This is a genomic window from Mycoplana rhizolycopersici, from assembly GCF_013378445.1.
GTDB classification, from domain to species: Bacteria; Pseudomonadota; Alphaproteobacteria; order Rhizobiales; family Rhizobiaceae; genus Mycoplana; species Mycoplana rhizolycopersici.
In genome coordinates this window covers 170,759-227,541 of the sequence record NZ_JABXYK010000007.1, presented here as the reverse complement: position 1 = coordinate 227,541, position 56,783 = coordinate 170,759, and the positions used below count along the sequence as shown (strand labels likewise).

Below are 56,783 nucleotides of genomic sequence, written 5' to 3'. Positions count from 1 at the left end.
GATCATCCAGTCCTTGCCCTCGCCGGCAACGTCGCTGCCGCGATGGACGACGGTGCGGTTGCCGCCGGCCGATTGCGCCTGCTGCAGAGCCTTCTCCGCCAGATTGACGAAGTCGAAGGCGTTGCCAGCGGCGTCGGAAAGGCAGACCCCGGCCGAAAACGTGAGCGAGCCGAGATTGCGCATCGTCTCGGGATGCTTGAGCGGGGCTGCGGCAAAGGCTGTGCGAAGCAGGGCCAGCAGGCGAACCACTTCGCTTTCGTCCGACGTATGGAACAGAAAGCCGAAACGAAAGCCGTCGAAGCGGCAGACCACGTCGCTGGCCGGCGACGTGCGCTTGATGAGCGCCCCGTAGTGGCGGACCAGATAGCCGTTCAAGGCATCCACCTGCCCCTGCGAGAAGCGCTTGCCGACGTCGATCTCGATGACGGCAAGTCCGCAGGACAGCGGAATATCGGCATTGGCATAGACCTTCGCCACGGCCTTGTTGAAGGCGCGGCGATTGCCGAGCCCGGTGGCGGCGTCGCTGAACTTGGTGGCCTCGAAAGCGGTAAGATCGCGCTGGATGGCATCCACGTTTTCCGACTGTGCGGCGACCTTCGCCTCCATCTCGGCATTGCGGCTGGCCTGCTGCTCCGTCGCCTGGCGCAGCCGCTCGATCGAGCTGCCGAGCGTGGAGGCCGGGGCCTCGCCGTCGGCGAAGATCGCCTGCGAGGCCTCGCCGATCAGGCGGCCGTAGTCGCTGAGCGAGACTCGCTCCTGCTCCAGCAGGGTCATGAAATTCGTCATCTCGTCGCGCACGGCACCGGCGGAGCGCTGGAGCACGCTTTCCTCGTGATGGTGCGGCAGATATTTCCGGCCGAGTTCGTCGAGTGCGGCTTGCGTCTTGAACTTGCCGAGCGCGATGAACTCGCGGACGAGCTCGGGATTGGCGCCCGCATAGGCCTCGTAGACCAGCTCATAATTGCGCGGCAGCCCGTCGATCCCCATCTGCTGCATGGCGGCAGCGATGCGCAAGGCGATCTCGTTCGTGGACGATTTCTTATGACTCATGGAAACAGCCCCATCCCATATCGAGCCATTCCTATCATCCATCCGTTACGAAGCATCTAACAAGGCGCGCATCATTCGGCGAATTTCGCCAATCCGACACGCAATGCGTGCAGACATGTTTGTGGCTTGGCATCCGGTCACCAAAGGCGGTAAAGCGATGGCCGGCCAACGAATGAGAAACGGACGAGATGGCAGAGGTCGTCGACACAATCACGCATCCCGAGGAAGCCATCCGCCGCGCCTGCGAGGTGCTTTCGCGCGGCCTGCCGGTCGCGATCCCGACAGAGACCGTCTACGGGCTTTCGGCGGATGCGACCAATCCCGAAGCGATCGGCCGCATCTACGAGACCAAGGGGCGGCCGCGGTTCAACCCGCTCATCTGCCACATGGCGGATCTTGAGATGGCCGAGCAGCACGCCGTTTTCGACCCGATCTCGCGCAAGATTGCCGAAGCCTTCTGGCCGGGGCCGCTGACGCTGGTGTTGCCGGTGCGGAAAGACACGCCGATCCACCCGCTCGCGCGCGCTGGACTCGATACGGTCGGCATCCGCGTGCCGACGGGCATTGCCGGCCGGCTGCTTGCGGCATTCGACCGCCCGCTTGCAGCCCCCAGCGCCAACACCTCCGGCAGGATCAGCCCGACTAGTGCCGAGCATGTCAATGCCGACCTGGGCGAGAAGATCGAACTGATCCTCGATGCCGGGCCGGCCAGCGTCGGGCTGGAATCGACCATCCTGAAGGTCGTCGACGGCGCGATCCATCTCTTGCGTCCCGGCGGGTTGAACGTGGCCGATGTCGAAGCGCTGACGGGACTTGTCGTCCTCCGGCCGGCGAGCGCGGGCGCGACGATCGAGGCGCCGGGCATGCTCGCCTCGCACTATGCGCCTTCGACAGGGGTACGGCTGAATGCCACCGACGTGACCCCCGGCGAGGCACTGATCCGCTTCGGCGGCACACCGCTTCCCGGAGAGGACAAGGCGACAATCGTGCTGGACCTGAGCCCCGGCAGCGACCTGCGCGAAGCAGCAGCCAATCTCTTCGGCCACATGCAGAAGGCGGACGCCAGCGGCGCGCGATGCATCGCCTTTGCTCCGGTGCCCGCCACCGGCCTCGGCGAGGCCATCAACGACCGTCTCGAACGCGCTGCGGCGCCAAGGAATTGATCATGCCAGCCACCGCGCTCTCCCCCGACCTCGTTTCAAGGTTTGCGGCGATCACCGGCGAGACCTATGCCCTGACCGACGCTGCCGCCGTTTCGCCCTACCTGGTGGAATCGCGCGGGCTCTACCACGGCACGACGCCGCTGGTGCTGCGTCCGGGCAGCGTCGCCGAGGTGTCGGAGATCCTCAAGCTTGCCAGCGCGACGAAAACCGCGATCGTGCCGCAGGGGGGAAACACAGGCCACGTCGCCGGGCAGATCCCGCGCGAAGGCAGGGCGGACGTGGTGCTGTCGCTTTCCCGCCTCAACCGCATCCGCGACGTCGATCCCGTCGGCAACGTGATCGTGGCCGATGCGGGCTGCGTGCTGGCGGATATCCAGCAGGCAGCCGAGGCGGTCGACCGGCTCTTTCCGCTGTCGCTCGGTTCGGAAGGAAGCTGCCAGATCGGCGGCAATCTCTCCAGCAATGCCGGCGGCACTGCCGTTCTGGCCTATGGCAATGCGCGCCAGCTTTGCCTCGGCCTCGAAGTCGTGCTGCCGACCGGGGAGATCTGGGACGGCCTGCGCCGCCTGAAGAAGGACAACACCGGATATGATCTGCGCGACCTCTTCATCGGCGCGGAAGGCACGCTTGGCGTCATTACCGGGGCGGTTCTGAAGCTCGTCCCCCGCCCCGCGGGCCATGAGGTCGCGTTTGCTGGCGTGCGTTCGGTCGCCGACGCGCTTTCGCTGTTCGACAAGGCGTCACAGCGCTGCGGTGCGGCGCTGACCGGCTTCGAGCTGATGCCGCGCATCGGCGTCGACTTCACGACGCGGCACATTCCTGGCGTGCGCGACCCGCTTTCGACCCGTCACGACTGGTACGCGCTGATCGACGTTTCGACGTCCGACAGCCCCGAAAGCGCCCGCCGCATGGTGGAGACGCTGCTTGGCGAGGCGATCGAGCAGGATCTCGTCCAGGACGCGGTGATTGCGACCAGCGAGGAACAGCGGCGGGCCCTGTGGCACATGCGCGAGAGCATGTCGCCGGCGCAGAAGCCGGAGGGCGGATCGATCAAGCACGATGTTTCCGTGCCGGTCTCCAGCATTCCGGCCTTCATGACTGAGGCGGACGCCGCCGTCGCCGCGCTGATCCCGGGAGCGAGAATCTGCTCCTTCGGCCACATGGGCGACGGCAACATCCACTACAACATCTCCCAGCCCGTCGGCGCCGACAAGCAGGCGTTTCTCTACCGCTGGCGCGAGGTCAACGCCGTCGTGCATTCGATCGTGCTGCGCTTCGGCGGCTCGATCTCGGCCGAGCATGGGATCGGACAGCTGAAGCGGGACGAACTCGCCGAGGTCCGCGCGCCGATCGAGATCGACCTGATGCGCCGGATCAAGCTCGCCTTCGATCCTGCCGGCATCATGAACCCCGACAAGGTGCTGCGCGCCGGCTCGTGAGGCCTGCAATCGGGACAGGTGTCGCGCGGCGCAGTCTGATCAGCTGCCGCCGGTCCTCAGTTGCGCCATCGAAAGCAGCGTGTCGGCGCTGATGCCCGCTGACGAGCCGCCCGAAAGGATCGACACCGCCGCCGACGTCTCGACATTGTTCTCCACGTCGAACAGCACGGCGAACTTGACGATCATCTTCTGGACCTTTTCCGGATCCTGCAGATCCTCCAACTCGAGGTAACGCTCGATCATCTCCGCCTGAGCATCGATGTCGGCGCTGCCGATATCGTCTGAAATGCCGTAAGTGACCTTGAACACCTCGTAGAGCGCATCGTCGGCAAGGATGTCATAGGGGCTGGAGATCGTTCGCGCGAACCGTTCGAAATAGAGCGCCAGGCGAACGCCGGCATTGTCCTCGCCCGCCTCTGTCTCCATGGCCTGGCGAACATAGTAATCGAGCGTCTGGTAAACGCCGCGGTTGGTCTGGACACCGGTCTTGTTGGCGTGCTCGACATTGCCTTCGGCGTTGAAGTTGAAGGAAGCGACGATGCTGCGGTAGCTGCGGTCGGCCTGCTGGTTTACGAAACTGTCGGGGTCATCGAGATCCGACGCGAATATCTGCTCCATGAACCCTTCCGGAACCGTCGTCGGATCGATGGCATTGGCCTCCAGTACGAAGTTGACGAGCCGCGAGTTCGCGAGGAACTCGCTAAGAGAAGAAATCTTCTGCATCTCCGCGGCGTAGTACGATGCCTCTTCTGTGGCCTTCTCCTTGTCGTCAGCCGTTCCAAATCGGGATTTCTCGATGACATAGGCCTTCGAGACGATCTGGATCTCCGCCTCGCTTTGGGCCATCAGCGGCACGTCGATATTGCCGTCGTCGTCAAAATTGAACGCCTTCGCCAGTTCGAGATAGCGGCTGTCCTTCAACTGATACACGTAGCTTCTCGGATCGTTCAGGTCGCTGAGCAGTACGTTTTTGATCTTCCAGGCGCTCTCGGTGGAAGGATCGAGCCCGAACGCCTGCAGCGCCAGATTGTAGACGCTCGTGCTCGACATGAACTCCTTGACCGATGTCACATCACCAATTGCCGACTTGTATTCGGAGATGAGCTTTGTGTCGGCCGCATCGTCCACGTCGTTGTAGTGGATCATGTAGCGCCGATTGATCGAGGCCGTCTGGTCGGCGGTCTGCGCCACGTCGCCATCGGCCAGCGTGCCGTCGTCCTGGAAATTGAACGCCTTGGCGAGCGCCACATAGCGCTCGTCGCCCTTGCCGATCGTGTAGATGTAGCTGTCCGGATCGTCGGGGTCGCTGGTGAGGATGTTCTTGATCGTCGCATCGACGATCGTGTAGCCGGTCAGCTCGTAGGCGACCTTGATGTAGTTCATGACGCGGCTGTCGCTCAGAAGCTCCGTGACCGTCGTGGCCGTCGCCACAGCCTCCTCGAAATGCGCCTGATTGAGCAGAGCGGCCGCCGAGGTCACGCGCTTATCCTGGAGCACGTAGGCCTCGTTGGTGGCAGCTTTCTGTTCTGCCGTCTGGGCCAGGGTACCGGCCGGCAACGTGCCGTCGGTGCTGAAGTTGTAGGCGGCAGCCAGCGCGAGATAGCCCTCGGCGCGGGTGATGGACGACGTCCAGCTGGAGATCGACGCGTTGAGGGCAGCCTTTTCCGCGTTCGTCAGCGCAGTGTTCTGCAACTGCGTCCTGGCATCGGCGATGTTGGCCTGATACTGCGCGATGGCCGGGACGAAGGTCTGGTTGGCGTAGCTGTCCGGGTCGTCCAGATCGCTGGTCAGCGTATTGCGAAGCGTCTCGTAGGAATAGTTGCTGGAATCGATTCCGAATGTGGTGAAGAGATAGACGCGCATGCGGTCGTTGCGCAGCAGCTGATCGACGTTGGTGACGGTGTCGATCACGATATTATAGTAGCGCGTCTCTTCCTGCTGTGCGGAGCCGGCATTGTTCACATTGGCCGTGTAGAGGCCGATCACGGCGTCCATCTGGGCATCGGACTGCGCAACCGCAGTTTCCCCCTGGAACGAGAACGACTGGGCGAAGGTGCGATAGCGCGTATCCGTAAGCATGTTGACGAAGCTGTTGTCGTCGGTGAGGTCGCTTTCGAGCACCTTGCGCATGAAGGCCTTCGCATAGGCCATGTCCTCCAGCCCGTAGGCCTTCATCGCATAATTGTAGAGACGGAAGTCATCAAGGAACTCATCGACCGTCGAGACCTTGCCGATGTTCTCCTTGTAGTAGGCCGCCTCGCGCGCATTGTAGTTTTCCTGGGACACGCGATTGAGCGAGATCAGGATGTCCTTGGTGATGAGGTTGTAGCTCGTATAGGTCGAAAGCATCGATTGACTATTCCCTTTGGACCGAGGCGGCGGCCGCGCAAAAGCGCGCACGGAATGCGCACTTTCGCATAGTGGGGAACCAGCCTTGTCCGGGGCTTTCGGCGGAACGCGTTCACCAATCGGAAACCCTCGAAATCCGGCATTTGATAACCATCCGGCGGGGCAAAGCTTTCTTAACCGCGATTTTTAAGCCGGGCGGAACGTGCGGCCCCTAATCTTCACGCCATAGAGGACGCAAAGTCCCGAAGAGGAGACGGGAGACCGGCTCTCAAGGAAGACAAGGGTGAAAGACAATGCTGAACACCGTTACCAAGCCGGCATGGGCCGGAAGCACACTGCGGCTCGATCCGAAGCGTTTTCCGCAACAGACAAGCTACGCGCTGCGCAACGAGACGGGTGACGTGACGATCACGCTCGACGAGCGCGGCGCGGTGCTGCGCAAGATCCTTCCCTCCAGCGGCCTGCCGCTTTCGATCGCCCTGCCGGCGCGTGCGTTCAAGGGCGTGGCCGCCCGCGCAATCGACCACGGCAATGGCGAAGTCACCGTGACGCTCGAGCTTCATCACGACGATCCGGATCTGTGCATCCCGCTTCTCGTCGCCCACGACCTGTGCGACATCGCCGCCGACTGGCGCAGCTGGGCCGAGGCCTACCGGATCCCGATGCTGATGGTCGAAGCCGACGGCGTCGCCCGGCCGCTCGAGATGCATCTCGGCGCCGTCCCGGCCCGCCCCGCGCGGCAGCGCCGCCGCCACTCCTATTTCGTCGACCGCCGGCCGCGCTTCCTGGTCCGCCGCTCGACCGGCGACCTCGGCCTGAAGATGAAGATCAACGGCACCGAGATCATCGCGCGCCGATAAGGGGATAGGCCACATCATGCAAACGGCCGCCCGATGGGCGGCCTTTTGCATGGGCGGATTGCCGTTGAAGAGCTCAGACAAACGCCAGCGCGGCGAGCAGCCCGAGAAAGACGACCAGACCGACGATGTTGTTGAACTTGAACAGCGCCAGGCACTGTTCGGGGTCATCAATGTCGATGATGACGATCTGCCAGAGCAGCAGGGCCGCAGCCAAAAACAGGCCGACATAGGCGAGAATGCCGACGCCGGCGAGAGCATAGGAAACGCCGATCAGGAACACGGTCAGGCCGTAGAGCGCGACCAGCCACGGCCGGGTCCGATCGCCGAAGAGGCGCGCGGTCGAACGCACGCCGATCAGCGCGTCGTCCTCCTTGTCCTGATGGGCGTAGATCGTGTCGTAACCGATCGTCCAGGCGACGGCGGCGACATAGAGCGCCACGGCCGCCAGGGAGACGTTACCGAACTGCGCGGACCATCCCATCAGCGCGCCCCACGAGAACGCCAGGCCCAGGAAGAACTGGGGCCAGTCGGTGAAGCGCTTGGCGAAAGGGTAGACCGCCACGATCGCCAGCGAAGCGATGCCGAGCCCCACCGAGAACAGGTTGAACTGCAGGAGCACGAAAAGCCCCACGAGCGCCTGCAGCACGATGAACAGCTTGGCCTGTCCGCGCGTCACCCGTCCCGACGGCAGCGGGCGCGAGCGCGTGCGCGCCACAGCCTTGTCGATCTCGTGGTCGACCAGATCATTATAGGTGCAGCCGGCGCCGCGCATGGCGATCGAGCCGACGATGAACAGGATCAGGTGCCAGAGGAACTCCGGGAAGGAGTAGGCGGCACTTGCCCGCGCCACGTTGGCGGCAAGCGCTGCCGACCACAGGCACGGCCACATCAGCAGTTGCCAGCCGATCGGCCGGTCCCACCGGGCAAGCTGCGCATAGGGCCAGAGCGGCCGCGGCAGGACGCGATAGACCCAATTGTTTGAGGGCGCATCGATGACGCGCCCGGAATCGGAAGGATTGGTGCTCATGCGTCTAGGGTCAGGACCTCTTAAATTCATCCATTCTGCGTGACGGATTTCGCGTCTGGCTAGGAGGGAAGATGCAGCAAATGCTTATTATTTTCAAATCTTTCCGACGCAGTCCAGACGCTAAATCCGCCGCGCCCGGAGGGTTCGCTTCCATGGGCCGCCTGATCGGAAGCAATGCTCGACAAGGCTGAAAGCCTTGCCTTGCGCTCACTTCCTTCCATCCAATCCCATGGAGCCGAACAGAATGGATAAATTTAAGAGGTCCTGCCCCTCGTTCGCAGCCTGTCCGGCCGCGGTCAAGCACGGATGCACGGCTCCTGCCTTACGGCAGGGTGAAGCCGAACTTGTAGGTCGCCCCGACGCCGACGAGGAACTGGTTGCGATCGCCGCGCTCGCGCACGAGGCTGGAATCGCCGGCCGGTCCTGTCAGGCGCGAATATTCGGCAAAGACGCTCGTGGCGATCTTGTCCGTCGTCTGCCAGTTGACCGCACCGCCGACGCCGACGGACTGCACACCGCCGCCCGGATCGTACTGCGACAGGCCCGATGCCGCCGACTCCTTCGCGTTGACGCCGTAGTAGGCGTCCATGTAGTCGCTCGACGCGAGCGAAAGGCGCGGGCCGCCCGACACGCGCACGCCCGGAACGACGTCCATGAAGGCATCGGCGGCGATATCGGCGACAAGGCCGGTGTGGCTGCGGATGCCCTGGCGGACTTCTGCGCGCAGGCGCAGCCAGTCGGCCGGATAAACCTCGGCAAAACCGCCAAGCTCCACGCCGAATTCGATGTCGTTCAGCCCTTTCAGGTCGGACGATGTGTCGTCGTCGCGCGGCATGATCAGACTACCCGCGACGCCGACGCGCACGGCACCGGTGTCGTAAAGCGAGAACGAGGCGCTGTCGTTGCGCGAGGTGAAGCGGGTGACGTTGCCGGCCTTGCCGAGTGAAATCAGTGGCGATGCCTGCAACAGGTAGTCGCTCGACCCCTTGTAGCGGGGGGCCACGAAGCCTTCCGCGCCGAGCGTCAGGTACCAATCGCCCGACCACCAGTGACCTCCTTCGCCGGCCTGTGCGAAAGCGGGCGCTGCAAGGACAAGAGCAACGGACAGGGCAAGGGACTTGGACATACGCAAGATGAAGCCTCGGGAAATCAATACTGAGGGAGGATATCGCATGGCGCGATTCCATCGACGATTGCGGACATTAGCCGGGTTTGGTTACCGGCGCACTAACCAAATTGTCCCTGACCGGCGCCATCCGCTGCGAAAAGGCATGGAACCTAATGCCGTCCGCCGCATTCCCGCTTCGGTTTCCAGCAGGAGTAACTTCATGAATACCAGCATGATGGAACTGAAGGTGAATGCCATCCGGTGCGACGTCGGCCTCAGCGTCGCGGAGAAGATCATGCGGCTGGAGCGCCTGCGAAACGCCGCATTCGCCATCCGGTCGACAGACGGGGCGAGCCGGCATGCGATCGAGTACGGCTGGTGCCAGGACGTCCATCTCGTCGAGATCGAACTGAAAAAGCTCTCCTCCTGACCCGCCTTGCGACCGGGCAAGCCCCGTTCAACCTAAGCGTCTCTTTCCGGTCATCCCCGTATTTGCCGCAGCTTATGCAGCAGCCGGCCCCCGCTGCCCTTGACCTTTGCCGTCCGCCCGCTTAACCCGCGGGCAGACGCGGATTGCAGGGGATATGGCTATGAAGGTTCTGTTGATCGGTTCGGGCGGGCGCGAGCACGCATTGGCCTGGAAGCTGGCCCAGTCGCCGCGGCTGACGAAGCTCTTTGCCGCGCCGGGCAATCCCGGCATGGCCGAATGCGCAACGCTGGTCGCCCTCGACATCGACGACCACGCGGCCGTATCCACCTTCTGCCGTGACAACGACGTGACCTTCGTCGTCGTCGGCCCCGAGGCGCCGCTTGTGGCGGGCATCGCCGACCGGCTGCGCGCCGACGGCCTCGAGGTCTTCGGTCCTTCTGCCGCGGCAGCCCAGCTCGAAGGTTCCAAGGGCTTCACCAAGGATCTCTGCGCCAAATACAACATCCCGACAGGCGCCTACCGCCGCTTCACCGACGCCGCTGCAGCCAAGGCCTATGTCCAGGCCGAGGGCGCACCGATCGTCATCAAGGCCGACGGCCTTGCCGCCGGCAAGGGCGTGACCGTGGCGATGACGCTCCCCGAGGCACTGGCCGCCATCGACGACTGCTTCGACGGCGCCTTCGGCGCCGCCGGCGCAGAAGTGGTGGTCGAGGCCTTCCTCGATGGCGAAGAGGCAAGCTTCTTCTGCCTGTGCGACGGCACCAACGCCCTGCCGCTCGTATCCGCCCAGGATCACAAGCGCGTCGGCGACGGCGATACCGGCCCCAACACCGGCGGCATGGGGGCCTATTCCCCTGCCCCGGTGATGACGCCGGAAATCGTCGAGCGGACGATGAAGGAGATCATCGAGCCGACGATCCGTGGCATGGCCGCCGACGGCCATCCCTTCAGCGGCGTTCTCTTCGCCGGCCTGATGATCACGCAGAAGGGCCCGGAACTGATCGAATACAACGTGCGCTTCGGCGATCCGGAATGCCAGGTCATGATGATGCGGCTTCAAAGCGATCTGCTGACGCTGCTGCATGCGGCCGCGACCGGCACGCTCGACAAGGTGGATGCCACCTGGAAGGACGAAACGGCGCTGACGGTGGTGCTGGCCTCGAAGGGTTATCCCGGCTCCTACGACAAGAATACCCCGATCGACTTCATTCCCGCGGACGGGGACGCTAGCAAGGTGTTTCATGCCGGCACAGCCCTGAAGGACGGCAAGCTGGTCGCGACCGGCGGCCGGGTCCTGAACGCCACCGCCGTCGCACCGACGGTGGCCGGCGCCCAGGCCGCCGCCTATGCGCTGGCGGACGCTGTGAAATGGGACAACGGCTTCTGCCGCCGCGACATCGGCTGGCGGGCCGTGGCGCGCGAAAAGGCTTGAGCCGAAATTCCGATTTTCGGCTCAAATCATCGGCATCATTCAATTTTTACCAATTCTCCTGACCGGAACGTAACGGAAAGCGCATAATCTTTCCGTCGACCTGCTGCATGAGGCCGAAATTCCGGCGACGTCGGAACCGGCCGTGCACAGTCCCCACGTTTCACTGCGCCGCTGGCGCGCAATGGAGAACCGACGATGCGCAGCCTCCTGCCGATCCTCGCCTGTGCGCTTGCCGCCACGCCTGCGACTGCTTCTTCGATCCAGCCGGTGACGGCCGGCGGCAAGGACCAGGGCAGCGTCGCCACCGTCTCCTGCGCCCAATGCCCTCCGCTGAAGGAAAAGGAAAAGAGCCACTCCTACGTGGTTCCCGAAATCGAGCCCGGCACGCAGAAGGTCGAGATCCGCGAAGTCGACGGCGAGCGGAAGATCTTCCGCAGCGAGGCATGGCTCGGCGGGTCGCCGGTGCTGTTCGTCAGCAAGGCGCCGGAAGTGCCTGTCGATACGGCCGAAATGCCGAAGGATAACGCCGAGACGGTGGACACGGCCGCGACGACCGGCGCCGTAGAAAGCGAGGCCGCACGGCTTGCAGTGACCGCCTCGGCGAGCGCTCCGGCCGCCGCCTCACGCGAGCTTGATGCATCCGCGTTTGAACTTCGCCTCAATTGATCCCATATTAGTGCGGTTCCCTGCCCCATCGGTCCCTCCAGGCCGGTCGGGTCTCCGTCTCAGGACGGATGTCTTGCGCCCCTGAAGAGAAGCAGGGGCGCAAGTGCTATCTGGAACCTGCTTCCTCTTCTTCCAGCGCCTTTTCCAGACGATCGACCTCGACATGCGAGAAGACCGCAATGCCGTGGCGGCGCAGGTAGGCTGCGGTTACCCCCTCGCCCTGGTGGCGCGCGCCGGAAAAGCTGCCGTCATAGAGAAAACCGGACCCGCAGGACGGGCTGCCGTCGATCAGAAGCGCATGGCGGCAACCATTCGTCCGGGCAACGTCCAGCGCCCGCCTCGCTCCTTCGATAAATCCTTGCGAGACGTCGCGGCCGGAAGGCTCCACGACGCGCGCGCTGCCATCCAGAACATCGCTGCCGTCGAGCGCGCGTTCGATTTCCGCGGGCGGACGCGGCACTGCGAAGCCACCGGCAAGCTCGGGACAGAACACGACGAGCCGTCCCTCTTCGCGCCAGCGCGCCACCGCTTCATGGACAAGCGGCTTGGCGGAGCCGTTGTAGCGAACCGGCTGGCCCATGAGGCAGGCGCTGATCAGGATTTTGCGGGTCACGCGACGCCTCCCCTTTCCCCCTGCCCCGTCATCGGGAGCAATTTTGGTCACCCCGGTCCGCACACGACAATGAGAAAATTTTGTGAAACGGTCCAGGGTCAGGACCTAGATTTACATCGTGATTCAAGAGGCTACCCACTTTCGTCTTCCCGGCCTTGAGCCGGGAACCAGCGCGATCAAGTCTTTGATCGCACGCGATTCTTCACGCCTTGCGGACGCGCGGCTGGATTCCGGCTCAAGGCCGGAATGACGGAAGCGGGAGGCATCATACTCATGCAACACGTGTGTCGTGACTGTGATCGGATCACACAATCGCTCCAGCGCCCGTCATGCCGCACGTTCCGAGGCCGAGCCAAACCGCTTCGGCCAATAGTGGCGCGTGACGGAAGCCGCGCACGGCTTACCGCCGATCGGCGTCGACCTCAGCCGGCGATCTTTGAGAAATCCGCGACCGTGCCGGTGGCTGCGCGGATCGCGGCCAGCAGCGCCAGCCGGTTTGCCCGGATCGCCGCGTCCTCGTCGTTGACGAGCACGTCGTCGAAGAACGTATCGACGGGGCTGCGCAGCTTCGACAGCGCCTCCATGGCCGACCGGAAATCTTCCTTTTCGACCGCACCGGCGGCGTCACGCGTTGCGACCACAATGGCGTCATGCAGGTCCTTCTCGGCCGCACCCTTGAAGAGATCGGCGGAGACGCCGTCGGCGACGACGGTCCCCTTCTTTTCTTCCGCGGCAAGCAACTGCGTCGCACGCTTGGTGCCGGCCAAAAGGTTCTTGCCGTCCTCCGAGGTGATGAACGCCGTCAGCGCCTCGACGCGGCGGGCGACCATCAGCAGATCGTCGGCATCGTCCGTCAGCACCGCATCGATCAGATCGTGGCGGGCGCCGAGGTCACGCAGGTAGACCTTCAGACGGTCGTGGAAGAAGGAAAGGAGGTCGGCATCCTGCGCAACCGACTGCAACGGCAGGCGAACGCCCCTTTCGAGCAGGATGCGGATCACGCCCAGCGCCGCCCGGCGCAGCGCATACGGATCCTTCGAGCCGGTCGGCTTCTCGTCGATCGCCCAGAAGCCGATCAGCGTATCCAGCTTGTCGGCGAGCGCCACGGTGATTGCGACCGGATCGGCCGGCACGCGGTCGGAGGGGCCTTGCGGCTTGTAGTGATCTTCGATGGCCTCGGCCACGGACGCGTTCTCGCCCTGCAGCACCGCATATTTGCGGCCCATGATGCCCTGAAGCTCGGGGAACTCGCCGACGGCTTCGGTGCGCAGATCGGCCTTTGCCAGCACGACGGCGCGATCGACAAGCGCCGGATCGGCGCCGGTGGCCTTTGCAAGCTCGGCCGCGAGCGCGCGAATGCGCTGCACGCGCTCACCCTGCGTGCCGAGCTTGGCGTGGAAGGTGACGTTCAGCGCGTCGAGCTTGGCCATGCGCTGGTCGAGCGGCTTTTTCAGGTCGAGGCCGAACTTTTCCGCCGACGCCTTCAGCGTGTCGAGGTCCGGCAGGTCGCCCTGGTCGCGCGTCCAGAAGTGGCGGGCGTCCGACAGGCGCGCACGCACGACCTTGCCGTTGCCGTGGACGATCTCCTTGCCGCCGTCCTTCGCCTCGATATTCGAGACGAGGATGAAATGGTTTGAAAGCCCCTCCCCGCCGACGGGGCGGGTGACGAAGCATTTCTGGTTGGTCTTGATCGTCAGGCGGATGATTTCCGACGGGATCGCCAGGAATTCCTCCTCGAACGTGCCCATCAGCACCTGCGGCCATTCGACGAGGCCGGAGACCTCCTCGAGCAGCCCCTCGTCCTCGACCAGCTCAAGACCGTTGGCAAAGGCGATGTTGGCGGCATCGGTTGCGATGATCTGCTTGCGGCGCTCGGCGTCGAGGATCACCTTCGCCCTTTCGAGCCCCGACACGTAATCGTCGAAGCGGCGCACGGTGAAGGCTTCCGGCGCGTGGAAGCGGTGGCCGTAGGTGATGTTGCCGGCGACGATGCCGTCGACCGCGAAGGGAACGACGCGCGTCTCCTCGGTCTCCGAGCCGAACAGGCAGACGATCGACTGCAGCGGGCGCACCCAGCGCAGCGCACCGGGCCTGGCCGACGCAGCACCCGAGCGCATCGACTTCGGCCAGGGGAAATTGCGGATGATGCCGGGCATCACGTCCGCAATGATCTCTTCGGCCGGCCGCCCCGCCTTGACGATGTGGGCGACGTAGAAATCGCCCTTCTTCGGGTCGCTGTGGACATGGGCCTCTGCGATGGAGGACAGGCCGGCGCCGCGCAGAAAGCCTTCGATCGCCTTTTCGTTGGCGTCGGTGCGCGGGCCCTTGCGCTCTTCGCGGATGTCGGCGGAACGGGCATTGAGGCCGCGGATGTCGAGCGTCAGCCGGCGCGGCGTCCAGTATTCGCGCACCCCTTCATAGGTGAGGCCCGCCTCGACGAGCGCGTCGGTGACAAGCTTCCTCAGGTCGCCCGCCGCCTTGCGCTGCATGCGGGCGGGAATTTCCTCGGAACGGAGCTCAAGCAGAAGATCGGGCATGGGATGCTTTTCTGGCAGATCGTTGGACTGCGGCGGACTTAGCAAGCCCGACGGCAAAAGTCATCCGTGCATCAGCGGAAAAGTCGCGCTTCAGGCAGCCTCGTGGACAGGGATGTTCTCGCAAGCCGGTGAGCTACCATCCACCGCCGCCGCCACCGCCGCCACCGCCGCCGGAGAAGCCGCCGCCGCCGGAACTGCCGGAGAAGCCGGAGGAGGAGCTTTTGGGCGGCGGCGGGAGCGAGGCGGCAAGCGTGTCGGCCATGGAGCCGGCAAAGCCGCCCATGCGATCGGAGAAGCTGCCGGTACCAAAACCGTCGCCGCCATACCAGGCGGGATGATAGCTGGCGGCGGCAGCGCCTGCGGCAGCCGTGGCAAGCCAGAGGCGGAACGTATCCGTCCAGGGTTTTTCGACGCCGAGGGCCACGGCATAGGGCAGAAGGCGCTCATAGTGGCGCGGCGACATCTCCGGCGCGCCGGCCATGTTCATCCGCTCCTTTTCGGCAAGCGTCAGGTACTGGCGCAGCCCCTCAATGCCGTCCATCATCCGCCGCCCGATCGGGGTCGGCGCGCCCATCAGGAAATAGAACAAGAGGTTCAGAAGCAGGATCCCGCCGACGGCGGCAAGCACCGGCAAGAGCCCGTCGTGCAGGCCGCCCACGACGAAGCCTGCAAGGACGGAGCCGAAAATGCTGATGAAGACGAAGCCGAAAAAGGCGATCATCACCACCGTCATGATGCGCTGGCCGAGGCTTCTGGCGTTGGTCAGCGCCTTGCCGAAATTGACGGCGAAGACGGAGAGGAAGAAGGCGGCGGCGACAGGCACGACAACGAGTGCGATGCCCTCCTCCGGCAGGTTGCCGAAGACCAGCATGGCGCCGAGGCAGAGCGCCGACAGCGCCACGCCGCCGGCGATATACCCCCAGTTGGCGATGTAGTACTTGCCGCGGTGCTCGGTTTCCATCGCGTTGCGGAACTGGCTGCCGAGCGTCTGGATGCGCTTGCCGTTCGCCTTGTCGATGACGAGGCTTTCGCCGCTGGCCTTCACCGCCTTCAAAAGCACGCTCTCTCCGGTCGGCAGCTTCTCTTCGAGCGCCTTTTCGGTGGGCGTGACGACGATCGAATTCTTCAGGTCGTCGAGGGTAACGTAACCCTTGACCGCGAGATTCAGAAGCGCCGCGGACAGCGCGGTCCAGCCGGCGCCGCCAAAACCCTTGTTGTCGACGTAGTTCAAAAGCGCGGGCGAGGCTTTTTCCGGCGGGTCCCAGCGCGGAACGACGACGCCGCGCGTCGGATCGCGCCCGGCGACCAGCCAGGAGCGCAGGTAATACAACGCGACGAGCACCAGTCCGCCAAGGCCGATCAGCCCGCCGGCATTGTCCTTGAAGAACCAGATCCGTTCCTGCGCTGCAGTCGGGCGGTCAATGCTGCCAGGCGGGAGCTTCACTCCGATCGTCAGCCCCTCGTGGGCGGAAAGCCCCTCCGTGGTGACGAACTCGGCCCGGTTGCCGGAAGCGGTCGCCCGCGCCGCCTTGCCCCGGCCGCCATAGGCGCCGGTGAAATAGGTCAGTTCCTCCGGAACGACGCCGTCCGGCAGTGTGACGGTCGCCGAGGCGCGGCTTATCGGGAAAGCCCACTCGGTGCCGGTGACGTTCCAGAACAGTTCGTCGTGATCCTCGAAGAAACGGATCTGGCGATCGGTGCGGTAGGTCAGCTCGTAGGTGTGCGGCCCCGGATCGAGCAGCACGTCGGAAGAGCCGACATAGATGCGGATCCCGCCGTTCTCCCGCTCGGTGCTGTAGGGTTCGTCACGCCCGTCGCGGCGCACGGCCTCGATCTCGAAGCCGACCTGGCGGCTGCGCCCCTCGCCATCGACGAAGGTCAGCGGAAAGTCGCGGAAGATGCCCCGGCGGATGAGGTTGCCCTCGGCATTGACCGCTATCGTCTCCTTCACGGTCATTTCGCCGCTCTTCGCCACCGCGATGTCGGCATGGTAGGAAGAAATGAATTCCGCAGCCCGCACGGCGCCGGCGACGCCGATCGCAAGGGCGAAGAAGACCAGGGCCGCGATCCGGGACATCGATCTGCTCCGCTTCAGAACTTTACCGTAGGAACGGTGCGGTCGGCCGGGTTGTCGATCTCGAAATAGGGCGCCTTGGCGAAGGAGAAGGCGCTTGCCAGGAAGTTGGAGGGGAAGCTCTCCACCTTCACGTTCAGATCCCGCGCCGCGCCGTTGTAATAACGGCGCGACATCTGGATTTCGTCCTCGACGGTCTGGAGCGACTGCTGCAACTCGCTGAAATTCTGGTTCGCCTTCAGGTCGGGATAGGCTTCGGCCAGTGCCAGCAACCTGCCGAGCGCCTGGCCGAGCATGCCTTCGGCGACGGCGCGCCCCTGCACGTCGCCCGTCGGCACCGCCTGCGCCCTGTTGCGCAACTCGACCACCTGCTCCAGCGTTTCCCGCTCATGCTTGGCATAGCCCTTAACGGTCTCGATCAGGTTGGGGATCAGGTCAGCGCGGCGCTTCAACTGCACGTCGATGCCCGACCACGCCTCCTCCTTGACCTGCCGCGCCTTCACCAGGCCGTTATAGAGAATGATCGCGTAGAGCGCGACCACGGCTGCGATTGCCAGACCGATCATCCTGTTCTCCTTGAACGCACGATGCGTCGCGACATTAGCGCACAACCCTGCAAACCAAAATCCGCTCGAACAAAGAAATGCGCGCAGATTCAAAGTCTTCAACCGGGCGCAACGCTCGCTTCCGCACGGGCGCAAACGCCCTGCGTTCTTTCTGTGGTCCTGCCCGTCCCTGCAGAGCCGGGTCGCTCCGGCCAAGGCTTCGACGATGCCGGCGCGGTCCGGCGGCTGCCGCGGCCGGGGAACCCCGCGCATCATTCGCCAAAAGAGGTACGCCCATTACGCAAAATGAATTTCTCCATTTAAAACATAGGTATAGATCGCATCGAGCCGACATGCGCGCGGATCGATCAAACTGCCTGCGCTTGACCGTGGCGGTCGCCCGCAATAGCGTTCGGGCGAAGGATGGGGGTCCCGATGGCAGGCTTTGCGAGCATTCGGCGTACCTATGTTGAAAATGGATCGGCGGCCATCATTTCAAAGGGCCTGCAACGGGTCAGTCGGGTCATGTCCGAGACCTGGGCCGCGTCCCATGCCCATCGCATCGACATTGACGGTCTGGCGCTGAAGGTCAGGGTGCAGCAGCAAACCACCGAACTGCTCGGCTGGAAGCCCGACTGGAAGACCAGCCTGATCGGCCTCATGCTCGGCGCACGCGGCGGTCCGTTCGTCGATGTCGGCGCCAATGTCGGGCAGACCCTTCTGGATTATCTGGCGGCCCCGCGAAAGCATGGATACATCGCCTTCGAGCCGATGCAGGCGTGCCTGGCGCAACTGCACCGTCTCGTTGACGATAACCGGCTCGATGATTGCACGGTCGTGCCGTGCGCGCTTTCGGACGGAAACATGCTGCTCGATATCTACCGCCACCACGAGAAATCGGCCGACCCGGGCGCAACGACGGTCTGCGGCCTGCGACCGGATCGCAACGTCGTCGCCGACCTGATCCCGTCCTATCGTTTCGACGATATCCGCGGGCGGATCCGTCCTGCAGGCGCCATCGGCGTGATCAAGATCGACGTGGAAGGTGCCGAACTGCCGGTCATCCGCGGCATGGAACGAACCATCCGCGCCGATCGCCCGTGGATCCTGTGCGAGGTGCTCGACCGCGACCCCTTGGCTGACGCCGAAGTGCACAGTGCGCGGGCGGAAGAACTGACGGACACGATGCACGGTCTCGGTTACGCGATCCTCCGCGTCCAGAAATCGAAGGACCAGACGAGGGTCATCGGGCTGGAACCCATTTCAACGTTTCCGTCCAGGGTGTACGACGAGGCGTACTGCGACGAGTGCGACTATCTGTTTGTCCCAGCAGACCAGACAGATGCCGCAAGGGCCGCCATCTCGTCGCACTGATCGCGGCTTTCGCCTGCCTGGCTGGCATTCACTGCCTCAAGCCGCCTTCTCGACCCAGTTCACACCGCCCGCGTCGGTCAGCAGGAAGGCTTCGCCGCAGGCCTTGGCCAGCGTGCGCACGCGCAGGATGTAGCTCTGGCGCTCGGTAACCGAGATCACGCCGCGGGCGTCGAGCAGGTTGAAGACGTGGGAGGCCTTGATGCACTGGTCGTAGGCCGGCAGCACGCATTTGTGGTAGGAATTGGCGCTGTCGCCGGGCGCGCCGGCGGCGAGAAGCGCAAGGCACTCCTTCTCCGCGTCGACGAAGTGGCGATGCAGCATCTCGGTATTGGCGTATTCGAAGTTATGGCGGGAGTATTCCTGCTCGGCCTGCAGGAAGACATCGCCATAGGTGATCTTCTCGTCGCCCTCGCGCCCGTTGAAGTTCAGGTCGTAGACGTTGTCGACGCCCTGCACGTACATGGCCAGGCGCTCGAGGCCGTAGGTCAGCTCACCGGCGACCGGCGCGCATTCGATACCGCAGACCTGCTGGAAATAGGTGAACTGCGACACTTCCATGCCATCGCACCAGCATTCCCAGCCGAGCCCCCAGGCGCCGAGCGTCGGGCTTTCCCAGTCGTCCTCGACGAAGCGGACGTCATGCAGGAGCGGGTCGAGGCCGATCGCGGCGAGCGAGCCGAGATAGAGCTCCTGCAGGTTCGAAGGGTTCGGCTTCAGGATCACCTGGTACTGGTAGTAGTGCTGCAGGCGGTTCGGGTTTTCGCCGTAGCGCCCGTCGGACGGGCGGCGGGACGGCTGGACATATGCCGCCTTCCACGGTCGCGGCCCGAGCGCGCGAAGCGTGGTGGCCGGATGGAAGGTGCCGGCGCCGACTTCCATGTCGTAGGGCTGCAGGACCGCGCAACCCTTGTCCGCCCAGTAATTGTGGAGCGTCAGGATCAGCCCCTGGAAGGAGCGGGTCGGGTGCATGTGATCGGGCATGGCGGCAGCAGTCATCGGTCCGGTCCGGATGGGAATTTCGGTTGCGCGGACTGGTGCCACGGCACAGCCGCAGGGTCAAGGGGCAGGCTCAGGGTCGGACCAGGGCAGAGGATGGCAAAGGACGAGGCTCCGGGGGACCGCTGCAGCGGAATGGCGTGTCGCCGCAGCTCCGCGGCCCCTGTGCCGCCTCAATGACGCTCCAGCGACCGGAAGAGACCGGACCCCGCCGGTTGTATCGCGACATTCGGCCTGCCGGGCACGAGATCGGGAACGGAGCGGAAGACCGTGCGGGAAGCCGGCGACAGGCGGGCGCGGTACCAGCCGGCGAGATGCTTCAGTTCGCCGCGCAGCGAAGCCTCCGGCCGCCAGCCGAGTGCTGCGATCGCAACGGTTGAGACCGGCGCGCGATCGACGTTTGCGGCGCGGCCGCTGTCGAAGGTGACGCCCGCCACCGGTTCGGGAACGGCATCCAGGACCATGCGCGCCACGTCGAGCACGGAATAGCTCTCCGCAGCCGAGACGTTGTAGGTGCCGCTCCTCTCGCCGCGGGTGATGACGGCGCGGAGCGCAGTGCACAGGTCGGAGATGGCGAGGAACGAGCGGCGCTGGTTGCCGTTGCCGTGAATGGAAAGCGGCTTGCCGACGGCGGCGAGTTCGAGGAAGCGCGGTACCAGCTTCTCGGCGTTCTGGCGCGTGCCGACGACATTGACAGGGCGCAATACACGGATATCGAGACCATGGACATGGCGCAGGCCGGAGAGGAGCATTTCCGCGGCCGCCTTGGAGGCGCCGAGTGGATTGTCCGGCTGCATCGCGCTCGCCTCGGACGGCATCTGGCCGGCTGAGCCGTAGACCTCGGCGGTGCTGAGGTGAACCATCAGCGGCACATTCCAGCGCGCGGCCGCTTCGGCCAGAACCTGCGTGCCGATGGCGTTGGAAAGGCTGGCGCGCTCCGGGGCCACCATCGCCCGGTCTGCATGGCTCTCGCCGGCTGCATGAATGACGAGCTCTGCGCCCCGCAGCACATCGGACACCAAGTCGAGGTTGCCGACGTCGCCCTGCCGAAGCGTGACGCGGCCGCTGCGCATCGCGCCATCGAGGTTCGCCATGTTGGCGGCGTAGGTGAACGCGTCCAGGACGCGGATCTCGGCGCCCGGGCACGCGTCCAGCAGGTCGTCCACCACATGCGAGCCGATGAACCCTGCGCCGCCGGTGACGACGATGGTGCGGAGGCCGGCGAGTTCGAGCGAAGCCATGGAAATCTGCCCTACCGTTCGATGCAATCAGGAATGGCAGATTTGGCTGTCTAGGCGGCAGTGCGCAATGCGCGCAACGCGTCCGGCCGGCCTTTATGCGGCGTTAACCTTACTCGGCCTGGTTAACGTACCAATCCGGCACGTGGTCTGCGGGAATATTCCGGAAACGGGACGGGTTCGGGACTATTCGTCTTCCCGCCGCACGCGATATTCGCCGGTCTTGGGATCCTTTACCAGCGTGCCCATCGCGCCGGTCTGCTGCTCTTTCTCGACGTCGCGGCGCTTTTTCGACAGGCGCTGCGCGTCGGCCACGAACTTGCGGTAGCCGAACCAGGCGACTGCGACCACCAGGAGCAGGAATATCATCTGCGCCATTTTGCCTCCCCCTGTTCTACCGGCCGAAGCGCGACCAGAGCGCCTTTTCCTCGACAGCCTCGGCAAGAGCGCCCACCCCTGCTACGCCGGCTCGCTCCGCGGCGGAAGCGAGCATACCAGCACCGACGCCGGGCGTCTTGCGGCCGAACAGACCCCGTGCCGGCGAAATCAGCTGAAGCTTCGCATTCGCGCCGAAGCGGCGGCGGATCTCGCCGCGCATATCCGCAAGACCATCGATCAATCCCAGCGCCAGGCCGCGCTGGCCGGTCCAGAACAGACCGGAAAAGAGGTCCGGATCATTGGCAAGCCGCGAGCCGCGCCGTTCCTTGACCATGTTGATGAACACATCGTGGATCTCGAGCTGCAGCGACTTCAGATACTCGATATCGGAATCCCGCTCAGGCCTGAACGGATCGAGAATGACCTTGTTCTCGCCGGCCGTGTAGACCCGCCGTTCGACGCCGATCTTCTTCAGAAGCTCCGGAAAACCGAAGCCGCCGGAAACGACACCGATCGAGCCGACGATCGAGGTGGGATCGGCGAAAATCTCATCGCCGGCAAGGGCGATCATGTAGCCGCCCGAGGCCGCGACGTCCTCGACGAAGACCAGCACGCGCTTGTTCTTCTCGGCGGCGAGATCGCGAATGCGCTGGAAGATCAGCCGGGACTGCACCGGCGAGCCGCCGGGAGAATTGATGGAGATGGCGACGGCGGGAGCCTGCTTGTCGGCGAATGCCTTGTCGAGAACCGGCGCCACGGTCGCCAGGTTCAGCGCCGGGCGGAACTGGCCGCCGCCCGCCATGATCGCACCCTGCAGCCGCACGACCGGGATTGTGATGCCCTCCTTGCGGAACCGCTTCGGCATCAACTTCCTGAAAAATCCGGCCATGTCGCTCATCAGTCTCCCATGAATGCTTCAACGCCAGATGTATGCACGCTGTCATAAAACGCAATGGCGTCGCGACAAAATCGAGAGGCAGCGTCAATGTGACGGCAGCACACCACAGAGGCGGGATCAGCGCTTGCGCACGCCTGCAAGCCGCGGATAGGCGGCCCGGCCGTTGTTGAGGTCGTCGACAAGTGCGGAGAAGCGATGGCCGTCGGTCTCGTGCATGATCAGCGGCGCGCGCAACGCGAGCCGTGCCCGCGAACCCTTGATCGCCGTGACCAGGATGCGCACCGCGCTTTCGCCGGGCCGGGGATGCAGACCGGTGATCTCTATGCCGCCGAAGCGCTTGCCGCAGGCATCGACGATCTCGGCGATCGATTCCGGCCGGGCGATCAGAGACAACTGCCCGCCGGGCCGCATGATCGCGCCTGCGGTGCGGATCCACTGGTCGAACAGGCCGCTTTCCATCGCGTGCGCCTCGGCCTTCAGCGCATCCGGCGTGCGCCGGTCGGCGGCGTCGTTGAAGGGCGGGTTCATGATGACGTGATCGTGAACTTCGTCCTGAAGACCGGCGGCAAGCCGCGCGCGTCCCGTCAGCGTCACGTCCGCCTCGATGACGTCGACGCGCGCCCGCAGATCGGCGTTTTCGGCAAGCGCCAGGCTCTTGCGGGCATAGCCTGCCATGATCGGCGAGCGCTCGACGAGGACGACGCGCGCGCCTGCAATGCGCGAGGCGACGGCAAGCCCTGCCGCACCGGCGCCCGCACCGAGATCGGCAACGCTGATTGCCCCCTCGCCCGCAACCAGCGACGCCAGCAGCATGGCATCCATGCCGGAACGGTGGCCGCCGCCCTTGGGCTGAACGAGATGGAAGCGGCCGCGGTGGAAGGCGTCGATCGTCTCTCCCGCACCCTCTTGCCCTGCCGTCACGCGCGCAACTCCGCGCCCAGTCCCGCGTCGGTCAGGATGCGCCTTGCCTCGTCGGCGCGCTCCTCTTCCACCAGCAACCGGCGCGGCAGCATGCCGAGCGAGCCTTCGAGGATGCTCATGCCCTGGTCAGCGACGAGGCAGTGGATGCCGGCATCCTTCATCAGGCTCTCGGCAAAGGAGAGCAGGACTACGTCGTTCGTCCGGATCAGTTCGATCATTGGTTTTCCCGTCTAATTTTCGGCCTGCGGGACAATTCGCCTCTTGCTCCGGCAGGCACCCCTTTCTATTGTCCCGCCACGGAAAAGAACAGGAGTCCGCACACTTGGGCGTCGTGATATCGCTTGACGAGGGCAAAAACAAACTGGCGTCGGTGAAGCCGCTTGTCGATCTGACAAAGGCGGACATGGAGCGCGTCAACCAGCTGATCCTGTCGAAGGCCGGCTCCGACGTCCAGATGATCCCGGAAGTGGCCAACCACCTGATCTCCTCGGGCGGCAAGCGCCTGCGGCCGATGCTGACGCTCGCCTCGGCCTCCATGTTCGGCTACGGGGGCGACCACCATATCAAGCTCGCCACCAGCGTCGAGTTCATGCACACGGCGACGCTTTTGCACGACGACGTCGTCGACGAGAGCGACCTTCGCCGCGGCAAATCGACGGCACGGATGATCTGGGGCAACCAGGCGAGCGTCCTGGTCGGCGACTTCCTGCTCGGCCAGGCCTTCAAGATGATGGTCGAGGTCGGCTCGCTGGAGGCGCTCGACGTACTTTCTTCCGCAGCCACCGTGATCGCCGAGGGCGAGGTGCTGCAGCTCTCCGTCGCCAAGAACATGGAGACGACGGAAGACGACTATCTCGCGGTCATCCGCGCCAAGACGGCGGCCCTTTTTGCCGCTGCGGCCGAAGTCGGCCCGATCGTCGCCAATACCAGCCGGGCGGAGCGCAATGCGCTGAAGTCGTATGGCATGAACCTCGGCCTGGCGTTCCAGCTCGTGGACGACGCGCTGGACTACGGCGGCAAGGCTGCGGATCTCGGAAAGAACGTCGGCGACGACTTCCGCGAGGGCAAGATCACCCTTCCCGTCATTCTCGCCTGGCGGCGCGGCACGGCCGAAGACCGTGCCTTCTGGCGCAAGGCGATCGAGGGCGGGGAAAGCGACGATACCAACCTCGAGCACGCGCTCGGCCTGATCACCCGCTACGGCGGGCTGTCCGACACGATCGCGCGTGCGCAGCACTACGGCACGATCGCGCGCGACGCGTTGGCACCGCTGCCGCCCAGTGCATGGAAATCGGCACTCCTGGAAGTCATCGACTTCTGCATCGCGCGCGTCAGCTGATCGCGAATTCTTGCCTGGCGGCTGCGGAGGAATTTCTTGCCGCACCGCGCCAAAAAAGCCATTCTCTGCGGCCATGAGTCCAAGTTTAACTGGACAGATCGTGACGTACCGCAGGCGCCCGTGCCTGCCTGTCACATTAGCGAAAGGCATCTTGATGCGGCACTCCCTGATCACCCGGCTCCTTTCGAGCGCTGCCGTCGTGGCCGGCATCGCCCTTGCAGGGCTTCCGGCCGCCAAGGCTGAAGATGCGCCGGCCGCCGCAGCCGAGGAGACCGTCAAGTTCGACCCGCAGAGCGTCAACAGCTTCTCCGGTGCCTTCCTTGCCGCCCGCACCGCCGACGTCGACAAGGACTACGAGACCGCGATCGCGCTCTATCGCATCACGCTGCAGTACGACCCGACGAACACCGAGGTCAAAGAGCGGCTGATGATCACGCTGCTTCTGAACGGCGATTTCGAAGAAGGCGTGAAGCTTGCCCAGGCGTTGAAGGACGATCCGGCCGTCGAGCGCATCACAACTGTCGTGCGCGGCATGGATGCGATCCGCAAGCGCGAGTACCGCACCGCCGAGAAGATCCTCGTCTACTCCGGCCCGAACGACCTCGACCGCATGATGAACGGGCTGCTGGTTGCCTGGGCGAAGTTCGGTGACGGCAAGACGAAACAGGCGCTCGCGACCATTTCGGACATGGAAGGGCCGGACTGGTTTGCGATTTTTAAGAACTACAATGCCGGTGCGATCGCCGCGGCAGCAGGCGACCGCGACACCGCCCGCAAACGGCTCAACGACGCCATTCTCGACCGCAACGGCGGCGCAGCCGCACCGGACACCTTCATGCGCGCCGTCATGGCGCTGGCGAGGCTCGAGGCACGCGAAGGCAACAAGCAGAAGGCGCTGGACGCCATCTCCGTCGGCGAAAACCTCGTTTCCAGCTATGCGCCGCTGAAGGCGCTGCGCGAAAGCATCGAACGCGGCGACAAGCAGGAGCAGCAGGTGCGTACCGCAGCGCAAGGTGCTGCCTCCGTCCTCTTCTCGATCGGCGGCGCGCTCAACCGCGAGGGCGCGGAAGACATCGTATCCCTCTACCTGCAGGTTTCGCGCGCGCTCGACCCGGAAAGCGCCGACACGCTGGTGCTGCTCGGCGGCCTTGCCGAAAGCCAGAAGAAGCCCGATCTCGCGATCGAGTTCTACCGCCAGGTGCCCGAGAATTCGCCGATGCGCCGCCTCTCCGAACTGCAACTCGGTCTTCAACTGGCCGATCTCGGCAAGGTGGACGAGGCCAAGAAGCACCTCAAGGAGCTGATCGAGGCCGACCCGAAGGACATGCGCAGCTATCTCGCCTATGGCAGCGTGCTTTCGGATGCCAAGGAATACAAGGAAATGGGCGAGGTCTACGACCGCGCCGTCGACCAGATGGGCAACGTGCCCAACAAGTCGCAGTGGACGATCTATTTCCAGCGCGGCATCGCCTATGAGCGCCAAAAGAAGTGGGAACAAGCTGAGCCGAATTTCCGCAAGGCGCTCGACCTCAATCCCGACCAGCCGCAGGTTCTGAACTATCTCGGCTATTCCTGGGTCGATATGAACATCAACCTCGACGAAGGCCTGGAGATGATCCGCAAGGCCGTCAGCATCAAGCCTGACGACGGCTATATCGTCGATTCGCTCGGATGGGCCTACTACCGCCTCGGCCAGTACGAAGACGCGGTGACGGAGCTGGAACGCGCAGCGGAACTTCGCGCCGGCGATCCGACGATCAACGATCACCTGGGCGACGCCTACTGGCGCGTCGGCCGCAAGCTCGAAGCGACGTTCCAGTGGAACCGCGCACTGGGCCTGAAGCCGGAAGAGGCGGAGATCCCGAAGATCAAGGCGAAGATCGAAAACGGGCTGGCCGACGAGAAGCCGGCGCAGCCGGCTGCCGCACAGGCCATCGAAGGCAAGGAGCCTGTGAAGACCCCTTCCCTCGACGTGACCGAGCCGGAAAAGAAGTCCTGATCCGTCCATGTGCGAACGGGAAGGCATTGCCGGCTTCGCCCTGACGGAGCCGGCGCCGGCCAAGATCAATCTGGCTTTGCACGTGACCGGCCAGCGCGAGGACGGTTATCATCTGCTCGACATGCTGGTGACGTTCACCGCGTTCGGCGACCGGATAGCGGTATCGCCGGCACAGGCGGACCACTTCACCCTGTCAGGCCGGTTCGCGGCTGCGCTTAAGGATGACTGCAAAGACAATCTGGTCATCAAGGCACGCGACAGGCTGCGCGATGCGCTTCGGCAAAGAGGAGCAGCCGCCCCGCCGGTGCATCTGCACCTGGAAAAGAACCTGCCGATCGCTTCCGGTATCGGCGGCGGCTCGGCGGACGCAGCGGCAGCATTGCGCGCGCTTCTCAATCTCTGGGGCGGGGCGCACTCCGATCACGAACTGGCCGGTCGCGAACTGGAGGTTCTGGCGCTCGGCCTCGGCGCGGACGTGCCGATGTGCCTTGCCGCACGCCCACTGATCGCGCGCGGGATCGGCGAGGCGATCGAACTGCGCACCGATCTTCCCGCCTTCCCGATGGTGCTTGTCAACCCGCTCATCGGCGTTTCGACACCGGAGACCTTCCGGCTGCTTGCGCAGAAGAACAATCCGAAGCTGAAGGTGCCCAAGGCAGGCACGGGGAGACCGTGCTGGCTTGCGGCCATGCAGGGCATGCGCAATGATCTCGAAGCGCCGGCAATCGGGCTTGCCCCGGCGATCGCCTCGGTGAAAGAGGTGCTTGCCGGGAGCGGCGCGAGACTGGTCCGGATGTCGGGCTCGGGGGCCACCTGCTTCGGCATCTACGATACGATGGCCGCGGCACAGCATGCCGCAGGCACGCTGGCGAAGATGCAGCCGGACTGGTTCGTGGTAGCGACCACAAGCCTCGGCACGGAGAAACTCAACGATGCGGCTTGACGACAAACGCCCGTTCATTCCCCTTTCGATCGCCGTGCTCACCGTATCCGATACGCGCACGCCCGCCGACGACCGCTCCGGCGACACGCTGGTGGAGCGGCTGGAGAAGGCCGGTCACAGGCTGGGTGCGCGGGCGATCGTGCCGGACGACAGGGACGCGATCCGCAGCCAGGTCGAAAGCTGGACGAAGGACAAGGGCATCGACGTGGTCATCACCACCGGCGGCACCGGCTTCACGGGGCGCGACGTCACCCCGGAGGCGCTGGAGCCGCTGTTCGAAAAGCGCATGGACGGCTTTTCGGAAGTGTTCCACCGCATTTCCTACGACAAGATCGGCACTTCGACCATCCAGTCGCGCGCAACGGGCGGCGTGGCCAACGCCACCTTCATCTTCGTGCTGCCCGGCTCGCCCGGCGCCTGCCGCGACGCCTGGGACGGCATTCTCGCAGCCCAGCTCGACTATCGGCACATGCCCTGCAATTTCGTCGAGATCATGCCGCGGCTCGACGAGCACCTGAAACGCAAATAGGCCTTCGCCAGCGCGGCGGGTGTGTCGTCAGAGTTCCCGCATGGCCCGGATCGCCCAGGCCGGCACGATCTCCGCAACCAGCCTTCTGGCGCGAACGCCTGCGGCCATCTGGTCGAGGCGTATCCCCTTGCGGGCAATCGTGCTTGCCTGCCGCTTGGAGACGAGCAGGCCCTGCTCCAGCGCCGGCCGCCTGGACACCAGCCGCTTCAGCAACGGCCGCCTGTGGCTGCGCGAACCGGCGAAACGGGCCGGCCCCTTGCTGATAGCGACATGCTCGACAACCGCATCTACCCAGCCGTTGAGCGGGCGCGCGCCGGGTTCCAGCAGCAGCAGCCAGTCGCCGCGGGCAGTGCGGACGATCTCGTTCATGTCCCACTCGGTCAGGAAACGGCAACCGGCCGCATCGGCGATTTCGTGTGAGCCATCGCGGGAACCGTGATCCAGCACGACCACGTCGCGCACGATGCCCTCGACTGCGCCTGCCACCAGCGCGGCGAGCGTCTGGGCCAGTTCGGGCTCGTTGTCCCGGCATTCGATGATCACGGTCAGCATGGTTGACCAATATCGCATTGTGCACTGCGGCGCCACTGCCGATAACGCAAAGGTTGCAGCCGAAGCGAGCAATTCGGCGCCCTCTCTCCGTGGCGATGGAAATGTGGTTTTGTTCTTGCAATGTTCTCATTCCGCTGCTAGGAATAAAATCATTGGAAGGGACAGCCAAAGTCCCCGACGGAGAAACCCGATGACAGAGCTGTCCAGTCTGAAGCAGGGCGCGCTTGCGCCCGGCAACGCGGTCGACATTGCCGAAGCGCTGATGGTGCAGGGCGGCCTGCGGATCGATATCGACCGTCGGCGTGGCCGCGGCGCGGGCATCAATATGTCCGGCCGCTTCGAACAGCAGGTGCGCGAAAACTTCGACGACGGCTGGGAGACGCTGGAGGACCTGCCGCCGTTCAAGACCGAAGTCCAGGTGGAGAAGCCGCGCAGCATCATAACCCGCAACGAATCGCCCGATATTCCCTTCGACCGCTCGGTCAATCCGTACCGCGGCTGCGAGCACGGCTGCATCTACTGCTTCGCCCGTCCGACCCACGCCTTCATGGGGCTGTCGGCTGGCCTCGATTTCGAGGCGCGGCTCTTTGCCAAGCCCGATGCCCCGCGGCTGCTGGAGCGCGAATTGTCGAAGCCGGGCTACCGTCCGCGGGTCATCGCGATCGGGACGAATACCGACCCCTACCAGCCGATCGAAAAGGAATGGCGCGTCATGCGGCAGATCCTGGAGGTGCTGGAAGGGGCCAACCATCCGGTGTCGATCGTCACCAAGTCGGCGCTGATCATGCGGGATATCGACATCCTCTCGCGCATGGCGGCCAAGGGGCTTGCCTGGGTGGGCCTGTCGGTGACCACGCTCGACCGCAAGCTGGCGCGCAGCATGGAACCGCGCGCGGCCACCCCTGCGCGACGGCTGGAGGCGATGCGGGCGCTTTCGGAGGCCGGCGTTCCCGTCAGCGTCATGGTCGCACCGATCATCCCCGGTCTGAACGACCACGAGGTCGAACGGATCCTCGATTCGGGCAAGGCCGCAGGCGCGCAGGAGGCAAGCTATGTGCTGCTGCGCCTGCCGCTGGAAGTCAGCCCGCTGTTTCGCGACTGGCTGCTGCGCGAGTATCCGGACCGGTATCGCCACGTAATGTCGCTCGTGCGCTCCATGCGCGGCGGCAAGGACTACGACGCCGAATTCGGCAAGCGGATGAAGGGCGCCGGTCCCTATGCCTGGCAGATTGCCCGGCGGTTCGAACTGGCGACGAAACGGCTCAAGCTGAACCGCACGCGGCGGAGCCTTTCCACCGACCTGTTCGTACCGCCCTCGGGCAGCGGCGTGCAGCTCTCGCTGCTGTAGCTGTCGCCTGCCGCCGGTTGTTCGATGGCGGCGGTTGTTCGATGCCGGCAGGGGCGAGGCTGCCGAGCCAGTGCGATAGTACCACGACGGCGCTTCTTGCTCGGTTGGCTTCCGTCGCTTGACCGCTCTGCTTTCGCCTCCGTTCGGGGTGAAGGGTGGCGGGCGAGAACAAAGATATGTCGTCTCCGTTAGCGGACGGAAGACGCCGCAAGGTTTCGACATTGCCTGTCCCCCGCGCAATGTCGATGTTCCCCGGTCATTGCCGCACCGGGGACTTGCAGGGAATCGGCCGGTCGTGCGAGGGTCGCCGCATGCCACGCCGCGCGACCGCCGATTCCCCCCTCCTCTTCGACCTTCCGGTCGGACCCGACTTCTCGATGGAATCGGCTGCCCGCAGAGCCGGGCAATGGCCGGTAGCCGGCGCCGACGAGGCCGGCCGCGGTCCGCTGGCCGGGCCGGTTGTGGCTGCGGCCGTAATCCTCGACCCAGAGCGCATTCCCGATGGCCTGCACGATTCCAAGCAACTGACGGCCGCCAGGCGAGAAGCGTTGTTTTCGCAGATACTGGCGACGGCCATGGTGTCGGTCGCCTCCAGCGGCGCACGCCGGATCGACCGGACGGACATCCGCAACGCAAGCCTTGATGCGATGCGCCGCGCCGTCTTCGGCCTGCCCGCGCGCCCGCTGCTGGTCCTGACCGATGGCCTCGATGTGCCGCCGGGACTGCGATGCGAAGGGCGCGCCGTCGTCAAGGGCGACGCACGCGTGCTGACGATCGCCGCCGCATCGATCGTCGCCAAGGTGGTTCGCGATCGGATGATGGCCTGCGCCGACAACACCTATCCCGGCTACGGCTTCGGTACGCATGCCGGCTATGGCACCGAGCGCCACCGCGAAGCCATCGGCAGCCTCGGCCCCTGTGCCCTCCATCGCCTGTCCTTCCGGCCATTCCGGCCGGAGACGCTCGATTGAGACGCGTGACGATCTAGAGCAATGCCGGTGGAATCCAGCTCACCCGGATTGCTCTAAAGCATATCGCGATCTTGCAGAATCGCTTCCGCGCTTCTTACGCATGTCCCAAACGCAAAACCGCTGAACACTTTTGCGCGACGTGCTTTCGGAACGTCATTCCCAGTTATCCGGCGCTCAGGCGACGGCGCTTTGTCTGGAGAAGCGCCAAAGATCGGCCTTCACATAAAAGATGCCGCACAGAAGCCCACGGCCGCTTTGCGACAACAGTGTGCGTATCGGGAGCCCGAAGCTTCAAGCGGTACTTGAAGATTGCGATCGGCCCTCGCGCATCGCATGCCTCGATCCCCGCATACCTTGCACCCGCAACCGCCGAAGTGGCGAGACGCGGACAAATCTCGAACATAACCGCCGCCGCCCAATGACGCCTGCGAACGGCGCATACGAAAAAGGCCGGATCGCTCCGGCCTTTCTCAATCTATTTTGATATGTCGCCAGTGCGGCAATCAGTTCAGGCGTGCCTTCACTTCCGTGAGCGCGTCGTCGAACAGCTTCTTGCCGGCCGCGGCGTCTGTCTTCGCGGCGATCACAGTCTCGGCGGCACCGATGGCGAGATCGACGGCGGCAGCGCGGACGGCGTTGATGGCGTCGACTTCGGCCTGCTTGATCTTCTGTTCCGACAGGGCCGTGCGGCGCGAAACGTATTCTTCGGTCTTCTGCTTGGCTTCGGCCGTCAGCGCCTCGGCTTCACGCTGGGCGACCGCGACGATCGATGCAGCTTCGGCTTCGGCTTCCTTGCGCTTGCGCTGGTATTCGGCAAGAAGGCTCTGAGCCTCCTCGCGAAGGCGCTTGGCTTCCGCGAGGTCGTTGGTGATCTTGTCGGCGCGCTGGTCGAGGGCCTTGCCCATCATGCCCGGCACCTTGAGATAGGCGATCAGGGCCAGGAACAGGACGAGGCCGACGAAGGCGTAGAAAGTTGCGTCAAATGCCATGGTCCGCTCCTTACTTCCCTGCAGCCTTGACCGCGGCCGATATCTCGGCCTTGGTCGTCTTGCTGCCGAGCAGCTGTTCGACGACGGCCGATGCCGTCTCTTCGGCGATCGCGCCGACATCGGCGAGCGCCTTGTCCTTGATCCCGGCGATGCGGGTCTCGGCGGCAGCGATCTTGCCGTTGAGGCTTTCCTCGATCTTCTGGCGTTCGGCTTCCGCCTTGGCCTTGGCGGCTTCGCGCGCCTCGTTGGCGATCGCGTTGCCCTTGGAACGGGCGTCAGCCAGTTCCTTTTCATAGGTCGAGATCGCGTCGTCGGCTTCGCTCTTCAGTCGAGACGCCTCGTCCAGATCCTGAGCGATCCGGTCATGACGGGTCTCGAGGATCGAACCGATGCGCGGCACGATGACCTTTGACATGATCAGGTAGAAAATACCGAAGGTGATCGCCAGCCACAGAAGCTGGGAGGCGAAGGTCGAAGAATCGAAGGGCGGGAATACGCCGCTTCCATGCTCCTCACCGTGAGCGACCCCGGTTTCGGTATGCAGCTCGCCTGCCGGTGCGGTGGTGCCGTGGGCATCACCTGCCGGAGCAGCGTCCTGCGTCTCCGTCGTGGTCTCGGCCTGAGCGATCTTGAATGGGATGGACTCGGCCTTGGCCGCGGTCGCAGACATGCTCACCTCCAGGTGCAAAATTCAAGCGGACCACGGCTCGCCTGGAACCGTGGTCCGGTCTTCCATCCGTTATCAGACGGCGAAGAGCAGCAGCAGAGCGATGAGCAGCGAGAAGATGCCCAGAGCTTCCGTAACGGCAAAGCCGAATACGAGGCGGCCGAACTGGCCGTCAGCAGCAGACGGGTTGCGCAGGGCGCCGGCGAGGTAGTTGCCGAAGATGTTGCCGAGGCCGAGGGCCGTGCCGGCCATGCCAAAGCATGCGAGACCTGCGCCGATGTACTTTGCTGCTTCCGCTTCCATGATGAACTCCTTCGAATGGGTTGTTGCGGCTTGGACTGGTGCGGAACGCACCAACGACTTTATCCTTAGTGGCTGCCCGGATGGATCGCGTCATTGAGGTACATGCACGTCAGTACCGCAAAGACATAGGCCTGCAGGAATGCCACGAGGAACTCGAGACCGGTCAGGGCGACCGTCATGATGAGGGGCAGGATCGCGCCGCCGACACCGAGCGCGCCAAGGGCTCCGAGCGAGGCGACGAAGCCTGCGAACACCTTGAGCGTGATGTGTCCCGCCAGCATGTTGGCGAAGAGACGGACGGAGAGGCTGATCGGGCGCGACAGGAACGAGATGATCTCGATCGTGACGACGAGCGGCAGCAGGGCGCCGGGGACGCCATGGGGCACGAACAGCTTGAGGAAGCCGAAACCGTGCTTGTAGAAACCGTAGAGAACGACCGTGCCGATGACGAACAGTGCCAGGGCGAAGGTTACGATGATCTGGCTCGTTACCGTGAAGAAATACGGCATCATGCCGAGCAGGTTCGCCGTCAGGATGAACATGAACAGCGAGAAAACCATCGGGAAGAACTTCATGCCGCTGCTGCCAGCACCTTCGCGCAGCATCGAGGCGATGAATTCGTAGGACATTTCCGAGACCGACTGCATACGGCTCGGGATGATGCCGCGCTGCGAGGTCGTCAGGTAGAGGAAGCCGGAGGCGACCGCGGCGGACGCGACCATGAACAGCGATGCGTTGGTGAACGAGAAATCGATTCCGCCAATCTCGATCGGAACAATCTTGTTGACCAGAAACTGATGGGTCGGATCGTTTGCCACCGCTTTTTCTCTCTCGTTTGCCGCCCGCCGGGCGGAATTCCTCAAAAACGGACGGCGCTTACGCCCCGTCCTTCTTCGTCTTGCCGGCCGCATCCCTGCCGGCCATCCTGTCGACCGGATGGGGCGATGCCACCATTCCCGCCGAACGCATCACATTCAAGACACCGGCGCAGAAGCCCAGCATCAACAGCACGATCATACCCCATGGGGCCGTGCCCACAAACCGGTCCAAAAGATAGCCGAGGAGGGCACCGACGATCACCGCCGCGATGAATTCGCTTGAGAGCTTCATGGCCTCCGCATAGCCCTTTCGGCTTGCGGTTGCCTTCTCCTCCGCGGCATCACCTGCCGTATCCTCTGCACGCCTCTTTGCGAGCTCCGCATCGAGACGCTGCAACCTCTCTTCGAGACTACCCTTACGGCTGCCCTTCATGGCGCTTCCCTCCCGGTTCCGCTGGACGCTTGCGCCCTAATGCGGACATATTCACGGCTAGGTATTAAGCCAGCTTCAGGCCCGATTGAAGTCGGGCGCAACATAGTTTTAGGGGCTTGCATAGTCAAGGCGGGGCGAAGCTTTGACCAGTGCGAAATTAAATCAACAAATTCAATGCATTACAGAGATTTCGCCGAATCCGGCCGGCCGACGGCACGGAATCGCTGCTGCCGCGCCCGATTGCCGCAGCCGGACTCATACCAATGAGCGTCGAGAGGACCCCATTGGCGTCAGATCCAGCCGCCGCCATAGGTGCGGTAGAAGATGTGCTTGCCGATCTTTGCCACGCGCTTCATCGTCGGCCCCCAGTTCGGCCGCACATAGGTTGCGTGGTAGTGGGTAGAGGAACCGATCTCCGGCAGCCAGATCTTTCCCGCTGTCACCGCCATGGCGATCTCCTTGGCGGTCTTCCAGTGCCAGGGCGCCAGCACGATGTCGGGGATGCCGTCGCAGGTGAATGAGAACTGGCAGCCCGTCCGCAGTTTCTCGCCCTGGTAGACGACGCTGCAGATCGTATCCGGATAGGCCGGATTGCGCACACGGTTGAGGATGACCTGCGCAACGGCCGCCTGGCCCTTCAGCGATTCGCCACGCGCCTCGAAGTAGATGCCGGTCGTCAGGCACTTCTGTTCCGCCTCGGAGAAGACGGTGGCTGGCAGTACGGCTGCGGCCCAGGCGTGGTCTTCGGGAGCGATGCTCGGGACGAAGCGGCCGTCGGCGTCGTCCTTCTTCGTCAGAATCGAATCGAACGGCGATGTCCGGGCATAATCCGGCTGCGCCGGCGCATAGGCGGTGGCGAGAACGTCGGCGCGGTCGTTGTTGACGAGGCCGGCGAGCACTGCGGGGATGCCCGGATCGGCGGCGGCCGGCTTCTTGCGGTAGAAGGCGGTCGCGATCTCGATTTCCTTGCCCTTGATCTTGGGCGCGGCGAATCGCATCTGCTCCTCGCCGTCGAAGTCCGGATCAAGCAGCGAGGCCTGGCGGTCGAGCACCGAGCCCGCGGTGAAGGCCTTGGGCGGCGCCACCGGCGTCACGGCGACGATGCGTCCCTTCTTCTGGTCGCGCGTCACGCGCTTTTCGTCCGGGATGCCGCCCTGCCCCTTGTGGGCGTTCAGCAACGACGCCTGCTCGCCGTCCGGCATCTGCAGGCCCGCGCCGCCGGCGAGAGCACCGGTCGTGATCGGGTCGTTGAAGGCGATATCGACGGCGTGGACGGCACCTGCCGGCGAGCGCGTCATGACGAGCTGCTGGTTGCCGCCCTTGCGATTGACGCCGGAGACGAAGGTGGCGAGGTCCGAGTGGCCGACATCGGCGGCGGAACCTGCATAAAGGGCGACCCCGATGGCAAAGGGAGCACGCCATCCGCGGCGCTGCAGCACCTGCCTGATCATTCCAACGCGACTGATACGCACCGATACACTCCGACAACGCAGCCGAGCGGGATCGTCGCCCCCCGGGTTGCGAGGGCACGCGGCCTGCTGGCGATATAACTTGCTGAAGCCGACCCGGAAGCGGGCGAGTTCGGCCTGTTCGTTGCCAGAGAATGAAGAATTAACCTTGATGGACGGTTAACGCCGGCGCACTCGAACCCGCAAGGCGGCCGCATCCGTCCACGTGCCGTTCACATTGGCGCGAAGACGGCGTGAGCACGCCATGCAAGGCGGAAGCGCCGTCAGATGATGACCTGCGAGCCCAGCTCGACCACGCGATTCGTCGGAAGGCGGAAATAGTCGGACGGATCGATGGCGGCGTTCGCCATGGCGATATAGAGACGATCCTGCCAGTAGGGCATGCCGGAATGCCGGTCGGGCACGAGCTTGCGGCGGCCGAGATAGAACGACGTCGACATGATGTCGAACTTCACGCCCGATTTCCGAAACAGGCCCAACGCCTGGGAGACGTTCTGCGTCTCCATGAAGCCGAAGCGCACCTGGATGCGGGCAAAGCGGTCGGACAGGCGTTCCACGCTGCAGCGTTCGGCCGGCGCTACCTTCGGGGTGTTGGTCGAGATGATGGTCAGAATGAAGTTCTGCTCGTGCAGCACGCGGTTATGCTTGATGTTGTGCAGCAGGGCGGCTGGCGCCGATTCGGGATCGCTCGTCAGAAAGATCGCGGTGCCGGAAACAGAAACCGGCGCGTGCGCGCTCTTCCTCTCGATCGACTTCACGAAGGCCTCCAGCGGCACTTCGATGTGACGCGTCTTCTCGCGCAGCAGTGCGGTGCCGCGCACCCATGTCCACATCAGAAGCATGCAGACCGCCGCGATGAGGATAGGCACATATCCGCCGTCGTGGATCTTCAGCAGGTTTGCGCCGAGGAAGGTCAGCTCCAGCAGGAACAGCGGAAGAAGAACCATGACCGCGGTCGAAGCCTTCCAGCGCCAGCGCATGCGCAGGAACTCGAAGGCCAGCACGGTGGTGACGACCATGGCGCCGGTGACCGAGATACCGTAGGCCGTCGCCAGCCCCTCGGACGAGCCGAACAGGAAGACGAGCATCATCACGCCGAAGAGCAGGATGGCGTTGACGGCGGGCAGATAGATCTGCCCCGTCTGTGTCTCCGAGGTGTGGAAGATCTCCATGCGCGGCAGGAAGCCGAGGTGGATCGCCTGGCGGGTGATGGAAAACGCGCCGGTGATCACCGCCTGGCTGGCGATGATAGTGGCGGCGGTGGCCAGGATGACGATCGGCAGCAGCATCCATTGCGGGAACAGCAGGAAGAACGGATTGTCGATCGCCTCGGGGTGCTTCAGCACGAGCGCCCCCTGCCCCAGATAGTTCAGCGTCAGCGCCGGGAAAACGAGACAGAACCACGCCCACTGGATCGGCCGCCGGCCGAAATGGCCGAGGTCGGCATAGAGCGCTTCGGCCCCCGTCACCGTCAGGAACACGGCACCGAGAACCACGAAGCCGAGATAGCCGTCACTATAGAGGAAGTTGACGGCATAGAGCGGGTTGAAGGCTGCAAGGATGGTAAAGTCGTCGCTCAGATGCGCCGCACCGGCGACTGCCATCACGATGAACCACACCGCGGTGATCGGCCCGAAGAACTTGGAAACCGCATGCGTTCCCCAGGACTGGACGGCAAAAAGCATCACCAGGATCACGACGGAGATCGGCACCACGTAGTCCGACAGGGTCGGCGTGACGAGCTTCAGGCCCTCGACGGCAGAGAGAACCGACAGTGCCGGTGTGATCATCGCATCGCCGATGAAGAGCGCTGCGCCTGCGATCCCCATGAAGAACAGGATCGCCCTGTGGCCGTTCGCCGTCTTCATCAACAACGCCAGCAGCGAAAGCGTGCCGCCCTCGCCCTGGTTGTCGGCGCGCAGGAGGAAAAGTACGTATTTCAGGGTGACGATGATCGTCAGCGTCCAGATAACGAGCGAGATCAGGCCGACCACCTCGTCCCAGGTGACGCCGTCGTGGGAGATCGGGCGCAGCGCCTCGCGGAATGCGTAGAGCGGGCTCGTACCGATGTCGCCGTAGACGACCCCGACCGACCCGAGTGCGAGGGCAAAGAGCGCGCGCACACGGCTGCTTCCGGCTGCGGCATGTGCTTGGGGATGCGACATGGTTGCGAACAGGCTCTAGAGCCAGCCTTTCCAGCGAAAAAAGAGGAAGGGTATCACGGCAGACACCACCATTGCGCCCAGCGCCAACGGGTAGCCGTAGCCTACGTGGAGCTCTGGCATGATGTCGAAGTTCATACCATAAACCGAGGCGATCAGCGTCGGAGGCAGCAGGACCACGGATGCGATCGAGAAAATCTTGATGATCTGGTTCTGCTCCAGATTGATCAGGCCGAGCGAGGCATCGAGCAGGAACGAAATGTTGCTGGCGATGAAACTCGCGTGCTCCGAAAGCGACTGGATATCGCGCGAAACGGTGCGGCACAACTCCCGGCTCTCGCGATCGGGCTGCAGAACCGGGGTCGCGTAGAGGAACGTCATCAACCGCGACAGCGACATGAGGCTGTCGCGGGTCTTGGCGACGAGGCGATGCAGGGCGGAGACCGCGATCAGCCGGTCCTCGAGATAACGCGGCGGCCTGCGGCTGAGATGGCGCTTGTCACCGAAGACCTCCAGAGACAGCGTGTCGGCTTTGGCCACCGAAGTCTCCATAATCTCGGCGGTGCGATCGACGATCGTCTCCATGAGACGCGTGATCATAACCGTGCCGGAGCGACAGCCGCCGGTGATGCGCGGCATCGCTGTCCGGAAGAGATCGAACGCGCGCGGCTCGGCATAGCGGATCGTCAGCAGGCAGTGATCGGTCAGGATGAAGGCGACATCGGTGAGTTGCGGCTGCTCGCTGTCAGCCTTGTAGACGAGCGAGGCGGTCATGTAGACCACATCGTCCTGCATATAGAGGCGGCTCGAGGGCTCGATGTCCTTCAACTCGTCGCGGGTCGGAACGTCGATGCCGAGCAGTTTTTCGACGAACGCGTCCTCCTCATGGGTGGGAGACAGGAGATCGACCCAGACGACGCCCGGAGGAACCGAGGCGGAATCCGCCATCATCTCGGGCGTCAGAAGCAGCGCTTCCCCGTTCGAACGATAGACGGTAATCAATTGCGGGTGGCTCCGAGGAAGACCAACGCTCACCTTTGCCTTGTCTGGCCGCGCTCAGGACCGCACGGCGGAAAGGCATATTGCGCGGCGCAACATCAAAATCAAGCCCCGCCTCATTCCCGCCATCTTCCGGCGGCGCTCACTCGAAAACGATCGCGGGCGCAGTGCGGCCGCCTGCCGCCTGGCGGGCCTTGAGGCCTTCCCACATACGCGTAGCGATCTCGCGATAGGTTTTGGCTGCCGCCCCTTCCGGATTGGAGACGACGACGGGCGTGCCGGCATCCGACGTCTCGCGAATATCCATCGTCAGCGGCACCTCGCCGAGGAAGGGCACGCCGATCCGCTCGGCTTCCTTGCGCGCGCCGCCGTGACCGAAGATATCGTAGCGGTTTCCCGTGTCGGGGGCGATGAAGTAGCTCATGTTCTCGATGATGCCGAGCACCGGCACTTCGACCTTGTTGAACATGTTCAGTCCCTTGCGGGCGTCGATCAGCGCCAGGTCCTGTGGCGTGGAGACGATTACGGCGCCGGCGAGCGGAACCTGCTGGGCCATGGTCAGCTGGGCATCGCCCGTGCCGGGCGGCATGTCGACGACGAGCACATCGAGTTCGCCCCAGGCCACTTCCCGCAGCATCTGCATCAGCGCCGACTGGATCATCGGCCCGCGCCAGATCATCGCCACCTCCTCGTCGACGAGAAAGCCCATAGACATGACCTTGATGCCGTAGTTCTCCATCGGCTTGATGATGCGGTTCTCGATCTGCTGCGGCCGCCCGGAAATCTTCAGGAGGCGCGGCATGGACGGTCCGTAGATGTCGGCATCGAGGATGCCGACCCGCAGGCCGTTTGCCTTCAGCGCCAGCGCCAGGTTGACGGCTGTGGTCGACTTTCCGACCCCGCCCTTACCCGAGGCGACGGCCACGATCGCGCCCACGCCGGGTATGCCGATCTTGGCGCGCGGCGCCGGACCGCCTGCGGGTGCATGCGCGTGACCGGCGTGTGAATGCGCGGCGGAAGCCTGCGGGGCGGGGCGGGAAACCGGCTGCGAGGCGGCACCGGCCTTCTTGTCCGCCGTCAGCGCCACCATGGCCGCCTTGACGCCCGGAATATCGCGCACGACCCGCTCGGCCGCCGCCCGCATCGGATCGAGTTCCTTGGCACGTTCGGCGGGAACGGTGATCGAGAAATAGACCTTACCGTCGGAGATGAAGACGTCGGAGACCATGCCGAGATCGACGATGTTACCTTCCATGTCCGGACCGCGCACCGTCCGAAGCCTATCCAGTACCTGATCCTTGGAAACGTCAGCCATGTCTGCCTCGCCTGAATGAATTGGCGCGTTGATAGCGCATTCATCGTGCAAGCGGAACGTTTTTCGGACAGTAGCCCCACCTCGCCAAAGATGCCGTCAGGTTCAACGTGCGATGGTGGTGCCCAGGAAGCTCAGGTGATCAGGCCGCGCCTGATCGCCTTGACGACCGCCTGTGTGCGATTGACCGCCTCCAGCTTGCGGGTCACCTGGTTCAGGTAGTGATTGACGGTGTGTTCGGAAAGGCCGAGGATTTCGGCAATCTCGAGGCTCGTCTTGCCGGCTGCGGTCCAGCTCAAACATTCCACCTCGCGGTCGGTGAGGCTGACCTGCCCCGTCTTCCAGGCGGCACCGATCTCCGCCAGGCGGTTGAAGACCTGGATCGAGATCATCTGCAGCAGCATGCGGCTTTCGAAGCTGATCGACGGCTCCTCGCCGCACCAGGCGACGACGCCCCGGTTGCCGAGCGCATCGTGGACGGGAAAGAAATGCCCCGTCAGCACACCATGCTGCCGCATCATTTCGGCAAGCTCGGCGATCGGCTTCTCCTTTTGCGCGGTATCCTCGACCCATTTCGCCAGCTCATAGGAGAAGGACACGGTCGTCGTGCGCAGCTTGCGGATGCTCGGACTGCGGCGAACCATGTTGAACGCGTCATACTTGGCGATCAGTTCGGCCGGCCAGTTGCTGACGATGGAGTGCGGCGAGAGCTTGTCCGCCTCAAATCCCGGCAACGAGAACGCCATGAAGTATTTGAGCGAGAACTGCTCGCCCGTCCGGCGAAGAAAGCGGACGATATCGAACTGCGTCTCCAGCGCGGCGATTTCAGCGCTCACATCCCGCTGCCCGCCGCGTCCCGTCTCGTCCAACGTCATCTCGCCCCGCATTCATGAGCTCCGTTCTTGCTCAGGCTGACCTGAATTTCAGTTTCCCGACCCGAACCGTCATTGCAGGATGCCGGCACGCATCGCCTTGGCGACCGCCTGCACGCGATTGACGGCATCGAGCTTGCGCGTCGCCCGGTTCAGGTAGTGGTTCACGGTATACTCGGACAGCCCGAGGATGCCGGAAATCTCCACGCTGGTCTTGCCGGCCGATACCCAGGACAGGCATTCTATTTCGCGCTGTGAAAGCGCGATCGGCCGGCGTCCATCGAGCCGGCAATCCAGCACTGTGGTGAAAGCGAGGTTGGCAATGGCGTTCAGTTCGGCCATTTCCAGATGCGACAAGGCCGGGCGCTCTCCGCCGAAGGCCAGCGCGCCGCGCTGCCCGAGCGGATTGTGGGCGGGGAAATAGGCGCCTCGCGGCAGTCCGAACCGGCCGAAGAGAGAATTGGCGACCTGGGATTTCCCGTCCAGGCGGACCGAGTTGATCGCGACCGCCTCGTAGGAAAACGGGATCGTGCTGATGCGCAGGCGTCCGATGACGGGGCTGCCGTGGACGAGCCCTTCCCGATCGTAACCTTCAAGCATCTCCGCAGGCCAGTTCGTCATCAGCACGAACGGCGCGATCTCGGTGGAGGCAGATGGGGGAAGGTTGATGAGCAGATAGCCGACAAGACCATATTCAGCAGTCAGATCGCGAAGCAGCACCGCGACATCGTCCTCGCGTTCCACCTCGGCAAACCGCCGCGCCCAGCGCGGAGGCGTCTCTGGTGCGATCGCGAGAAACTGTTCACTCATTCCGTTTCTTTCCGAAGCGAACGACGGCGCGCATGGTTCATGCACGGCAGAAGCAACTGACACCCTGAACCTATCTTGGAGATTATGCTCCGCGGGACGCCACTCGCACAACTCTGCAAGACCGAAGCACCCAGAAATGTTCACTTGAATCAGAAGCTAGCGGCGCCCCTCGCGTCCGTCCAGCGCGATTTTCTAATTTACGGTAAAATGGTTGCACGGAACAATCCTGGCGGGTGTATCGAATTGCGACGTTCAGGCGCCGCCGGGGCCAAGTCGCGCTGCCAGCTCGCCCGCGACGGATTGCGCGGCGCGCCGAACCTGCGGAGCCCAGTCCGCCAGTGCGTCTTCGCCGACCCGGTAGGCAGGCCCCGTCACCGATATGCCGCCGACAAGGGAATGCCCGGCATCAACGATCGCGGCGGCAACGCAGCGAATTCCCACCTCGTGCTCCTCACGGTCGAAGGCATGGCCGGCACTGCGGATCGCCGCAAGCTCCGCCTCGAGGGCGGGCCTGTCCGCGATCGTCTGGGGCGTGAAGCGCCGCAGCTCCACACCGTCCAGCAGCGGTCCCAGCATCCCCTCCGGCAGTGCCGCAAGTGCTGCCTTGCCGATTCCGGTACAATAGGCCGGCGAGGCGCGGCCGATCTGCGAGTCCATGCGAACGGCCTGGCGGCTTTCGACCTTGTCGAGATAAATGATCTCGGCGCCCTTCAGAACGCCCAGATGGACGGTTTCCCCCGTCAGTTCATGCAGGGCCTGCAGATGGGGAGCGGCGAAACGGCGCAGGTCGCTGCGCATCCAGGTCCGGGATGCCAGCTTGAGCAGGCGCAGGCCCGGCTCGTAGCAGTGATCGGCGTTGAGCTCCAGCAACCCCTCCTCGACCAGATGGCTGAGCTGCCGGTGCAGCGTGCCGCGAGGCTGTCCCGCGCGATCGAAGACATCGGTGAAGCGCATCGGCCGTTCCGCCATCGCAACGAGCTCCAGCACCGCGACTGCCTTGCCGAGCGTGCCGGTGTTCGAATTGGAGGCGCCGATGCCGTCCCGTTCCTCCATCGCCTCCGCCTCTCCCTTGCTTGACAAGACCATGCGCCTGCCGATAATTCCACATATTCAAAATATGTTCCACATATTGGAACAAATGGCAACACAAACCGACGGGAGAGCGTCATGTCCGTGAGCGTTGCGTCCTATCCGGACCTGAGGGATCGGGGCGTGCTGATTTCCGGCGGCGGGTCGGGAATCGGCGCGGCGCTGGTCGAGGCCTTTTCCCATCAGGGAGCGCGGGTCGTCTTCGTCGACATCGCGGACGGGCCGAGCGATGCGCTCGTGCAGCGGCTGTCGGAAGGGGTGGCGCACAAACCCATCTACCTCAAGGCCGACGTGCGCGACATCGAGGCGTACCAGGCGACGATCGCGCTTGCGATCGAGGCGATCGGGCCGATCCGCGTGCTGGTGAACAATGCCGCACGCGACGACCGGCACGACCTTTCCGGGGTGACGCCCGACTACTGGGACGAAAGCCAGGCGGTCAACCTGCGCCATCATTTCTTTGCGATCCAGTCGGTGGCACAGTCGATGCGCGAAGCCGGCGGCGGCTCGATCATCAACTTCTCCTCGATCACCTTCAGGCTGAACATGGGAGAGTTTCCGGCCTATGCGACCGCCAAGGCCGGCATTGTGGGCCTGACGAAGACGCTCGCCGGCAGACTCGGCCCGGACAACATCCGCGTCAACGCGGTCCTGCCCGGCATGGTGCTGACCGAGCGTCAGACCAGCCTCTGGCTCGACGAGACCGCGATCGAGGCGATGACGGCGAGGCAGTGTCTGAAGCGGGCGCTGATGCCCGAAGACATCGTCGGCCCCTGCCTGTTTCTGGCATCGGACGCATCACGCGGCATGACGGCACAATCCATGATTATCGACGGAGGAGTTCTCTGATGGCAAAGCCAGCCTATGTCGCAGTCGACTGGGGCACGTCCAGTTTCCGGCTCTGGCTTGTGGGCGACGACGGCGGCGTTCTTGCGGAGCGGCGCAGCGGCGAAGGCATGACCACGGCTGCGACGGCCGGCTTCGCAAGTGTGCTTGCAGGCCATCTCGACGCCGTTTCCGCCCCCGCGGACCTGCCGGTAATCGTCTGCGGCATGGCCGGCGCCAAGCAGGGCTGGGTCGAGGCCGGCTATCTCGACGTACCGAGCCCGCTTTCCGCAATTCCTTCGGCCGCCGTGAAAGTGCCGGGCACGGCCGCGGACATCCGCATCCTGCCGGGGCTCGCGAGGCGCGACACGGCCCGTCCAGATGTGATGCGCGGGGAGGAAACCCAGCTTCTCGGTGCCGCCGACGGCCTGCAGGGCACGAGCCTGGTCTGCATGCCGGGCACGCACAGCAAATGGGTGGAGGTCGCAGACGGTTCGGTCACGCGCTTTTCGACCTACATGACCGGCGAACTGTTCGACACGATCGGCAAGCACACGATCCTCCGCCATTCGATCGCCGATGCGCAGGCTTTCGACGGGACGAGTACTGCCTTCAAGCACGCGGTGACCGATGCGATTCGCAATCCAGCGCTTGCGACCAATCTCCTCTTCGGCGTGCGCTCCGGCATGCTGTTGCACGGCCTTGCGGCGACCGATGCGAAGGCGCGCCTGTCCGGCATCCTGATCGGGCTGGAAATCGCCGGCGCCCTGGACGAGGCGCCTCCCGGCACGCCCGTCACGCTCGTTGCCTCCGGCGCACTCGGCGCACTTTATGAAAGCGCACTGGATGTAGCCGGCGTCGAACCCGTCGTCATCGATGCCGATACCGCTGTGCGCGCCGGCCTCGCCATCGCCGCCCGGACCATCTGGCCCAATTAACGATTTACCTATGCCCCAACGGAAGGCAGCCCCATGACCCGCATTCCCTTTCCCACGATGAAATATCCGCTGATCGCGATCCTGCGCGGGCTGAAGCCTGCAGAGACCGAGGGCGTCGTCGGCGCCCTGATCGAGGAAGGCTTCACCGCGATCGAGATCCCGCTGAACTCGCCCGACCCGTTCCGCTCGATCGAGATCGCTGCGAAGATGGCGCCGGCCGACTGCCTGATCGGTGCGGGAACGGTGCTGACGACGCAGCAGGTGGAAGCGCTCGAGGCCGCCGGTGGCCGCCTGATGGTCAGCCCCAATGTCGAACCGGACGTCATCTCGCTTGCGGCGGCGAAGGGCATGGTCACGATGCCGGGCGTCTTCACGCCGACCGAGGCGCTGGCCGCCGCACGCGCCGGCGCCACCGGGCTGAAGTTCTTCCCGGCCAGCGTGCTCGGACCGTCGGGCATCCAGGCGATCCGCGCCGTCCTGCCGCCGGAACTCATCATCGCCGCCGTCGGCGGGGTGTCGGAGACCAATTTCGCCGACTATGCGAAGATCGGCGTCAACAGCTTCGGCCTCGGGTCGAGCCTCTACAAGCCGGGCATGGCTGCCGCCGACGTCGCCGCGCGCGCCCGCATCACCATTAACGCCTATGACAGCGTCTACAGGGGCGCCGCATGAGCGAAGCGCAGCCTTTCAACGGCAGCTTTCTCTGCCAGGTCAACAGCGAGCTGGGTGAAGGACCGAGCTACGATCCTGCGACCGATACCGCGTGGTGGTTCGACATCAAGGGCCGGAAGCTGCACGAACTGCACCTCGGCACATCGGCAAAGCGCGTGCACGACCTGCCGTTCATGGGCAGCGTCTTCGCCGTCATCGATCCCGACCGCCAGTTGATCGTATCGGACGAGGGCCTGTTCGTGCGGGACGTGGCCAGCGGACGACTGGAGCTTCTGTGCCCGCTTGAAGACAACCCGGCGAACCGCTCCAACGACGGCCGTATCCACCAGAGCGGTTCGCTGTGGATCGGCACGATGGGTCGTTCCGCCCAGAAGGGCGCCGGCGCGATCTATCATGTGGCCGGCACGACCGTGACCCGCCTCTTCGCCAATGTGAGCATCCCAAACGGCATCTGCTTTTCTCCCGACGGGGCGACGGCCTACTTCGCCGACAGCGACGTCAACCACCTGATGCGCGTTGCCGTCGATCCGGCGACCGGGCTTCCGACCGGCGAGCCGGTGATCCTCTGCGACGAGACGCGTGCGCCCGGCGGCATCGACGGATCGGTCTGCGACGCAGACGGACTGATCTGGAACGCACGCTGGGGCGCGGGCGCCGTGGAAGTCTATCGCGCGGACGGCACGAAGGTCGCCCGCTACGCCGTCCCCATGACGCAGCCGAGCTGCCCTGCCTTCATCGGCGCCAGGGCCGAACGCCTGCTCGTCACCTCCGCCCATCAGGATCTCGACGACGCCGCGCGTGCCGCCGATCCGCATGCGGGACGAACGCTGGACCTCGGCATCACAGTCAGGGGCCGGTTCGAACCGGCATTCCGCCTGTAAATCCAAGCGTGAAAGCAAGGCACATTGCAGCCCCGGATTGTCGTCCGGGGCTGATTTTGTTCGAAAATCACCTCTCCTGCCGGATGATTTTTTTGCGGAACCATTCCGGATTGCACGAGTTCTTCAAGCATCAGCCGGTGCGGACGGACAGCCAGAAAACAGGATCCGCCGCTCCTTTACACAAAGCAAAGAAAGGCAGGTTCGACATGACCAACAAGCTTCTCAATTCCGTAGCCGCTGGTGCCATTTTCCTCGGCGCCGCCATCGCTCCCGCAGCCTATGCGCAGGACACGACGCAGCCGCAGACCGCTCCGTCGATGACCGATCCCGCAGCGCCGGCAACGGGTGCTGACCAGATGAAGCCGATGGACGGCATGGACAATGCCCAGACCACCCCGTCCACCGACCCGGCCGTGAATACCGCAGCAACGACTGACACCTACCTAACCGAGCAGGCAGCCGACCAGATCAGCGCCAACACCTATATCGGCCAGTCGGTCTACAATTCCGCCGATGAAAGCATCGGCACGATCAACGACCTGATCATGGAGAAGGATGGCGGCGTTGCCGCAGCCGTGATCGGTGTCGGCGGCTTCCTCGGCATCGGCGAAAAGTGGGTCGCCGTTCCGTTCAACAATATTTCGGTCAACCAGACGCAGGATGCCGACGTCAAGCTGACCACGACCGAGACCGCCGAAAGCCTGCAGGCCGCACCGGAATTCAAGACGCTGTCGCAGAAGGTCGCCGAGAGCAACCAGGTCGACACCTCGACGACCTCGTCGACCACGGCCCCGGCAGCCCCCGCTCCGGCAACGGAACCCGCCAACTAAGCGGTTGATCGGAGCCGAAGTGGCCCGGTGGCGCGAAAGCGCTGCCGGGCTTTTCTCATTCGAGCCTGCTGGTCAGAAGAGGACACCGTAACGCAGGGCGTCATAAATCCCGGCGTGAATGTTCCGGCTGTGAACGGCATCGCCGATGCGCAGCAGATCGAAGGTTCCCTCCGGATTGCGCGTCCCGATCGGGTTTTCCTGACGGATCAGCGCCTTGTAGTCGACAGCGCCGAGGTTGCGCGAAAGCGGCTTCAGCTCCACATACAGATCGGCCATCGGCATCGTGCCGTGCTCGACCACCACCTGGGCCACGCGCCGCTCCGTGCGGGCCGTCTCGGAAAAATCGGAGCCGAGCGTTGCGACGAGCGCGTTGCCGTCGCGGCGGACGGCCTTCAGGCGGGTGTTGATCGTCACCCGGACGTTTTTCTCGGCAAACGCCTTGGCATAGGGAACGTGGTTCATGCCGCCGATCTCCGGTGCGAAGTAGCGTTCCGGCGAAACGACTTCGAGTTCGACGCCGGCATTGGCGATCAGTTCGGCCGCCGTCATGCCGGAATGGGAGCCGGCATCGTCGAACAGAAGCACCGGGCCGTCCGGCTTGACCGCCCCCGCAATGATGTCCCAGCTGGAAACGACCAGCTCGTCGCCAGCCTCCAGTTCCGGATTCTGGGCGATGCCGCCGGTCGCGACGACGACCAGATCGGGATTGCGCGACAGAACCTCGTCGGCATCGGCGAAGACGTTGTAGTGCACCGGCACGCCCAGGCGTTCCAGTTCCGAAAGCCGCCAGTCGACGATGCCGATCATCTCCTTGCGCCGCGGATTGCGGGCAGCAAGCAGGATCTGCCCGCCGGCCTGGCCCGACGCTTCCAGAACCTCGACGACGTGGCCGCGTTCGGCCAGCACGCGCGCCGCTTCCAGACCCGCCGGGCCTGCGCCGATCACGACGGCCTTGCGGACCGGCCCCTCCGTCCTGGAAATGATGTGCGGGACGATCGCCTCGCGGCCCGTCGCCGCATTGTGAATACAGAGCGCGCCACCGCCTTCGTAGATGCGATCGAGACAGTAGGTGGCGCCGACGCAGGGGCGAATCTGCGCCTCGCGGCCCTGCTCGATCTTCCGCACGATGTGCGGATCGGCGATATGGGCGCGGGTCATGCCGACCATGTCGAGCTTGCCTTCGGCGATCGCGTGGCGGGCGGTGGCGACGTCGGCGATGCGCGCGGCATGAAAGACCGGGAACTTCGTGGCGGCACGCACCTCGCCTGCAAAATCGAGATGCGGCGAGGCGGCCATGCCCTGGATCGGGATCACGTTGTTCAGGTGCGCATCATGATCGATATGCCCCCTGATGATGTTGAGGAAATCGACCTTGCCGGAGGCGACCAGCCGCTGCGCGATCTCGATCCCGTCCTCCTTCGAAAGCCCGATATCCCAAGCCTCGTCCGCAACCATGCGGATGCCGACGATGAAATCGGGACCGACGGCCTTGCGCACGGCATCGACGACCATGTTGGAGAAGCGCGTCCGGTTTTCAAGCGAACCGCCATACTCGTCCTCGCGCCGGTTGGTGGCCGGCGACCAGAAGCTGTCGAGGAGGTGGCCATAGGCCTCGATTTCGATGCCGTCGAGACCGGCGGCCTGCATGCGCTGGGCAGCTTCGGCATAGTCGCCGACGATGCGCTCGATGTCCCACTCCTCGATTTCCTTCGGAAAGGCACGGTGGGCGGGCTCGCGCAGGGGGGACGCGGAAAGAACCGGCAGCCAGTCGCCCTTGTTCCAGCTGGTGCGCCGGCCGAGATGGGTCAGTTGGATCATCACGGCCGTGCCGTGCTCGTGACAGTCGTCGGCGATCTTCTTCATCCACGGCACGATCTCATCGGAATAGGCGTAGAGATTGCCGAAGGCGGGCGGAGAATCCTGCGACACCAGCGCCGATCCCGCCGTCATCGTCAGCGCGATCCCGCCCTTCGCCTTTTCCACATGGTAGAGCCGATAGCGGTCCTTCGGCATTCCGTCTTCGGAATAGGCCGGCTCATGCGCCGTCGACATGATGCGGTTTCTCAGCGTCAGGTGCCTCAGTTGGTAAGGCTGCAGCAGCGGGTCTTTCGAATGCGTCATTTTCCTGTTGTCCTTCAGGACCGTTGATCAATACCAGGCGTCGGCCATGGCGGCCTTCTTGCGGGTGACATAGTCGCAGAGCGCCTCGTCGATCGCCTCGTCCAGCGGCGGCGCTTCGTATTCGGCCAGCGTCTTTTTCCATGCGGCGTTGGCCCGCGTGGCCATGTCGGTGGAGCCCCCTTCCTCGCTCCACTTTTCGAACGGCTCGTTGTCCGACAGGGCCGAATCCCAGAACGCGGTCTGGTAGTTGCGCATCGTATGATCACAGCCGAGGAAATGGCTACCCGGGCCGACCTGCAGGAACGCATCCATCGCCAGCGTGTTGTCGTCCACCGTGACGCCGGCGAGATAGGAGTGCAACGCGCCGCACAGGTCCGTGTCCATCACGAACTTCTCGTAGGACATCGACAGGAGACCATCGAGGAAGCCGGCCGAATGCAGGATGAAGTTGGCGCCGCAATGGACGGCCGACAGCATCGACATCAGCCCCTCCTGCATCGCCTGCCCGTCCGGCAGCTTGGAATTGGAGAAGTTGCCGGCGCAGCGCAGCGGCAGGTTCAGCCGGCGGGCGAGCTGGCCGACGACCATGGAACCGATCGCCGGTTCCGGCGTGCCGAAAGTGGGGGAGCCGGACCTGAGCGACATCGACGACAGGAAGTTGCCGAAGATCACCGGGGCGCCCTTGCGCTCCAGCTGCGTCAGCGCGCAGCCGGCGAGCGTCTCGGCGTAGGATTGGGCGATGGCGCCGGCATTCGTCACCGGCCCCATGGCGCCGCCGAGGATGAAGGGCACGATCACCGCCGCCTGGTTGGCGCGCGCATAGGCGCGGAGCGACTTCGTCATCGTCCCGTCCCAAACGAGCGGCGAGTTAACGTTGACGTTGCCAAGGATGACGCAGTTCCGGTCGACGAAGTCGGTGCCGAAGAGAATGCGCGCCATGTCGATGGAATCCTCGGCGCGTTCCTCCGCCGTGATCGATCCCATGAAAGCGCGGTCGGAATATTTGATATGGCTATAGACCATGTCGAGGTGGCGCTTGTTCACCGGCACGTCGACCGGCTCGCAGATGGTGCCGCCGGAATGGTGCAGCCAGGGGCTCGACTGAGCAAGCTTGATGAAGTTCCTGAAGTCCTCCAGCGTGCCGTAGCGCCGCCCCTTGTCGAGGTCCATGACGAAGGGGGAGCCGTAGGCCGGCGAGAAGACCACGTTCCTGCCGCCGATCCGCACGTTGCGATCGGGATCGCGCGCATGCTGGGTGAACTCGGCCGGCGCCGTCGAAACGATCTCGCGCAGCATGCCCGGTTCGAAGCGGACGAGCGGTCCCTCGACCTTCGCGCCGGCGCGCTTCCAGTGCTCCAGCGCTTCAGGATCGTCACGGAACTCGATGCCGACCTCGGCCAGAATGCGGTCGGCGACCCCCTCGATCTTGACGAGGTTTTCTTCCGACAGCACGTCATAGGTCGGGATGTTCCGCTGGATATACGGGACCCCCCTGGCCTTCGCAGCGCCCTCGCGCCGCGCCGGACGGCCCGCCCGAGAACGCCTTGTCGCATTTTCCACCGGAGCTGTCGCCACCATGTCTTCCTCCATAATTGGAGATGAGGCTAAAGGGGAACAATGCCAGTGTAACGCTGGAAAAAACTTGGGGCTGATATAAGGTGGATTTATGGAAACGCTACGCCGCCTGTTGCCGTCGGCCGCCAGCCTGATCGTCTTCGAGGCAGCCGGGCGGCATCAGAACTTCACCCGGGCGGCAAAGGAGCTCGGCATGACCCAGGCTGCCGTCTCCTATGCGATCAGGGGACTTGAGGAGCAACTGGGCGTCCCGCTCTTCCATCGGGTGCATCGCGCCGTTGTTCTGACCGATGCCGGCGAGCGCTTTCACACGGAGGTTTGCGTCGGCCTGTCGCGCATCCAGAAGTCGGCCGAGGATATCCGCGCGAAAGAACGCGAGGTGAACGTCACGCTTGCCGCCTCCACCGCCTTTGCCTCGATGTGGATGCTGCCGCGGCTGGCAAAACTTCGCGAAGACCTGCCGGAGATCGACCTGCGCATCCAGACGAGCGTGCGCGACCTCGATCTCGAGGAGGAGACGATCCCGCTCGGCATCCGCGGCGGCGATCCGGCAGCCTGGCCCGGCTACCATGCAGCACTGCTCGCACCGGAAGTGATCAATGCGGTCGCCAGCACCGCCTTCATCGATGCGCATGGCATGCCGACGACACCGCAGGAACTGCTGCGCCGCCCGCTGATCCATCTCGAGGAACCGGTGCGGCAGGCCTGCGACTGGCCCGAATGGTTCGCAAGCGCGGGCCTGCGCTATCCGCAGCAGTCGCGGCGGCTTGCGATCAACGACTATGTTCTGGTGATCCAGGCCGTGCTTGCCGGCGAAGGCATCGCGCTCGGATGGCAGCACCTGATCTCGCGGCAGATCGAATCCGGGGCGCTGGTGCCGGTCGGCGGACATGTGCTGGAGACCGGCCTTGCCTTCTACGTCGTGTGGCCCCGGTCACGGGAACTGAACAGCCAGGCGCGGCGCGTCCGCGACTGGCTGCTGGAGGAAGGCGGCAGGGATCGCTCGCAGATGGAGCGAGAAATCGTCAGCGGCGCATGACGGGCTTCACTTCTTCATGGAAGAAGCGGAAATACGACGAGATCTGCGCGAGCGAATTGGTATTCAGCTTGTATTGCAAGCCGAGGCGGCCGTTATTGTACCAGCGCACTGTTGCCGTCAGGCGACCCAGTTCCTCGCTCTCGATCGTGACGATCTGGCCGGGAAGGATCTTGATCGGCTTTTCGATATCAAGCGCCATGCCGGAGGCCGAAAGATCGACCACGCGCGCGCGGCTGGTTTCATGCATCACCTTCACCGTGGCGAAGATGCGAACTCTGGAACGGTCACTGGCTCGGACCGGCATGTCCTTGATCTGCAGCATCATTGTTCCCCGTTTTGTAATCGGATGACGCTACGTTAGCTGCTACTGATTTATTTCCGCCTAAACCGCTTGGTAAACGCGCGGTATAAGCTTTGGCCGGCGCCTTGCGATCAGGCGATCGCTACCTCGGGTTCGACACGCAAATAGCGTTCGGAAAGAAAGCGCATGGTCGTGACGGCATCGGCCGGCTTGCCGTAGAAGTAGCCCTGCCCCATTCCGCAGCCGAGCGCCTTCAGCTTCAGCGCCTCGGAGAAATCCTCGATGCCTTCGGCCACGACCTCGAGATCGAGACCGTCGCACATTGCAACGATCGCCTTGATGATGTGCTCGGACACGCGGTCGTCGGAAATGCGCGAGACGAAGGCGCGGTCGATCTTCACTTTGTCGAACGTGAAGTCGCGCAGGCGCCCGAGGCTCGACTGGCCCGTGCCGAAATCGTCGAGCGAGATGCGCACGCCCGCACCGCGCAGTTCGGCAATGATCTTCTGCGCCGTTTCGGCATCCGTCATGACGGCTGTTTCGGTGATCTCGAGTTCCAGGCGGCGTGGATCGAGCCCGACGCGGTTGAGGATGGCAAGCGTCGTCAGGCTCGTCTTCGGATCCATCAACTGGGCGGAAGACAGATTGAATGACAGAAACAGTTCCTTCGGCCAGGAAAGTGCGGCTTCCGCCGCCTTGCGCAGAAGCGTTTCCGAAAGCGCGTCGATGAAGCCGCGCTCCTCGGCCAGCGGCACGAAGACGGCCGGCGAGACATAGCCCAGATCCGCGTCGCACCAGCGCGCCAGCGCCTCGAAGCCGACGATCATGTCGTCCTTCAGCCGGACGATCGGCTGGAAGTGCACATCGACCTCGTTGGCGATGATCGCATTGCGCAGCGCCTGCTCCAGGTGCGTGGCGCGCTTCATCTCCTGGGCGATTTCCTGCGAATAGACGGTGATCTGCCCGCGGCCGCGGCGCTTCGAGCGATAGAGGGCGGTATCGGCGCTCTTGAGCAGGTCGGCGAACTCCTCGCCGGCAAAGGGATAGATGGCGAAGCCGAACGACGCCGAAAGGCGCACGTTGCGATCGCCCAGGTCGAAAGGCGCTGAGAGGACCTCGCGCAGCATCTGCCCCATCTTTTCCGCGCCGTTGCGCTCGAAAACGAGGGGAAACAGGAAAGCGAACTCGTCGCCTCCGTGGCGGGTGACCATTGCGCCGTCGGGAATGCAGGCCTTCAGTCGATAGGCGACCTGGCAAAGGATCTCGTCGCCCGCCTCGGGGCCGAAGAGATCGTTGATCGGCTTGAAGCCGTCGAGATTGGCGATCGCGATCGTGAAGGGTGCGGGATCATCAGCCCGCTCGGCGGCCACCTGATGGACCTTGTCACGCAACCGGTAGGTGTTGCCGAGACCGGTCAGGGCATCGGTATAAGCCATGGCATGCAGGTCGCTCTGGGAAACGTCCGCCGCCGCATACTTGCCCGATTTCATCTATGCACTTCCTGATACTGTGACAGGTCTCGGAGAATGGGGCAGGACAATTAAGAAACAGATAGCGACCGCCTTGATTCTCAATCGATTTTGACCCGAAATATCGGGGGTTGACAGTAACCGTGCCTCAGGCTGCGACCGAACCTGCCCGACCCGGCACGAACTTGCGGTAGATCTGCTCGATCATGTCGGGACTGACCGGCTTGGTGATGTAATCGTCCATTCCCGCATCGAGGCATTTCTGCATGTCTACGTTGAGCGCCTGCGCGGTGACAGCGACGATCGGCGTATAGGTGCCGAGGGCTCTCTCCGCCTCGCGGATCTCGACTGCGGCGTCGATACCGCACTTGAGCGGCATGGAAATGTCCATCAGGATCAGACGCGGCATGTGCTTGCGCCAAAGGGCCACCGCCTCCTCGCCGTTTTCGGCGATACGGTGCGAGACGCCCATGCCTTCCAGGATCTGCGAAAACACGAACTGGTTGATCTGGTTGTCTTCGGCAACCAGCACCTCGATATCGCCCTGTGTAGACGGCGACAGGCCTTCGACGTCGGTCGTGATGTGCCAGTCGTCGAACAGGGCAGAAGGCGGCATGTCGCGCACATGCGGCTCGCCCCCCTCCGACGCCGCCACCTGATGCTCGAATAGGGCCGCGAAGAAATCGGCACTGATGCATTCGGTTGCAAGCCGCTGGACGGGCAGGCCGCAGGCCGCAACCTCGTCGTGGCCGTCGAATGCGTCGTCGAGCAGCACGAGGTCGATCGGCACTTTGCACGCCGCCGCCGTCTCGACGAATGCGCGGAACTCGCCAAGCGACTGTATCCCGCAACTGTCGGCACCACGCGCCTGCAAATCCGCGACCATCAGCCCTTCGGCCCGGCTCTCGGAGGTGACGACGAGGATGCGCTTGCCAGCGAGTTCGCCTTCTCCCTCCGCATCGCAGTGGCGCAGAAGAGCGCGCTTTTCGGCTTCCACAACGGGATCGACGCAATTTTGCGCGGGGATGAAGTGCGTATCCGCGCGGAGGCTGAAGGGGGGCGACGTCGCCGATCCCGCCGGCTCGACGAGGTCGGTGAGATCGTCCATGACCGTCACGACGAAGTATTTCTCCGGCGTCCCGATCCGATACTTGCGCGTACTGACGTAGAGCGGGCTGCCATCGGCGCGCACGATGCGCTCCTCGACACGGGCGGAAATGCCCGTCTTCAACACCTGCAGGTCGAATTCCTCCACCCGGGCAGCAGTCTGCGCGTCGACAAGATCCCAGATCGTCCTGCCAAGGATGGCACCCGCCTCGAGGCCCGGGATGGCGCGATAGGCCTTGTTCACGGCCACGTAGACAAGGTTCGCATCCTTGATGATCAGCGGGCTCGGAAGGGCTTCGAGAACCTCTTCCGTCAGGGCGATCCGATTGGTATCGGCGCGCCACTGTTCTTCCTGCCGCTTCTGGTCGGAGACATCCCAGAGCGTCGAGATGTTCCAGCCGTTCGGCAGGCGTCTTTTGCGAAACCGGATCCAGCGGTCCTTGCCCAGGCGCTCGATCATCTCATGATGCTCGCGCCAATGGGCGGATATCCGCTCTGATATCCATTCCTCGCGATTGACCTTGCGGTGGCGCCGCTCGGAGCCCATGCCATAGCGTAGCCCGGCGTCGTATACGGCGCCGAGAATGTCGCGCAGGCGGGTTCCCGGCACGAGCAGTCCGGCATCGACGGGCAGGAAGCGAAGGACCTGGCGGCTGGCGAAAACGAGGCAGTCGTTCCGGTCATAGACGAACGCCCCCAAATCGAGAAGATCGCAAGCCGCATCAAAAATGTCCGACTGGATCTTTGTGTCGACGGACGTGCCATCGTTCATTTTTTTGCAGACCCCGCCGCCTCACCACCAGTGCATGAATCATGCTGATTCCGGCAGGAGTGCCTTCGGACGCGAAGAGATCAGCGGTCAGCCACGCTGAAACGTCCGCCGGGTCGCCCCGGCAAGCTTGTGATCATACAAGCGGAACACGACGTTGGCAGCTTTTTATTAAAGTCGAATTAAACGATAAACGATGTTTGCATCCTCACATCCCGCGAAGAGGTGGAGAAGCGCCCCGAAAAGCGCCGCCGCCCTTTCCTTGCAGCGGCGAATCCGGGAAAATGCCGGTATGACGATCCATCAACTGTCCGAAACGCTTATCAACCAGATCGCTGCGGGCGAGGTCATCGAACGGCCGGCGAGCGCCGCCAAGGAACTGATCGAGAATGCGATCGACGCCGGCGCCAGCCGGATCGAGATCGCGACGGCCGGCGGCGGCAAGACGCTGCTGCGGGTGACCGACAACGGCATCGGGATGTCGCCGGACGATCTGGCGCTTGCGGTCAAGCGGCATTGCACCTCGAAGATCAGCGACAGCCTGGACGACGTGCGCACCCTCGGCTTCCGCGGCGAAGCCCTTCCCTCGATCGGCTCGGTCGCGCGGCTGACGATCCAGAGCCGCACCAACGACGCCCCCGAAGGCTCGCAGATTTCGGTGCTCGGCGGCCGGCTCGAGCCGGTGCGCCCGACGCCAGCCAATCGCGGGACGGTCGTCGAGGTTCGGGACCTGTTCTTCGCAACGCCGGCCCGGCTGAAATTCATGAAGAGCGAGAAGGCGGAAGCAGCCGCGATCACCGAGGTCGTGCGGCGGATGGCGATCGCGTTTCCCGCGATCCGCTTCGTGCTGTCCGGCCCGGACCGCTCGACGCTGGAACTCGCCGCCACCGGCGACGACAGGCTCGCCCGTATCGCCCAGGTGCTGGGCAAGGACTTTCGCGACAACGCGATTGAGATCGATGCGGAGCGCGAGGGCGTGCGGTTGACCGGCTTTGCCGGCGTGCCGACCTTCAACCGCGGCAACAGCCTGCAGCAGTTCGCCTTCGTCAACGGCCGGCCCGTGCAGGACAAGCTGATCTGGTCGGCGCTGCGCGGCGCCTATGCCGAGACCATTCCGAGCGGCCGCTACCCCGTCGCCGTGCTGGAAATCGCAATCGACCCGGAACTCGTCGACGTCAACGTGCATCCGGCAAAGTCGGACGTGCGCTTTCGCGATCCGGGCCTCGTTCGCGGCCTGATCGTCGGCGCGATCCGCCAGGCGCTGGCGCGCGACGGTGACCGGGCGGCGACGACGGGTGCTGCCGGACTGATGCGGGCTTTCCGGCCGGAACCTTTCCGGCCCGCGGCTGCGAGCGCCACTGCCAGCTGGACCGCCGCCGCCTCACCCTACCGCCCGCTCGACACGCAGCCGGCAGGGAGCGGCTTTGCCGAAATGCGGCAGGCGGGCTTCGACATCGGCATCGAGCCTTCCGCGCGGGCCGAACCGATCGTGACCGCGGTGGGCACCGAGCCGGTGCCGGCCCAGATACAGTCCCAAGCACTGGCACAGGCTGT

The 56,783-nt window shown here is 64.2% G+C and carries 52 protein-coding genes (2 of these 52 running past the window's edge); 20 read left to right on the top strand and 32 right to left on the bottom strand.

From position 1 onward, the window contains the following. A protein-coding gene (locus HV823_RS13650) for a GGDEF domain-containing protein (protein WP_176950265.1) crosses the window boundary here: on the bottom strand, positions 1–1,050 show its 5' portion. It extends 15 nt beyond the left edge of the window; 1,050 of the gene's 1,065 nt are visible here — the first part of the coding sequence; its start codon is at positions 1,048–1,050; its stop codon lies off the left edge, out of view. A gap of 188 nt (positions 1,051–1,238) precedes the next feature. Here HV823_RS13650 and HV823_RS13645 point away from each other — a divergent pair, with 188 nt between their 5' ends. Then, positions 1,239–2,213, top strand: coding sequence for an L-threonylcarbamoyladenylate synthase (locus HV823_RS13645; RefSeq protein WP_176950264.1), 975 nt, complete (start codon positions 1,239–1,241; stop codon positions 2,211–2,213). A 2-nt stretch (positions 2,214–2,215) separates the two neighbouring features. Beyond that, complete coding sequence (locus HV823_RS13640) at positions 2,216–3,652, top strand: FAD-binding oxidoreductase (protein ID WP_176950263.1); 1,437 nt, start codon at positions 2,216–2,218, stop codon at positions 3,650–3,652. Between the two features lie 39 nt (positions 3,653–3,691). On the opposite strand, the gene HV823_RS13635 is transcribed toward HV823_RS13640, so the two are convergent. Beyond that, on the bottom strand, positions 3,692–6,001 hold the full coding sequence (locus HV823_RS13635) for a DUF1217 domain-containing protein (RefSeq protein WP_176950262.1): 2,310 nt from the start codon (positions 5,999–6,001) through the stop codon (positions 3,692–3,694). Positions 6,002–6,294: 293 nt separating this feature from the next. On the opposite strand from HV823_RS13635, the gene HV823_RS13630 reads away from it, so the two are divergent. After that, positions 6,295–6,861: a DUF6101 family protein gene (locus tag HV823_RS13630; protein WP_176950261.1), complete on the top strand. Its 567-nt coding sequence runs from the start codon at positions 6,295–6,297 to the stop codon at positions 6,859–6,861. 73 nt (positions 6,862–6,934) lie between these two features. Here the strand turns inward: HV823_RS13630 and ubiA are convergent, their stop codons facing one another. Next, positions 6,935–7,888 carry a 4-hydroxybenzoate octaprenyltransferase gene (gene ubiA / locus HV823_RS13625; RefSeq protein WP_176950260.1) on the bottom strand — a complete coding sequence of 318 codons (954 nt, stop codon included), beginning with the start codon at positions 7,886–7,888 and terminating at the stop codon, positions 6,935–6,937. Positions 7,889–8,210: 322 nt separating this feature from the next. Beyond that, positions 8,211–9,020 (bottom strand): MipA/OmpV family protein, encoded by an 810-nt coding sequence (locus HV823_RS13620; protein ID WP_425487661.1) that lies wholly within the window; start codon positions 9,018–9,020, stop codon positions 8,211–8,213. Between the two features lie 196 nt (positions 9,021–9,216). Between HV823_RS13620 and HV823_RS13615 the strand changes: the two genes are divergently transcribed. The 3 genes from HV823_RS13615 to HV823_RS13605 all read left to right on the top strand — a co-directional run bounded on the left by HV823_RS13615 (position 9,217) and on the right by HV823_RS13605 (position 11,524). Next, positions 9,217–9,426 (top strand): hypothetical protein, encoded by a 210-nt coding sequence (locus HV823_RS13615; RefSeq protein WP_176950258.1) that lies wholly within the window; start codon positions 9,217–9,219, stop codon positions 9,424–9,426. Positions 9,427–9,586: 160 nt separating this feature from the next. Continuing rightward, positions 9,587–10,858, top strand: coding sequence for a phosphoribosylamine--glycine ligase (gene purD, locus HV823_RS13610; protein WP_176950359.1), 1,272 nt, complete (start codon positions 9,587–9,589; stop codon positions 10,856–10,858). Positions 10,859–11,053: 195 nt separating this feature from the next. Continuing rightward, positions 11,054–11,524 carry a plant virulence effector HPE1-like domain-containing protein gene (locus HV823_RS13605; protein ID WP_176950257.1) on the top strand — a complete coding sequence of 157 codons (471 nt, stop codon included), beginning with the start codon at positions 11,054–11,056 and terminating at the stop codon, positions 11,522–11,524. Between the two features lie 106 nt (positions 11,525–11,630). Here the strand turns inward: HV823_RS13605 and HV823_RS13600 are convergent, their stop codons facing one another. From HV823_RS13600 to HV823_RS13585, 4 genes are all read right to left on the bottom strand, one after another. After that, a complete protein-coding gene (locus HV823_RS13600) occupies positions 11,631–12,137 on the bottom strand; it encodes a 2-thiouracil desulfurase family protein (RefSeq protein ID WP_176950256.1) in 507 nt (168 codons plus the stop codon). A gap of 422 nt (positions 12,138–12,559) precedes the next feature. After that, positions 12,560–14,674: a glycine--tRNA ligase subunit beta gene (gene glyS / locus HV823_RS13595; protein ID WP_176950255.1), complete on the bottom strand. Its 2,115-nt coding sequence runs from the start codon at positions 14,672–14,674 to the stop codon at positions 12,560–12,562. 133 nt (positions 14,675–14,807) lie between these two features. Beyond that, positions 14,808–16,751: a DUF2207 domain-containing protein gene (locus HV823_RS13590; RefSeq protein ID WP_176950254.1), complete on the bottom strand. Its 1,944-nt coding sequence runs from the start codon at positions 16,749–16,751 to the stop codon at positions 14,808–14,810. A 14-nt stretch (positions 16,752–16,765) separates the two neighbouring features. Then, positions 16,766–17,314: a LemA family protein gene (locus HV823_RS13585; RefSeq protein WP_176950253.1), complete on the bottom strand. Its 549-nt coding sequence runs from the start codon at positions 17,312–17,314 to the stop codon at positions 16,766–16,768. 504 nt (positions 17,315–17,818) lie between these two features. On the opposite strand from HV823_RS13585, the gene HV823_RS13580 reads away from it, so the two are divergent. Continuing rightward, positions 17,819–18,667 carry an FkbM family methyltransferase gene (locus HV823_RS13580; protein WP_176950252.1) on the top strand — a complete coding sequence of 283 codons (849 nt, stop codon included), beginning with the start codon at positions 17,819–17,821 and terminating at the stop codon, positions 18,665–18,667. Between the two features lie 36 nt (positions 18,668–18,703). Here the strand turns inward: HV823_RS13580 and HV823_RS13575 are convergent, their stop codons facing one another. The 6 genes from HV823_RS13575 to HV823_RS13550 form a co-directional block, all read right to left on the bottom strand. Continuing rightward, entirely contained in the window at positions 18,704–19,663 is a 960-nt protein-coding gene (locus tag HV823_RS13575; RefSeq protein WP_176950251.1) for a glycine--tRNA ligase subunit alpha, read from the bottom strand. Between the two features lie 173 nt (positions 19,664–19,836). After that, positions 19,837–20,904 carry a dTDP-glucose 4,6-dehydratase gene (locus HV823_RS13570; RefSeq protein ID WP_176950250.1) on the bottom strand — a complete coding sequence of 356 codons (1,068 nt, stop codon included), beginning with the start codon at positions 20,902–20,904 and terminating at the stop codon, positions 19,837–19,839. Between the two features lie 183 nt (positions 20,905–21,087). Beyond that, the gene (locus HV823_RS13565; protein ID WP_176950249.1) at positions 21,088–21,279 is read right to left on the bottom strand and encodes a hypothetical protein; all 192 of its coding nucleotides are present in this window, start codon (positions 21,277–21,279) and stop codon (positions 21,088–21,090) included. 16 nt (positions 21,280–21,295) lie between these two features. After that, entirely contained in the window at positions 21,296–22,168 is an 873-nt protein-coding gene (locus HV823_RS13560; RefSeq protein WP_176950358.1) for a S49 family peptidase, read from the bottom strand. 126 nt (positions 22,169–22,294) lie between these two features. Continuing rightward, entirely contained in the window at positions 22,295–23,098 is an 804-nt protein-coding gene (locus HV823_RS13555; protein WP_343051862.1) for a tRNA1(Val) (adenine(37)-N6)-methyltransferase, read from the bottom strand. After that, complete coding sequence (locus tag HV823_RS13550; RefSeq protein WP_176950248.1) at positions 23,095–23,316, bottom strand: putative signal transducing protein; 222 nt, start codon at positions 23,314–23,316, stop codon at positions 23,095–23,097. The genes HV823_RS13555 and HV823_RS13550 overlap by 4 nt, the downstream gene beginning before the upstream one ends. A gap of 104 nt (positions 23,317–23,420) precedes the next feature. Here HV823_RS13550 and HV823_RS13545 point away from each other — a divergent pair, with 104 nt between their 5' ends. The 4 genes from HV823_RS13545 (at position 23,421) to moaB (ending at position 27,908) form a co-directional block, all read left to right on the top strand. Continuing rightward, on the top strand, positions 23,421–24,437 hold the full coding sequence (locus tag HV823_RS13545; RefSeq protein ID WP_176950247.1) for a polyprenyl synthetase family protein: 1,017 nt from the start codon (positions 23,421–23,423) through the stop codon (positions 24,435–24,437). A gap of 154 nt (positions 24,438–24,591) precedes the next feature. Next, the gene (locus tag HV823_RS13540) at positions 24,592–26,436 is read left to right on the top strand and encodes a tetratricopeptide repeat protein (RefSeq protein ID WP_176950246.1); all 1,845 of its coding nucleotides are present in this window, start codon (positions 24,592–24,594) and stop codon (positions 26,434–26,436) included. Between the two features lie 7 nt (positions 26,437–26,443). After that, entirely contained in the window at positions 26,444–27,379 is a 936-nt protein-coding gene (locus HV823_RS13535; RefSeq protein WP_176950245.1) for a 4-(cytidine 5'-diphospho)-2-C-methyl-D-erythritol kinase, read from the top strand. Next, entirely contained in the window at positions 27,369–27,908 is a 540-nt protein-coding gene (gene moaB, locus HV823_RS13530; RefSeq protein ID WP_176950244.1) for a molybdenum cofactor biosynthesis protein B, read from the top strand. Before HV823_RS13535 ends, moaB begins: the two co-directional genes overlap by 11 nt. A gap of 27 nt (positions 27,909–27,935) precedes the next feature. On the opposite strand, the gene HV823_RS13525 is transcribed toward moaB, so the two are convergent. Next, entirely contained in the window at positions 27,936–28,460 is a 525-nt protein-coding gene (locus HV823_RS13525) for a glycosyltransferase family protein (RefSeq protein ID WP_176950356.1), read from the bottom strand. A 190-nt stretch (positions 28,461–28,650) separates the two neighbouring features. Here HV823_RS13525 and HV823_RS13520 point away from each other — a divergent pair, with 190 nt between their 5' ends. Together HV823_RS13520 and HV823_RS13515 are read left to right on the top strand one after the other, a co-directional pair. Then, a complete protein-coding gene (locus HV823_RS13520) occupies positions 28,651–29,808 on the top strand; it encodes a PA0069 family radical SAM protein (protein ID WP_176950243.1) in 1,158 nt (385 codons plus the stop codon). Between the two features lie 311 nt (positions 29,809–30,119). Next, the gene (locus HV823_RS13515) at positions 30,120–30,779 is read left to right on the top strand and encodes a ribonuclease HII (RefSeq protein WP_176950242.1); all 660 of its coding nucleotides are present in this window, start codon (positions 30,120–30,122) and stop codon (positions 30,777–30,779) included. Positions 30,780–31,282: 503 nt separating this feature from the next. On the opposite strand, the gene HV823_RS13510 is transcribed toward HV823_RS13515, so the two are convergent. The 12 genes from HV823_RS13510 to HV823_RS13455 all read right to left on the bottom strand — a co-directional run bounded on the left by HV823_RS13510 (position 31,283) and on the right by HV823_RS13455 (position 42,666). Continuing rightward, positions 31,283–31,768 carry a F0F1 ATP synthase subunit B gene (locus HV823_RS13510; protein ID WP_176950241.1) on the bottom strand — a complete coding sequence of 162 codons (486 nt, stop codon included), beginning with the start codon at positions 31,766–31,768 and terminating at the stop codon, positions 31,283–31,285. Between the two features lie 10 nt (positions 31,769–31,778). After that, complete coding sequence (locus HV823_RS13505; protein WP_176950240.1) at positions 31,779–32,438, bottom strand: F0F1 ATP synthase subunit B; 660 nt, start codon at positions 32,436–32,438, stop codon at positions 31,779–31,781. Between the two features lie 72 nt (positions 32,439–32,510). After that, the gene (locus HV823_RS13500; protein WP_097135489.1) at positions 32,511–32,738 is read right to left on the bottom strand and encodes a F0F1 ATP synthase subunit C; all 228 of its coding nucleotides are present in this window, start codon (positions 32,736–32,738) and stop codon (positions 32,511–32,513) included. Between the two features lie 65 nt (positions 32,739–32,803). Further along, entirely contained in the window at positions 32,804–33,556 is a 753-nt protein-coding gene (locus tag HV823_RS13495) for a F0F1 ATP synthase subunit A (protein WP_176950239.1), read from the bottom strand. A gap of 58 nt (positions 33,557–33,614) precedes the next feature. Beyond that, the gene (locus HV823_RS13490) at positions 33,615–33,989 is read right to left on the bottom strand and encodes an AtpZ/AtpI family protein (protein ID WP_176950238.1); all 375 of its coding nucleotides are present in this window, start codon (positions 33,987–33,989) and stop codon (positions 33,615–33,617) included. A 290-nt stretch (positions 33,990–34,279) separates the two neighbouring features. After that, complete coding sequence (locus tag HV823_RS13485) at positions 34,280–35,440, bottom strand: cell wall hydrolase (protein WP_176950355.1); 1,161 nt, start codon at positions 35,438–35,440, stop codon at positions 34,280–34,282. A 281-nt stretch (positions 35,441–35,721) separates the two neighbouring features. Beyond that, a complete protein-coding gene (locus HV823_RS13480) occupies positions 35,722–37,623 on the bottom strand; it encodes a potassium transporter Kup (RefSeq protein WP_176950237.1) in 1,902 nt (633 codons plus the stop codon). A gap of 15 nt (positions 37,624–37,638) precedes the next feature. After that, positions 37,639–38,622, bottom strand: coding sequence for a magnesium transporter CorA family protein (locus HV823_RS13475; RefSeq protein ID WP_176950236.1), 984 nt, complete (start codon positions 38,620–38,622; stop codon positions 37,639–37,641). Between the two features lie 139 nt (positions 38,623–38,761). Next, positions 38,762–39,934, bottom strand: a complete 1,173-nt coding sequence (locus HV823_RS13470; RefSeq protein ID WP_176950235.1) for an Mrp/NBP35 family ATP-binding protein — start codon at positions 39,932–39,934, stop codon at positions 38,762–38,764. Positions 39,935–40,065: 131 nt separating this feature from the next. After that, positions 40,066–40,818 (bottom strand): helix-turn-helix transcriptional regulator, encoded by a 753-nt coding sequence (locus HV823_RS13465; protein WP_176950234.1) that lies wholly within the window; start codon positions 40,816–40,818, stop codon positions 40,066–40,068. Between the two features lie 57 nt (positions 40,819–40,875). Beyond that, the gene (locus tag HV823_RS26685; RefSeq protein WP_246301335.1) at positions 40,876–41,613 is read right to left on the bottom strand and encodes a helix-turn-helix transcriptional regulator; all 738 of its coding nucleotides are present in this window, start codon (positions 41,611–41,613) and stop codon (positions 40,876–40,878) included. Between the two features lie 252 nt (positions 41,614–41,865). Continuing rightward, on the bottom strand, positions 41,866–42,666 hold the full coding sequence (locus HV823_RS13455) for an IclR family transcriptional regulator (RefSeq protein WP_176950353.1): 801 nt from the start codon (positions 42,664–42,666) through the stop codon (positions 41,866–41,868). A 114-nt stretch (positions 42,667–42,780) separates the two neighbouring features. On the opposite strand from HV823_RS13455, the gene HV823_RS13450 reads away from it, so the two are divergent. From HV823_RS13450 to HV823_RS13430, 5 genes are all read left to right on the top strand, one after another. Then, entirely contained in the window at positions 42,781–43,551 is a 771-nt protein-coding gene (locus HV823_RS13450) for an SDR family NAD(P)-dependent oxidoreductase (protein ID WP_176950233.1), read from the top strand. Continuing rightward, positions 43,551–44,465, top strand: a complete 915-nt coding sequence (locus tag HV823_RS13445) for a 2-dehydro-3-deoxygalactonokinase (RefSeq protein WP_176950232.1) — start codon at positions 43,551–43,553, stop codon at positions 44,463–44,465. Before HV823_RS13450 ends, HV823_RS13445 begins: the two co-directional genes overlap by 1 nt. Positions 44,466–44,498: 33 nt before the next feature. Continuing rightward, positions 44,499–45,137, top strand: coding sequence for a 2-dehydro-3-deoxy-6-phosphogalactonate aldolase (locus HV823_RS13440; protein WP_176950231.1), 639 nt, complete (start codon positions 44,499–44,501; stop codon positions 45,135–45,137). Continuing rightward, positions 45,134–46,018, top strand: coding sequence for an SMP-30/gluconolactonase/LRE family protein (locus tag HV823_RS13435; RefSeq protein WP_176950230.1), 885 nt, complete (start codon positions 45,134–45,136; stop codon positions 46,016–46,018). The genes HV823_RS13440 and HV823_RS13435 overlap by 4 nt, the downstream gene beginning before the upstream one ends. 206 nt (positions 46,019–46,224) lie before the next feature. Next, positions 46,225–46,848, top strand: a complete 624-nt coding sequence (locus tag HV823_RS13430) for a PRC-barrel domain-containing protein (RefSeq protein WP_176950229.1) — start codon at positions 46,225–46,227, stop codon at positions 46,846–46,848. A gap of 72 nt (positions 46,849–46,920) precedes the next feature. Here HV823_RS13430 and HV823_RS13425 read toward each other — a convergent pair whose 3' ends face one another. Beyond that, positions 46,921–48,969 carry an NADH:flavin oxidoreductase gene (locus HV823_RS13425; protein WP_176950228.1) on the bottom strand — a complete coding sequence of 683 codons (2,049 nt, stop codon included), beginning with the start codon at positions 48,967–48,969 and terminating at the stop codon, positions 46,921–46,923. 27 nt (positions 48,970–48,996) lie between these two features. Next, a complete protein-coding gene (locus HV823_RS13420; RefSeq protein WP_176950227.1) occupies positions 48,997–50,547 on the bottom strand; it encodes a trimethylamine methyltransferase family protein in 1,551 nt (516 codons plus the stop codon). A gap of 88 nt (positions 50,548–50,635) precedes the next feature. Here HV823_RS13420 and HV823_RS13415 point away from each other — a divergent pair, with 88 nt between their 5' ends. Continuing rightward, positions 50,636–51,583 carry a LysR substrate-binding domain-containing protein gene (locus HV823_RS13415; protein ID WP_176950226.1) on the top strand — a complete coding sequence of 316 codons (948 nt, stop codon included), beginning with the start codon at positions 50,636–50,638 and terminating at the stop codon, positions 51,581–51,583. Here the strand turns inward: HV823_RS13415 and HV823_RS13410 are convergent. The 3 genes from HV823_RS13410 to HV823_RS13400 all read right to left on the bottom strand — a co-directional run bounded on the left by HV823_RS13410 (position 51,570) and on the right by HV823_RS13400 (position 55,232). Beyond that, on the bottom strand, positions 51,570–51,905 hold the full coding sequence (locus tag HV823_RS13410; RefSeq protein WP_246301325.1) for a PilZ domain-containing protein: 336 nt from the start codon (positions 51,903–51,905) through the stop codon (positions 51,570–51,572). The two genes, HV823_RS13415 and HV823_RS13410, sit on opposite strands and share 14 nt — an antisense overlap. A 110-nt stretch (positions 51,906–52,015) precedes the next feature. Further along, on the bottom strand, positions 52,016–53,374 hold the full coding sequence (locus HV823_RS13405) for a putative bifunctional diguanylate cyclase/phosphodiesterase (protein WP_176950225.1): 1,359 nt from the start codon (positions 53,372–53,374) through the stop codon (positions 52,016–52,018). A 127-nt stretch (positions 53,375–53,501) separates the two neighbouring features. Continuing rightward, positions 53,502–55,232 (bottom strand): response regulator, encoded by a 1,731-nt coding sequence (locus HV823_RS13400; protein ID WP_176950224.1) that lies wholly within the window; start codon positions 55,230–55,232, stop codon positions 53,502–53,504. Positions 55,233–55,425: 193 nt separating this feature from the next. Between HV823_RS13400 and mutL the strand changes: the two genes are divergently transcribed. After that, positions 55,426–56,783: the 5' portion of a DNA mismatch repair endonuclease MutL gene (gene mutL, locus HV823_RS13395; RefSeq protein WP_425487660.1), read on the top strand. 586 nt of this gene lie beyond the right edge of the window; the window shows 1,358 of its 1,944 coding nt (coding positions 1–1,358); it begins with the start codon at positions 55,426–55,428; its stop codon lies off the right edge, out of view.

Excerpts from the sequence above, each read along its gene's own strand:
- HV823_RS13580 (WP_176950252.1), top strand. The coding sequence starts at position 17,819 with ATGTCCGAGACCTGGGCCGCGTCCCATGCCCATCGCATCGACATTGAC.
- HV823_RS13590 (WP_176950254.1), bottom strand. The coding sequence starts at position 16,751 with ATGTCCCGGATCGCGGCCCTGGTCTTCTTCGCCCTTGCGATCGGCGTC.
- HV823_RS13405 (WP_176950225.1), bottom strand. The coding sequence starts at position 53,374 with ATGAAATCGGGCAAGTATGCGGCGGCGGACGTTTCCCAGAGCGACCTG.
- HV823_RS13510 (WP_176950241.1), bottom strand. The coding sequence starts at position 31,768 with ATGGCATTTGACGCAACTTTCTACGCCTTCGTCGGCCTCGTCCTGTTC.
- HV823_RS13515 (WP_176950242.1), top strand. The coding sequence starts at position 30,120 with ATGCCACGCCGCGCGACCGCCGATTCCCCCCTCCTCTTCGACCTTCCG.
- HV823_RS13500 (WP_097135489.1), bottom strand. The coding sequence starts at position 32,738 with ATGGAAGCGGAAGCAGCAAAGTACATCGGCGCAGGTCTCGCATGCTTT.
- HV823_RS13435 (WP_176950230.1), top strand. The coding sequence starts at position 45,134 with ATGAGCGAAGCGCAGCCTTTCAACGGCAGCTTTCTCTGCCAGGTCAAC.
- HV823_RS13415 (WP_176950226.1), top strand. The coding sequence starts at position 50,636 with ATGGAAACGCTACGCCGCCTGTTGCCGTCGGCCGCCAGCCTGATCGTC.
- HV823_RS13560 (WP_176950358.1), bottom strand. The coding sequence starts at position 22,168 with ATGGCCGGATTTTTCAGGAAGTTGATGCCGAAGCGGTTCCGCAAGGAG.
- HV823_RS13440 (WP_176950231.1), top strand. The coding sequence starts at position 44,499 with ATGACCCGCATTCCCTTTCCCACGATGAAATATCCGCTGATCGCGATC.
- HV823_RS13615 (WP_176950258.1), top strand. The coding sequence starts at position 9,217 with ATGAATACCAGCATGATGGAACTGAAGGTGAATGCCATCCGGTGCGAC.
- HV823_RS13505 (WP_176950240.1), bottom strand. The coding sequence starts at position 32,438 with ATGTCTGCGACCGCGGCCAAGGCCGAGTCCATCCCATTCAAGATCGCT.
- glyS (WP_176950255.1), bottom strand. The coding sequence starts at position 14,674 with ATGCCCGATCTTCTGCTTGAGCTCCGTTCCGAGGAAATTCCCGCCCGC.
- HV823_RS13470 (WP_176950235.1), bottom strand. The coding sequence starts at position 39,934 with ATGGCTGACGTTTCCAAGGATCAGGTACTGGATAGGCTTCGGACGGTG.
- HV823_RS13430 (WP_176950229.1), top strand. The coding sequence starts at position 46,225 with ATGACCAACAAGCTTCTCAATTCCGTAGCCGCTGGTGCCATTTTCCTC.
- HV823_RS13450 (WP_176950233.1), top strand. The coding sequence starts at position 42,781 with ATGTCCGTGAGCGTTGCGTCCTATCCGGACCTGAGGGATCGGGGCGTG.
- HV823_RS13410 (WP_246301325.1), bottom strand. The coding sequence starts at position 51,905 with ATGCTGCAGATCAAGGACATGCCGGTCCGAGCCAGTGACCGTTCCAGA.
- HV823_RS13485 (WP_176950355.1), bottom strand. The coding sequence starts at position 35,440 with ATGATCAGGCAGGTGCTGCAGCGCCGCGGATGGCGTGCTCCCTTTGCC.
- HV823_RS26685 (WP_246301335.1), bottom strand. The coding sequence starts at position 41,613 with ATGAGTGAACAGTTTCTCGCGATCGCACCAGAGACGCCTCCGCGCTGG.
- HV823_RS13455 (WP_176950353.1), bottom strand. The coding sequence starts at position 42,666 with ATGGAGGAACGGGACGGCATCGGCGCCTCCAATTCGAACACCGGCACG.
- HV823_RS13575 (WP_176950251.1), bottom strand. The coding sequence starts at position 19,663 with ATGACTGCTGCCGCCATGCCCGATCACATGCACCCGACCCGCTCCTTC.
- HV823_RS13480 (WP_176950237.1), bottom strand. The coding sequence starts at position 37,623 with ATGTCGCATCCCCAAGCACATGCCGCAGCCGGAAGCAGCCGTGTGCGC.
- HV823_RS13520 (WP_176950243.1), top strand. The coding sequence starts at position 28,651 with ATGACAGAGCTGTCCAGTCTGAAGCAGGGCGCGCTTGCGCCCGGCAAC.
- HV823_RS13635 (WP_176950262.1), bottom strand. The coding sequence starts at position 6,001 with ATGCTTTCGACCTATACGAGCTACAACCTCATCACCAAGGACATCCTG.
- HV823_RS13550 (WP_176950248.1), bottom strand. The coding sequence starts at position 23,316 with ATGATCGAACTGATCCGGACGAACGACGTAGTCCTGCTCTCCTTTGCC.
- HV823_RS13400 (WP_176950224.1), bottom strand. The coding sequence starts at position 55,232 with ATGAACGATGGCACGTCCGTCGACACAAAGATCCAGTCGGACATTTTT.
- HV823_RS13535 (WP_176950245.1), top strand. The coding sequence starts at position 26,444 with ATGTGCGAACGGGAAGGCATTGCCGGCTTCGCCCTGACGGAGCCGGCG.
- HV823_RS13525 (WP_176950356.1), bottom strand. The coding sequence starts at position 28,460 with ATGCTGACCGTGATCATCGAATGCCGGGACAACGAGCCCGAACTGGCC.
- moaB (WP_176950244.1), top strand. The coding sequence starts at position 27,369 with ATGCGGCTTGACGACAAACGCCCGTTCATTCCCCTTTCGATCGCCGTG.
- HV823_RS13425 (WP_176950228.1), bottom strand. The coding sequence starts at position 48,969 with ATGACGCATTCGAAAGACCCGCTGCTGCAGCCTTACCAACTGAGGCAC.
- HV823_RS13630 (WP_176950261.1), top strand. The coding sequence starts at position 6,295 with ATGCTGAACACCGTTACCAAGCCGGCATGGGCCGGAAGCACACTGCGG.
- HV823_RS13585 (WP_176950253.1), bottom strand. The coding sequence starts at position 17,314 with ATGATCGGTCTGGCAATCGCAGCCGTGGTCGCGCTCTACGCGATCATT.
- ubiA (WP_176950260.1), bottom strand. The coding sequence starts at position 7,888 with ATGAGCACCAATCCTTCCGATTCCGGGCGCGTCATCGATGCGCCCTCA.
- HV823_RS13445 (WP_176950232.1), top strand. The coding sequence starts at position 43,551 with ATGGCAAAGCCAGCCTATGTCGCAGTCGACTGGGGCACGTCCAGTTTC.
- HV823_RS13490 (WP_176950238.1), bottom strand. The coding sequence starts at position 33,989 with ATGAAGGGCAGCCGTAAGGGTAGTCTCGAAGAGAGGTTGCAGCGTCTC.
- HV823_RS13645 (WP_176950264.1), top strand. The coding sequence starts at position 1,239 with ATGGCAGAGGTCGTCGACACAATCACGCATCCCGAGGAAGCCATCCGC.
- HV823_RS13570 (WP_176950250.1), bottom strand. The coding sequence starts at position 20,904 with ATGGCTTCGCTCGAACTCGCCGGCCTCCGCACCATCGTCGTCACCGGC.
- HV823_RS13605 (WP_176950257.1), top strand. The coding sequence starts at position 11,054 with ATGCGCAGCCTCCTGCCGATCCTCGCCTGTGCGCTTGCCGCCACGCCT.
- HV823_RS13540 (WP_176950246.1), top strand. The coding sequence starts at position 24,592 with ATGCGGCACTCCCTGATCACCCGGCTCCTTTCGAGCGCTGCCGTCGTG.
- HV823_RS13565 (WP_176950249.1), bottom strand. The coding sequence starts at position 21,279 with ATGGCGCAGATGATATTCCTGCTCCTGGTGGTCGCAGTCGCCTGGTTC.
- HV823_RS13420 (WP_176950227.1), bottom strand. The coding sequence starts at position 50,547 with ATGGTGGCGACAGCTCCGGTGGAAAATGCGACAAGGCGTTCTCGGGCG.
- HV823_RS13465 (WP_176950234.1), bottom strand. The coding sequence starts at position 40,818 with ATGCGGGGCGAGATGACGTTGGACGAGACGGGACGCGGCGGGCAGCGG.
- HV823_RS13640 (WP_176950263.1), top strand. The coding sequence starts at position 2,216 with ATGCCAGCCACCGCGCTCTCCCCCGACCTCGTTTCAAGGTTTGCGGCG.
- purD (WP_176950359.1), top strand. The coding sequence starts at position 9,587 with ATGAAGGTTCTGTTGATCGGTTCGGGCGGGCGCGAGCACGCATTGGCC.